General features: G+C 74.5%; 52 protein-coding genes (1 of these 52 cut by a window edge). 32 read left to right on the top strand and 20 right to left on the bottom strand.

Annotation, left to right across the window (positions count from 1 at the left end):
• From ACIO92_RS04470 to ACIO92_RS04485, 4 genes are all read left to right on the top strand, one after another.
• Window positions 1-375, top strand: partial view of a class I SAM-dependent methyltransferase gene (locus tag ACIO92_RS04470; RefSeq protein WP_366445028.1) — the final stretch only. 462 nt of this gene lie to the left of the window's left edge; the window shows 375 of its 837 coding nt (coding positions 463-837); its start codon lies beyond the left edge, outside the window; the stop codon is at window positions 373-375.
• Window positions 376-425: 50 nt separating this feature from the next.
• Window positions 426-983: a flavodoxin family protein gene (locus ACIO92_RS04475; protein WP_402280834.1), complete on the top strand. Its 558-nt coding sequence runs from the start codon at window positions 426-428 to the stop codon at window positions 981-983.
• Between the two features lie 163 nt (window positions 984-1,146).
• On the top strand, window positions 1,147-2,319 hold the full coding sequence (locus ACIO92_RS04480; protein WP_402058415.1) for a nuclear transport factor 2 family protein: 1,173 nt from the start codon (window positions 1,147-1,149) through the stop codon (window positions 2,317-2,319).
• A 483-nt stretch (window positions 2,320-2,802) separates the two neighbouring features.
• Window positions 2,803-3,018 (top strand): DUF6243 family protein, encoded by a 216-nt coding sequence (locus ACIO92_RS04485; protein WP_366445025.1) that lies wholly within the window; start codon window positions 2,803-2,805, stop codon window positions 3,016-3,018.
• Window positions 3,019-3,279: 261 nt separating this feature from the next.
• Here the strand turns inward: ACIO92_RS04485 and tsaD are convergent, their stop codons facing one another.
• Window positions 3,280-4,377, bottom strand: a complete 1,098-nt coding sequence (gene tsaD / locus ACIO92_RS04490; protein ID WP_402280831.1) for a tRNA (adenosine(37)-N6)-threonylcarbamoyltransferase complex transferase subunit TsaD — start codon at window positions 4,375-4,377, stop codon at window positions 3,280-3,282.
• Window positions 4,378-4,546: 169 nt separating this feature from the next.
• On the opposite strand from tsaD, the gene ACIO92_RS04495 reads away from it, so the two are divergent.
• From ACIO92_RS04495 to ACIO92_RS04505, 3 genes are read left to right on the top strand one after another with little or no spacing between them, the layout of a single operon-like run.
• Entirely contained in the window at window positions 4,547-5,182 is a 636-nt protein-coding gene (locus tag ACIO92_RS04495; protein ID WP_366445023.1) for an ATP-binding cassette domain-containing protein, read from the top strand.
• A complete protein-coding gene (locus tag ACIO92_RS04500) occupies window positions 5,179-6,057 on the top strand; it encodes a metal ABC transporter permease (protein WP_401242158.1) in 879 nt (292 codons plus the stop codon). The genes ACIO92_RS04495 and ACIO92_RS04500 overlap by 4 nt, the downstream gene beginning before the upstream one ends.
• Window positions 6,006-6,815, top strand: coding sequence for a metal ABC transporter solute-binding protein, Zn/Mn family (locus ACIO92_RS04505; protein WP_402280829.1), 810 nt, complete (start codon window positions 6,006-6,008; stop codon window positions 6,813-6,815). Before ACIO92_RS04500 ends, ACIO92_RS04505 begins: the two co-directional genes overlap by 52 nt.
• A gap of 106 nt (window positions 6,816-6,921) precedes the next feature.
• Here the strand turns inward: ACIO92_RS04505 and ACIO92_RS04510 are convergent, their stop codons facing one another.
• Window positions 6,922-8,580, bottom strand: coding sequence for a class I adenylate-forming enzyme family protein (locus tag ACIO92_RS04510; RefSeq protein ID WP_402280827.1), 1,659 nt, complete (start codon window positions 8,578-8,580; stop codon window positions 6,922-6,924).
• Window positions 8,577-10,382: a CoA transferase gene (locus ACIO92_RS04515; RefSeq protein ID WP_402280825.1), complete on the bottom strand. Its 1,806-nt coding sequence runs from the start codon at window positions 10,380-10,382 to the stop codon at window positions 8,577-8,579. The genes ACIO92_RS04510 and ACIO92_RS04515 overlap by 4 nt, the downstream gene beginning before the upstream one ends.
• Before the next feature lie 143 nt (window positions 10,383-10,525).
• On the opposite strand from ACIO92_RS04515, the gene ACIO92_RS04520 reads away from it, so the two are divergent.
• Window positions 10,526-11,707 carry an acyl-CoA dehydrogenase family protein gene (locus ACIO92_RS04520; protein WP_402280823.1) on the top strand — a complete coding sequence of 394 codons (1,182 nt, stop codon included), beginning with the start codon at window positions 10,526-10,528 and terminating at the stop codon, window positions 11,705-11,707.
• Here ACIO92_RS04520 and ACIO92_RS04525 read toward each other — a convergent pair.
• Window positions 11,694-13,079, bottom strand: a complete 1,386-nt coding sequence (locus tag ACIO92_RS04525) for a sugar ABC transporter permease (protein WP_402280821.1) — start codon at window positions 13,077-13,079, stop codon at window positions 11,694-11,696. The two genes, ACIO92_RS04520 and ACIO92_RS04525, sit on opposite strands and share 14 nt — an antisense overlap.
• Entirely contained in the window at window positions 13,076-14,290 is a 1,215-nt protein-coding gene (locus ACIO92_RS04530) for an MFS transporter (RefSeq protein WP_402280819.1), read from the bottom strand. The genes ACIO92_RS04525 and ACIO92_RS04530 overlap by 4 nt, the downstream gene beginning before the upstream one ends.
• A 191-nt stretch (window positions 14,291-14,481) precedes the next feature.
• On the opposite strand from ACIO92_RS04530, the gene ACIO92_RS04535 reads away from it, so the two are divergent.
• The 3 genes from ACIO92_RS04535 (at window position 14,482) to ACIO92_RS04545 (ending at window position 16,384) form a co-directional block, all read left to right on the top strand.
• Window positions 14,482-15,192: a hypothetical protein gene (locus ACIO92_RS04535; RefSeq protein WP_401242176.1), complete on the top strand. Its 711-nt coding sequence runs from the start codon at window positions 14,482-14,484 to the stop codon at window positions 15,190-15,192.
• A gap of 137 nt (window positions 15,193-15,329) precedes the next feature.
• A complete protein-coding gene (locus ACIO92_RS04540; RefSeq protein WP_366445012.1) occupies window positions 15,330-16,013 on the top strand; it encodes a sigma-70 family RNA polymerase sigma factor in 684 nt (227 codons plus the stop codon).
• A 131-nt stretch (window positions 16,014-16,144) separates the two neighbouring features.
• Entirely contained in the window at window positions 16,145-16,384 is a 240-nt protein-coding gene (locus tag ACIO92_RS04545) for a hypothetical protein (protein ID WP_402280816.1), read from the top strand.
• Between the two features lie 6 nt (window positions 16,385-16,390).
• On the opposite strand, the gene tatA (ACIO92_RS04550) is transcribed toward ACIO92_RS04545, so the two are convergent.
• The 3 genes from tatA (ACIO92_RS04550) to tatA (ACIO92_RS04560) all read right to left on the bottom strand — a co-directional run bounded on the left by tatA (ACIO92_RS04550) (window position 16,391) and on the right by tatA (ACIO92_RS04560) (window position 17,926).
• Window positions 16,391-16,624 (bottom strand): Sec-independent protein translocase subunit TatA, encoded by a 234-nt coding sequence (tatA, locus tag ACIO92_RS04550; RefSeq protein WP_366445010.1) that lies wholly within the window; start codon window positions 16,622-16,624, stop codon window positions 16,391-16,393.
• 377 nt (window positions 16,625-17,001) lie between these two features.
• Complete coding sequence (locus ACIO92_RS04555; protein WP_384851399.1) at window positions 17,002-17,577, bottom strand: TerD family protein; 576 nt, start codon at window positions 17,575-17,577, stop codon at window positions 17,002-17,004.
• Between the two features lie 124 nt (window positions 17,578-17,701).
• Window positions 17,702-17,926 carry a Sec-independent protein translocase subunit TatA gene (gene tatA, locus ACIO92_RS04560; protein WP_401242186.1) on the bottom strand — a complete coding sequence of 75 codons (225 nt, stop codon included), beginning with the start codon at window positions 17,924-17,926 and terminating at the stop codon, window positions 17,702-17,704.
• 179 nt (window positions 17,927-18,105) lie between these two features.
• On the opposite strand from tatA (ACIO92_RS04560), the gene ACIO92_RS04565 reads away from it, so the two are divergent.
• Entirely contained in the window at window positions 18,106-18,336 is a 231-nt protein-coding gene (locus ACIO92_RS04565; protein ID WP_366445007.1) for a hypothetical protein, read from the top strand.
• A 166-nt stretch (window positions 18,337-18,502) separates the two neighbouring features.
• On the top strand, window positions 18,503-19,996 hold the full coding sequence (locus ACIO92_RS04570; protein ID WP_402058403.1) for an LCP family protein: 1,494 nt from the start codon (window positions 18,503-18,505) through the stop codon (window positions 19,994-19,996).
• A gap of 70 nt (window positions 19,997-20,066) precedes the next feature.
• Here ACIO92_RS04570 and mgtA read toward each other — a convergent pair whose 3' ends face one another.
• From mgtA to ACIO92_RS04595, 5 genes are all read right to left on the bottom strand, one after another.
• Window positions 20,067-22,694, bottom strand: coding sequence for a magnesium-translocating P-type ATPase (gene mgtA, locus ACIO92_RS04575; RefSeq protein ID WP_401242192.1), 2,628 nt, complete (start codon window positions 22,692-22,694; stop codon window positions 20,067-20,069).
• A complete protein-coding gene (locus tag ACIO92_RS04580; RefSeq protein ID WP_366445005.1) occupies window positions 22,687-23,037 on the bottom strand; it encodes a metalloregulator ArsR/SmtB family transcription factor in 351 nt (116 codons plus the stop codon). Before ACIO92_RS04580 ends, mgtA begins: the two co-directional genes overlap by 8 nt.
• A 130-nt stretch (window positions 23,038-23,167) precedes the next feature.
• Window positions 23,168-25,063: a potassium transporter TrkA gene (locus tag ACIO92_RS04585; protein WP_401242196.1), complete on the bottom strand. Its 1,896-nt coding sequence runs from the start codon at window positions 25,061-25,063 to the stop codon at window positions 23,168-23,170.
• Window positions 25,064-25,109: 46 nt separating this feature from the next.
• Window positions 25,110-25,373, bottom strand: coding sequence for a GlsB/YeaQ/YmgE family stress response membrane protein (locus tag ACIO92_RS04590; protein WP_366445003.1), 264 nt, complete (start codon window positions 25,371-25,373; stop codon window positions 25,110-25,112).
• Between the two features lie 34 nt (window positions 25,374-25,407).
• Window positions 25,408-25,863, bottom strand: coding sequence for a TerB family tellurite resistance protein (locus ACIO92_RS04595; RefSeq protein WP_366445002.1), 456 nt, complete (start codon window positions 25,861-25,863; stop codon window positions 25,408-25,410).
• 870 nt (window positions 25,864-26,733) lie between these two features.
• Here ACIO92_RS04595 and ACIO92_RS04600 point away from each other — a divergent pair.
• The gene (locus ACIO92_RS04600; RefSeq protein ID WP_366445001.1) at window positions 26,734-28,050 is read left to right on the top strand and encodes a hemolysin family protein; all 1,317 of its coding nucleotides are present in this window, start codon (window positions 26,734-26,736) and stop codon (window positions 28,048-28,050) included.
• On the top strand, window positions 28,047-29,066 hold the full coding sequence (locus ACIO92_RS04605) for a hemolysin family protein (RefSeq protein ID WP_366445000.1): 1,020 nt from the start codon (window positions 28,047-28,049) through the stop codon (window positions 29,064-29,066). The genes ACIO92_RS04600 and ACIO92_RS04605 overlap by 4 nt, the downstream gene beginning before the upstream one ends.
• 61 nt (window positions 29,067-29,127) lie before the next feature.
• On the opposite strand, the gene ACIO92_RS04610 is transcribed toward ACIO92_RS04605, so the two are convergent.
• Together ACIO92_RS04610 and ACIO92_RS04615 are read right to left on the bottom strand one after the other, a co-directional pair.
• A complete protein-coding gene (locus ACIO92_RS04610; protein WP_366444999.1) occupies window positions 29,128-29,559 on the bottom strand; it encodes a DUF4240 domain-containing protein in 432 nt (143 codons plus the stop codon).
• 187 nt (window positions 29,560-29,746) lie between these two features.
• Window positions 29,747-30,718, bottom strand: coding sequence for a LysR substrate-binding domain-containing protein (locus tag ACIO92_RS04615; RefSeq protein ID WP_366444998.1), 972 nt, complete (start codon window positions 30,716-30,718; stop codon window positions 29,747-29,749).
• Between the two features lie 230 nt (window positions 30,719-30,948).
• Here ACIO92_RS04615 and ACIO92_RS04620 point away from each other — a divergent pair, with 230 nt between their 5' ends.
• Genes ACIO92_RS04620 through ACIO92_RS04670 form a run of 11 tightly spaced genes read left to right on the top strand, consistent with a single transcriptional unit; the run spans window position 30,949 to window position 42,663 of the window.
• A complete protein-coding gene (locus ACIO92_RS04620) occupies window positions 30,949-32,376 on the top strand; it encodes a 2-hydroxymuconic semialdehyde dehydrogenase (RefSeq protein WP_402058395.1) in 1,428 nt (475 codons plus the stop codon).
• On the top strand, window positions 32,361-33,194 hold the full coding sequence (locus ACIO92_RS04625) for a fumarylacetoacetate hydrolase family protein (protein WP_366444997.1): 834 nt from the start codon (window positions 32,361-32,363) through the stop codon (window positions 33,192-33,194). The genes ACIO92_RS04620 and ACIO92_RS04625 overlap by 16 nt, the downstream gene beginning before the upstream one ends.
• Window positions 33,191-33,952: a 2-keto-4-pentenoate hydratase gene (locus tag ACIO92_RS04630; RefSeq protein ID WP_402280807.1), complete on the top strand. Its 762-nt coding sequence runs from the start codon at window positions 33,191-33,193 to the stop codon at window positions 33,950-33,952. The genes ACIO92_RS04625 and ACIO92_RS04630 overlap by 4 nt, the downstream gene beginning before the upstream one ends.
• Window positions 33,949-34,368 (top strand): RidA family protein, encoded by a 420-nt coding sequence (locus ACIO92_RS04635; RefSeq protein WP_366444995.1) that lies wholly within the window; start codon window positions 33,949-33,951, stop codon window positions 34,366-34,368. Before ACIO92_RS04630 ends, ACIO92_RS04635 begins: the two co-directional genes overlap by 4 nt.
• Window positions 34,365-34,937, top strand: a complete 573-nt coding sequence (locus ACIO92_RS04640) for a 3-hydroxyanthranilate 3,4-dioxygenase (protein WP_366444994.1) — start codon at window positions 34,365-34,367, stop codon at window positions 34,935-34,937. Before ACIO92_RS04635 ends, ACIO92_RS04640 begins: the two co-directional genes overlap by 4 nt.
• A complete protein-coding gene (locus ACIO92_RS04645) occupies window positions 34,934-35,956 on the top strand; it encodes an amidohydrolase family protein (protein ID WP_366444993.1) in 1,023 nt (340 codons plus the stop codon). The genes ACIO92_RS04640 and ACIO92_RS04645 overlap by 4 nt, the downstream gene beginning before the upstream one ends.
• Window positions 35,953-36,867, top strand: a complete 915-nt coding sequence (locus tag ACIO92_RS04650; RefSeq protein ID WP_401242207.1) for an acetaldehyde dehydrogenase (acetylating) — start codon at window positions 35,953-35,955, stop codon at window positions 36,865-36,867. Before ACIO92_RS04645 ends, ACIO92_RS04650 begins: the two co-directional genes overlap by 4 nt.
• Window positions 36,864-38,066, top strand: a complete 1,203-nt coding sequence (dmpG, locus tag ACIO92_RS04655) for a 4-hydroxy-2-oxovalerate aldolase (protein WP_402280804.1) — start codon at window positions 36,864-36,866, stop codon at window positions 38,064-38,066. The genes ACIO92_RS04650 and dmpG overlap by 4 nt, the downstream gene beginning before the upstream one ends.
• Window positions 38,063-39,355 (top strand): kynureninase, encoded by a 1,293-nt coding sequence (gene kynU / locus ACIO92_RS04660; RefSeq protein ID WP_366444991.1) that lies wholly within the window; start codon window positions 38,063-38,065, stop codon window positions 39,353-39,355. The genes dmpG and kynU overlap by 4 nt, the downstream gene beginning before the upstream one ends.
• Window positions 39,356-39,396: 41 nt before the next feature.
• Window positions 39,397-41,169, top strand: a complete 1,773-nt coding sequence (locus ACIO92_RS04665; RefSeq protein WP_401242213.1) for an LVIVD repeat-containing protein — start codon at window positions 39,397-39,399, stop codon at window positions 41,167-41,169.
• A 51-nt stretch (window positions 41,170-41,220) separates the two neighbouring features.
• Window positions 41,221-42,663 (top strand): amino acid permease, encoded by a 1,443-nt coding sequence (locus ACIO92_RS04670; protein ID WP_366444989.1) that lies wholly within the window; start codon window positions 41,221-41,223, stop codon window positions 42,661-42,663.
• Window positions 42,664-42,739: 76 nt separating this feature from the next.
• Here the strand turns inward: ACIO92_RS04670 and ACIO92_RS04675 are convergent, their stop codons facing one another.
• Window positions 42,740-43,432, bottom strand: coding sequence for a M24 family metallopeptidase (locus ACIO92_RS04675; RefSeq protein WP_366444988.1), 693 nt, complete (start codon window positions 43,430-43,432; stop codon window positions 42,740-42,742).
• A gap of 112 nt (window positions 43,433-43,544) precedes the next feature.
• Here ACIO92_RS04675 and ACIO92_RS04680 point away from each other — a divergent pair, with 112 nt between their 5' ends.
• Window positions 43,545-43,943 carry a molybdopterin-binding protein gene (locus ACIO92_RS04680; protein WP_402058391.1) on the top strand — a complete coding sequence of 133 codons (399 nt, stop codon included), beginning with the start codon at window positions 43,545-43,547 and terminating at the stop codon, window positions 43,941-43,943.
• Between the two features lie 12 nt (window positions 43,944-43,955).
• On the opposite strand, the gene ACIO92_RS04685 is transcribed toward ACIO92_RS04680, so the two are convergent.
• Window positions 43,956-45,533: a PucR family transcriptional regulator gene (locus tag ACIO92_RS04685; RefSeq protein WP_402280800.1), complete on the bottom strand. Its 1,578-nt coding sequence runs from the start codon at window positions 45,531-45,533 to the stop codon at window positions 43,956-43,958.
• 277 nt (window positions 45,534-45,810) lie between these two features.
• Between ACIO92_RS04685 and ACIO92_RS04690 the strand changes: the two genes are divergently transcribed.
• From ACIO92_RS04690 to ACIO92_RS04710, 5 genes are all read left to right on the top strand, one after another.
• The gene (locus tag ACIO92_RS04690) at window positions 45,811-46,197 is read left to right on the top strand and encodes a MerR family transcriptional regulator (RefSeq protein WP_402280798.1); all 387 of its coding nucleotides are present in this window, start codon (window positions 45,811-45,813) and stop codon (window positions 46,195-46,197) included.
• Window positions 46,198-46,287: 90 nt separating this feature from the next.
• Window positions 46,288-47,103, top strand: coding sequence for a molybdate ABC transporter substrate-binding protein (gene modA / locus ACIO92_RS04695; protein WP_366444984.1), 816 nt, complete (start codon window positions 46,288-46,290; stop codon window positions 47,101-47,103).
• Window positions 47,104-47,396: 293 nt separating this feature from the next.
• Window positions 47,397-49,364 (top strand): ABC transporter permease, encoded by a 1,968-nt coding sequence (locus ACIO92_RS04700; protein ID WP_402280796.1) that lies wholly within the window; start codon window positions 47,397-47,399, stop codon window positions 49,362-49,364.
• 158 nt (window positions 49,365-49,522) lie between these two features.
• A complete protein-coding gene (locus ACIO92_RS04705; protein WP_366444982.1) occupies window positions 49,523-50,194 on the top strand; it encodes a pyridoxal 5'-phosphate synthase in 672 nt (223 codons plus the stop codon).
• A gap of 403 nt (window positions 50,195-50,597) precedes the next feature.
• Window positions 50,598-51,374, top strand: coding sequence for a methyltransferase domain-containing protein (locus tag ACIO92_RS04710; protein WP_366444981.1), 777 nt, complete (start codon window positions 50,598-50,600; stop codon window positions 51,372-51,374).
• Between the two features lie 166 nt (window positions 51,375-51,540).
• On the opposite strand, the gene ACIO92_RS04715 is transcribed toward ACIO92_RS04710, so the two are convergent.
• The 3 genes from ACIO92_RS04715 to ACIO92_RS04725 all read right to left on the bottom strand — a co-directional run.
• Complete coding sequence (locus tag ACIO92_RS04715; protein ID WP_402058381.1) at window positions 51,541-54,084, bottom strand: ATP-binding protein; 2,544 nt, start codon at window positions 54,082-54,084, stop codon at window positions 51,541-51,543.
• Window positions 54,085-54,192: 108 nt separating this feature from the next.
• Window positions 54,193-54,882: a response regulator gene (locus ACIO92_RS04720; protein ID WP_366444979.1), complete on the bottom strand. Its 690-nt coding sequence runs from the start codon at window positions 54,880-54,882 to the stop codon at window positions 54,193-54,195.
• 80 nt (window positions 54,883-54,962) lie between these two features.
• A partial coding sequence (locus ACIO92_RS04725) for a potassium-transporting ATPase subunit C (RefSeq protein WP_402280793.1) occupies window positions 54,963-55,149 on the bottom strand: 187 nt, incomplete at its 5' end.

The following is a 55,149-nucleotide window of genomic DNA, read 5'->3' on the forward strand; positions in this document are numbered from 1 at the left end:
CTCCCCGAGGAGCTGACCCCGATCGACTTCGCCTGGGTCGACGCCTGGGAGTGCCTGTGGTTCTTCGACCACTTCTGGCCGCTCATCAACCCGGACGGCGGCCTCGTCGTCATGCACTACCTGATGACGTACCCGGAGGGCGACGCGGTCCGCCGCTACATCGCGAAGTTCCAGGAGCGTCACCCGGGCGAGCTGGAGGTCGTCAGCCTGCTGGAGTCGCAGAAGCTCATGCAGAACAGCGTCACAATCCTGCGCCGCACCTCCGGGGCGCGCAAGCTCCGGTACGCGGGCCCCGGCGGAGCCATCGACTACTCGGACCAGTTGCACAGCGACGCCCGGGACCACCTCCGGCTGGTCGCCGACCGCCAGGCCTGACCGCCGTGCCCGACCAGCCCGCCCGACCACCACGAGCAGTGAGGACTGCTGTGACTGCCACGCTCGAATCGGTACGCAGCCGGAGCTTCACCTTCATCCTGGGCAGCCCGCGCGGCGGCGGGAACACCGAGACCCTGGCCCGGTACGCGGCCGAGGGCCTCCCGCCGGACGCCGCCGCGGGCTGGCTCAGCCTGAGCGAGCTGCCGCTCCCCGCCCGTCCGTCCGGACCGCTCCTGGACGGCCCGGAGAAGGTGCTGCTCGACGCGACCCTGGACAGCACGGACATCGTCCTCGCGTCCCCGCTGCACTGGTACAGCGTCTCCGCCGCCACGAAGCTCTACCTCGACTACTGGGCCCGCTGGAGCGGGCTGCCGGACGTCGGCTTCCGGGAGCGGATGCGGGGCAAGAACCTGTGGGCCGTCACCGCGTACGCGCGTGGTGACGACACCGACACCGAACCGCTCACCGGGATGCTCCGCCGCACGGCCGACTACCTCGACATGCACTGGCGCGGCGCCCTGCTGGCCCGCGCCCACGGCGAGGGCGATCTGGAGGCGGACCCGGCGGCACTGGCCCGCGCGGCGGAGTTCTTCGATCCGACCGACTGAACCCACCGGACCCACCGGACCCACCGGACCCACCGGACCCACCGGACCCACCGGACCCACCGACGAGAACGAACCCACCAGGCGGGAACGGACCCACCGGCGGGAACGAGCCCCGCGTGATCTCCCCTTGTCGCTCTCCGCCCCGTACACCAAGGTGGCTCCCATGACTGCAGCACACACGATCGCCGTCCTCGGCCTGGGGCGCTTGGGCGACGCGATCGCGGCCCGCCTCACCGACCAGAACCGGAACGTCGTCGGCTGGACCCGCTCCGGGCGCGGCTCCGACACCGTGAAGACGACCTCCGACGCGAACGACGCGGTGGCGCGGGCCGACCTCGTCGTCCTGGCGCTGTTCGACGGCCCGGCCTGCCGCCAGGTCCTCGACGACGTCCGGGGCTCGTTGCGCCCGGACACGACGGTCGTGAACGTCAGCACCGTCGCGCCCGCCGAGGCGGCGGAGCTGGCCGGGCTCCTCGGCCCGTCCTATGTCCACGCGCCGGTGCTCGGTTCCGTTTCGGCGGTCGCGGCCGGTGCCCTGCGGATCCTCGCCGCCGCGGCCGACCGCGACACGCTGGACCGGGTCCGGCCGGTGCTGGAGGTCCTGGGCACCGTACGGCCCGTGGAGGACGCGGCCACCGCCGCGGCGCTGAAGCTGATCGCCAACAACAGCCTCTCCGGAGCCGTTCTCGCCCTGCGTGACACGCTGCGGCAGGCCGACGCGCTCGGCCTGCCGCGCGCCGAGGTGCTCGACGTCCTCGAACTCGGCCAGCTCGGCGGGCTCGTCGCCCGCAAGCGGGCCTTCCTGGCGGCCGAACCGGCCGCGCCCGCGGCCGAGTTCACGATCGGCGCGCTGGCCAAGGACATGGCGCTGCTGGCCGACGCCTCCGGCCTGCCCCTGCGCAGCGCTGCCGGGCTGGCCGACCTCCCTGCCGACGCCGCGGTCGGTGCCGAGTCGGACATCGCCCTCGCCGCCACGGTCCCCGCCGTGCCGGACGCCGTGCTCGAACCCCTCCGCGCCTACGTCCGCGGCCACGCCACCGGCGATCCCGCGCACTTCCGTGCGGCGTTCCTGCCCAGCGCCCACATCGAGGGGGTCCGGGAGGGTGCGTTCGTCTCGTGGCCCCTGGACACGTACTGCACCCTCTTCCACGGTTCGCCGGCCGCCGACGAGGCCACCCGGTCACGCCGGATCGACGCCGTCGACGTCCACGGCTCCGTCGCGACCGCGACCATGACGCTGGCGCACGGCGCGGACACCTTCACCGACATCTTCCTGCTGGTACGCGCCGAGGACGGCTGGCGCATCGCCAACAAGGCCTACCACCGCCACTCCTGAGCGGAGCCGCCCGCGCCTCGTGCGCGCGAACGTGGATCACCTCGGCGGCCGGTCCGCACCGGCCGCCGGGAGACCCGGGAGAGACAAGCCCGGGAGAGACGAGGCCGTCCCGGACAGACGGGTCCCAGTGTGTCGTGCTCGCGACGACTGACGACTAGCGACGTCTGCGGGGGCCCGGTGGCGCCCGGCTGGACCCGCCTCAGGTGGGCGGCGGTCCTCGGCGGGTGCGGGCGGTGCCGCGACGCGTGGGAGGAAGCCGACGCACGGGAGGAAGCCGCCCCCGGGCGCTCGCCGGAGGTCCGGGGCGCCGGGGCGCTTGGCGTTCGGGGTCGGCGGGACCGGGTAACGTCGTTGTCATGTTCTTCCAGACACCGATTGCCGAGTGAGAGCGTGACGGGCCCCCGCTGACGTCCTTCGGCGTCGCCGCGCCCGTCCCCCACCGACGCATCCACAGCTCACTTCACATCAGCACCGGGAGAACCCGTGACCGACAGCAAGAACATCAACAACCCCGTGGGCCAGGGCGGCGGCCAGCGCAAGAGGCAGTCCCGCGCCGAACGCCAGAACAACGGTCCGCACCGCAACTCCGACCGTCAGAACGCCGCCGACCAGAAGGCGGAGCTGGTCCGCAAGATGCGCGAGAAGACCCGCGGGGCCGAGGGCGCCGAGCAGGCGGGCGACGCCGCCGCGCAGAGCTGAGACACCGCCGCCACGGGGCGGCACCGCACGGGGCAGGGCCCGGACCGCGACAGACGGTCCGGGCCCTGCCCCGTATCGGGCCCGGCCGCGGCTCGGCGACAGCCACCGCATCGGCGCGGCCGGTCCCGCTCGGCGCTCGGCCGGGGTCGGCCGCCCGCGCGGGCCTCACCTCAGCCGCCGTCGGAGAGGCAGGGGCCGAAGCCGCCGCCGCACGCGCGGGGCGGCTCGTGGTGTCGCGGTGGGCGGAGGCGATCCCGGTCCCTACGACGCGGGGCCGACAATGGCCGGGGTCAGGGAGAGCGGGGTCGGGGGGAGCGGGGTCAGGGAGGCGCGTTCCAGGGGGGCGGACGGGTCGGTCGAGACGTCCAGCGGGGCGGGCTCGGCGCCCGCGCGGACGAGGAGCTCGCCGACGGCCGCGATCATGGCGCCGTTGTCGGTGCACAGGGTCATCGGCGGTACGCGGAGTTCCACCCCGGCGGCGGCGCAGCGCTGTTCGGCCAGTGCCCGGACCCGGGAGTTCGCGGCCACTCCGCCGACGACGATCAGGGTCCGGACGTCGTACGCGGCGCAGGCGGCGAGGGCCTTGCGGGTCAGGACGTCGGCGACGGCCTCCTGGAGGGCGGCGGCCCCGTCCGCGACCGGAAGGTCCAGGCCCTGGAGGCGGTGCTGCTCGACCCAGCGGGCGGCGGCCGTCTTGAGCCCGGAGAAGGAGAAGGCGTACGGGTCGTCCCCGGGGCGGGTCAGGGGACGGGGGAAGCGCACCGCGCGGGGGTCGCCGTCGCGGGCGGCCCGGTCGACGGCGGGCCCGCCCGGGTAGGGCAGGCCCATGATCCGGGCGACCTTGTCGAAGCACTCCCCGGCCGCGTCGTCGAGGGTGTCGCCGAGGTGCGGGATCGGGTCGCGCGCCAGGTCCCGTACGAGGAGGAGGGAGGTGTGGCCGCCGGAGACGATCAGGACGACGCACGGGCCGGGCAGCGGCCCGTGCTCCAGGGTGTCGGCGGCGACGTGACCGGCGAGGTGGTGCACCCCGTACAGCGGCACCCCCGCCGCGTAGGCGAGGGACTTCGCCCCGGCGAGGCCCACCTGGAGGGCCCCGGAGAGGCCGGGTCCGGTGGTGACGGCGACCGCGTCGATCCGGCTCAGCCGCAGTCCCGCCCGGTCGAGGGCCTCCCGCACGACGGGGGTGAACGCCTGGAGGTGCGCGCGGGCGGCGATCTCGGGCACGACACCGCCGAAGAGGGCGTGCTCGTCCATGCTCGACGCCACCACGTGCGCGAGCAGCTTCCCGTCCCGCACGATCCCCGCGCCGGTCTCGTCGCACGACGACTCGATCCCCAGCACCACCGGTCCGCTCACCATGTCACTCCTTTTGCAGAGTTCCCGCACTTGCAATATATGTGCAAGAAGGGGATGCGCGGTCCACGCCCGGGTCGGCGGGGGCCACGGGAGGTCCCCTCGCCCGGGAACCCGGCGCCACCTCCGTACGACTCCCTCACCGCACCGACACGGCGGCGGCGAGAGGCACGGAATGGGCGGACTGGACATGCACCTGCGCGAGGTCGCCTGTCGGCACGGCGCCGAGGAAGCCGTCTCGGGGGTGGACCTGGAGATCGCCGCCGGGGAACGGGTCGCGCTGACCGGGACGAACGGCTCGGGGAAGACGACGCTGCTGCGTGCCGTCCTCGGGCTGCACCGGCGGACCACCGGCACCATCGAGGTCGGCGGGCGCGGTGCGCGCTCGGCCGCCGAGTGGGCGTGGCGGCGCCGGTCGTGCGCCTGGATCCCGCAGAAGCCCGCCGCCGGACGGTTCCCGCTGCGCGGCGACGAACTGCTCGCGAGCAGCGGGGCACCGGCCGAGGCGGTACGGGCCGCAGGGCGGCTCGGGGTCGGCGCGCTGGCCGCGCGCCCGGTCGGCACCCTGTCCGGCGGGCAGTTGCAGCGGATGTACCTGGCGCGGGCCCTCGGCTGTGTCGCGGCGGGCGCGCGGGTGCTGCTCGCCGACGAACCGACCGCCGCCCTCGACTTCGCGGGGCAGGAGGAGGCGGCCGACGTGCTCACCGCGCTGCCGGTCACGCTGGTGGTCGTGACGCACGACCGGGCCCTCGCGGACCGCTGCGACCGGGTCCTGGAGATGGCCGCCGGACGGCTGCGGGAGGTGCGGTGAGCGCGCTCGCGACCGCCGACCTGGGCGCCGTGCTCCAGCTCGTGCCCGTCCAGCGGGCGGGGCTCGCGCTGCTCATCGCGGCCGTCGGGCTTCCCGTGATCGGCGTGGTCATCGTGGGCCTGGACATCATGCCGGTGCGCTTCGCCATGATGCACGTGGCGCTCCTCGGCATCGCGGTCGGGCTGCTGACCGGCATCGATCCGATGCTGTGCGCGCTGGTGGCCTGTGCGCTGTCGGGGGCATCGGTCGCCCCGCTGGCGCGCACGCCGACGGGGCTCTCGGGGGCGATGGGCCTGCTGATGAGCCTGGCCGTCGCCGCCGCGCTGCTCCTCCTGGCCGTCTCCGGTGTCAACGCCTCCGGGGCCTTCGCCCTGCTGTGGGGCTCGATCCTGTCGGTCGGCACGGCCGACCTCGTCGTGCTCGGCGCGCTCGCCGTGGTCGTACCGGGGCTGTTCTGGTGGCGGCGCCGGGACGTGGCGCTGCTGCTGTACGACCGTGAGCTGGCCGAGGTCTCCGGTGTGCCCGTCCGGTTCCTCACGACGGCGCTCCTCGTCCTGGTCGCCGTCGCGGTCGCCGGGGCGATCCGGCTGACCGGGGCGCTGCTGGTCGACGCCCTGACCCTGCTGCCCGCGCTGGCGGCCCGCCGTCTCGGCCGCTCGCTGGGGTCGATCACCCTGTGGGCGGTCGGCATCGGTGTCGTGGTCAACGCCACGGGCTTTCTGCTGGCCCTGTGGCTGGACTGGCCCCCGGGCCCTGTCCTCGTCCTGACGGCGGGGCTCGTCGTCCTCGCCGCTCATCTCGTCCCCGAACGGAGAAACCGCTCATGGCGCGCATCCGCGTCCGTCACACCCGTATCGTTTCCCTCCTCGCACTGAGCGCGGTGCTGGCGCCGCTGACCGGGTGCGGAGCCGGGGGGACGGCTCCCGTCGCAGGTCCCGGGGCGGCCGGGCGCGAGCCGGTGGTCGTCGCCACGACCACCTGGGAGGGTGCCTTCGCGCGGGCCGCCGGGGCCGAGGACGTCACGGTGCTCGTACCGCCGTCCGTGCGGCACACTCCGGACTACGAGCCGAAGCCGTCCGACCTGGCCGCCGTGGCGAAGGCCGACTTCGTGCTGTACGCGCCGTTCGAGCCGTACGCCGCGAAGATCAAGGAGGCCGCCGGTTCGAGGGCGGAGCTGGTCGAGGTCGGCCTCGACAACGATCCGGCCGAGGCAGGGGCCGAAGTACTGCGCCTCGGCGGCCTGTTCGGTACGAAGGACGCCGCCGCCCGGTGGAAGGACCGGCTGGACCGCGAGGTCACACGGCTGAACGGGGAGCTCAGGGCCGCCTGGCCGGGCGGCCGGAGCCCGGCCGTCGTCTCCCAGGTGTTCACCGCCTGGGCGGCCGGTCTCGCGGGCGCGAGGACGGTGGGCACGTACGGCCCCGAACCGGTCACCCCCGCCCGGCTGGCCGAGCTCACGGCGAAGCGGCCCGCGTACGTGCTCGACAACGCGCACATGTCCACCGGGACCGTGCTGCCGGGCTCCGGCGCCCGGCAGGTCGGGATCGTGAACTACCCGGGGGAGGACCTGGATCTCCTGGCGGTGTACCGGGGCGCGGCGACCGAGCTGAAGAAGGCCATGGGCGGGTCCTGACCGCGCGCCCCTCGGGGGAGGCCGGGGGAAGCGGACTCGCCTCCCCGGCCTCCCCCTCCTCTCCCCGGCGTCCCCCTCACCTCCCCCGCTCTCCGGGCGTCCCCCGTCACGCCTCGACGAGCGCCGCCGCCGGGTCGGCGGCGAGCCGGGCCCGCAGTGCGGACCAGTCGGGTTTCCCGGCCGCGGTGAGCGGCAGTGCGGGGAGGACGAGCAGGTGCTCGGGGTGTTTGTGCCGGTCGAGTCCCCGTGCCGTCAGGTGCGCCGCCAGTTCGGCGAGGGACGGGTCCGGTGAGCCCTTGGCGACCAGGCAGACGGCGAGCCGTTCGCCCATGAGCGGGTCGGGGACTCCCAGACAGACCGCGTCCAGGACGCGCGGGTGGGCGACGAGCGCGCGCTCCACCTCGGCGGGGCTGATGTTGGCGCCGCCGCGTATCACCACGTCCTTGAGGCGGCCCACGACGTGCAGGACACCGTCGTCGAGGAGGCCGAGGTCGCCGGTGCGGACCCAGCCCCCGGCCGTGCGGTAGCGGGCGTCGAGCTCCGGAGCGCCCACGTAGCACAGCGGGGTCATGGGGCCGCGCGAGACGATCTCGCCGATCCGTCCGTCGGGCAGCGGCTCGTGGGTGTCGGGGTCGGTGATGCGGATCTCGGCGACCCGGGGGTCGGGGCGGCCCGCGACGACGCCCGAGGGGGTGGTCGGCGGGAGGGTGTGCCGGAGTCCGGTGTGGCAGTTCACGCCGTCGGCCGAGCCGTACAGGTTGACGACGGGGCAGCCGAAGGCGGTGGCCGCCGCCCGCGCGGTGGTCTCGTCGAGGGGGGCACCGCCCAGGACGAGCGCGGTCGGCGCCGGAAGGGGCGGCGGGGTGTCCTCGTTCTCCAGGACCTCCAGCATCATCCGGATCATGGTGGGCACGCCGAAGACATGGGTGGGGGCGTGTTCCCGTACGGCGGTGAGCGCGGCCTCGGGGGTGAAGTGGTCGAGCAGGACGAGGGTGCCGCCGTGCCGGGCGAGGGCCACGGCGGTGCCGTTGGAGCCGAAGGCCGAGGCCAGGGGGACCAGGAAGAGGCAGCGGGGCGGGGTGCCGTCGGGCATGAGGGAGGCCAGGAAGTTGCCGCGACCGCCGGCCAGCGCGTTGTGGGAGTACGCCACCATCTTCGGCTCGGCCTCGGAGCCGGAGGAGACGAGGATGCGGGCGGCGCTGTCGGGGTCGGGGCGGGCCGGGACGAAGGCCGTGGGCGGGGTGCGCAGCAGCCGGGCGAGCGGAATCGTTCCCTCGGGGGCGGTGCCGCGACCGGCGGCGACGACGTGCCGGAGGGCGGGCAGCGTCGGGGCGAGGAGCAGGAGGTCGGCGGCGGGGGTACGGCCCCGGTGTTCCACGGCGGCGACGACCGCGACGGCCTCCGCGCGGCGCAGCAGCCGGGCGGCCTCCACGGCTCCGCGCCCGACCGGGAAGGGCAGGGCGACCGCGCCCAGGGCGGCGAGGGCCAGGTCGGTGATGACGGCGTGGCGGTCGTCGGGGAGTTGTACGGCGACGATGTCACCGGCCCGGACGCCGAGTCCGCGCAGTCCCTCGGCCAGACATCGGGCCTTGCGGTCGAGGGCCGTGCGGCAGAGCGCTCCCTTGCCGTCGATCACGGCCGTGCGGTGCGGGTCGGCGATCTGTCCGGCCCGGTGGAGGCTGTAGAGGTCGAGGTCGGGGCAGGTGCCGTCGGCCGCCCAGGAGCGGCGGAGCGCGGTGGGCAGGAGGTCGGTCAGGGGCGTCACGTCAGGCTCCAGGGGTCGGGGACGGCGGGGGCGCCGTGCGCGTCCCGGCCGATCGGTCCGGACAGGCGCGGGTCGTGGTGGAGGGCGGAGAGCTCGGTGGTGACGGCGGTGGCCGTCAGCCCGTGGCCGCGCAGCAGGTCCAGGGCGTCCTCGGTGCACATGCCCGTGACGTCGTGCGCCGAGGCGGCGGTGGCGGAGGCGTCGGCGGGGGCGACCCAGCCGTCGGAGGTGCGGAGCGGGTGGCGGAAACCGGCGGGGCGGCGGGGGTCCGCGCCGGTCGCGGCCCGCCGCAGGGCGGGGGCGAGGAGGGTGTCGGCGGCGCCGAGCAGGGAGGAGTCGACCCGTACGCCGTGTCCGGTGCGGGCGCGCAGCAGGAGCCCGGCGAGGACGGCCTCGGTGCCGTGCAGGCCGCCCAGGACGTCGAGGAGCGTCATCAGGGACGGTACGGGCGGTTCGCCGGAGGGGTGGACGGCCTCCCCCGCGCCGGTGCGGGCCTGCACCATGAAGTCGGTGCCCATGGGGGCGTCGTCGAGGCGGTCGGCCCAGCTGCCGGTGTGGGCGTACACGAGGGACGGGTTGAGCGCGGCCAGGTGCTCGGCGTCGAGGCCGAGCGCGGCGGCCTTGCCCGGGGCCCAGTTGTGCAGGAACACATCGGTCTCGGCGACGAGTCCGCGCAGCCGTCGGCGTCCGGCGGGCGAGGTGATGTCGGCCTCGACGGCCGTCTTGCCCCGGTTGAGGGCGAGCCAGCGGGCGGAGATCCCGCCGCACGCGGGCGGCATCCCCCGGAGCGGGTCGCCGCCCGGTGGCTCGATCCTGATCACCCGGGCGCCGAGCAGGCCCAGCAGATGGGCGGCGAGGGGTGCCTGGATGCGGCGGCCCGCCTCCAGGACGGTCAGCCCGGACAGTGGCCGGGCGGGCTGCGAGGGGGCGCCGTCCGGCCGGTGCCCCGGGCCGAGCAGGCGCAGGGTCCACGGGTCGGCGCCGTCGTCCTCGCGGGCCCGCTCGGCAAGGGTGCGCAGTCGGCAGACCTCCGCGCCGGAGAGCGCGGCGGCCTCGCGGACCAGCGTCCACGGGTGCCCCCGGGTCACCTCGTGCAGGACGGTCGGGAAGGCCGCACCGGCGGTGGCGTACCGGAACTGGAAGGGCCGCCAGCCCGCCCGGATCGCCTCGTCGGGGGCCGCCAGGGCCCGCCAGAACGCGGCCCACGCCTCGGGGTCCAGCGTCTCCAGTTCGAACACGACGCCGTCGCCGGAGGTGAACGGCGGCCCGCCGGGGGCCGGTTCGACGGCTTCCGGTTCGTCGGCCCCGGCGGCGGCGAGGTACTGGGAGACCGTGAGCAGACCGGCCCGGTCGGCCGTCGTCGTCACGCGGACCGCCGGGCCGCCCCGGGCCTGGCCGACGAGTGCGGCGAGCAGGCCCTGGACGGTGAGCACGCCGGTGGCGGTGGCGAGGAGGTCGACCCCGGTGCCGCGCGGGGAGCCGTGGCGGCGGCCGTGCACGGCCATCACGCCGGTGGCCGCCTGGGCGGTGGCCTCGTCCTCGATGCCGGAGCCGCTCGCGCCCCAGGCGGTACGGGCCGTGAGGGGTGCGAAGCCGCCGCCGACGCCCTCGATCTCGCCACCGACGCCCTCGGTCCCGACGCTGTCCCCGTCGTGCACGTGTGCCCCGAGCCGTCGCAGATGGTCGGAGACGACCCGGGTCAGGGCCGTGGGGCCGCCGACCCGGAAGTCCAGTGCGTCGAGGGGACGGGCGGTGTCGAGCGGGGGACGCGCCTCGGGGCGCGTGGCCGGTGGTGACGCCATGGCTCTCCTCTCCTGGCGCGGCGGTTCGGGCCGCCGCGCGGGACTGTCACGGGTGCGGGAACTGGGGCGGGGCCGCGCCCGACCACTTCCACGGGCAGGCAGTCGGACGGGCGTTCCGCCGAGTTCCCGGAACGGAGGAAACGGTGAGGGACCATGACGTAACGGATGCCGGGTCGCTGCGGGGGCGGGTCGCCGAGTTCGTCCGCGACCGGGTGTTCCCCCGCGAACCGGAGCTGGACGCGGGTGGGCCCGGCGCCGGGGAGGCCCGGGAGCTGCTGCGGTCACAGGCGCGGCGGGAGGGCCTGTGGGCACTGCCCCTGCCGTCCGAACTCGGCGGCGGGGGGCTCACGTTGGAGTCCTACGGGTCCCTCGCCGAGGCGGAGGGCGCCAGCGATCACGGTCCGGCCGCCCTCGGTTCGGCGCCCCTCCTCGATGTGCGGATGCTGTCCCGGCACGGCTCACCGCGGGTCCGGGCGGAGTACCTGCCGGGCCTGGTCTCCGGCGCCCTGCGGAGCTGTTACGCGATGACCGAGCCGGACACGCCCGGAACCGAGCCCGCGCTGACCGCCACCCGGGCGGAGCGCGGCCCCGGGGGCGGCTGGCGGGTCACGGGCCGGAAGTGGTTCGTGTCCCACGCGGCCGACGCGGACCTGGTGACCGTGCTCGCCCGCACCGGCGGATCGCCCGGCGACCGCGACGGCCTGTCGCTGCTCCTCGTACCGACCGCCTCCCCCGGCTTCCGGATCGTGCGCGAGCTGCCCGTCCTGGGGTCGACCGGGCAGTACGAGATCGCTCTCGACGGTGTCACCGTCGGCGGGGACCATCTCGTGGGCGAGGCCGGACGGGCCCTCGCCGTCGCCTCCGAACGCCTCCAACTGGGCAGGACACTGCGGGCGTTGCGCTGGATCGGGCAGGCCCAGCGCGCCTTCGGCCTGCTGTGCGGGCGGGCGGTGTCCCGCCGGGGCGCCCGGGGTCCGCTCGCGGACCATCAGCTCGTGCAACAGCATGTGTTCGAGGCGCTGCTGGCGCTGCGGACCGCCCGTCCGCTGGCGTACGAGGCGATGGCCCTGGTGGCCGAGGGCCGTGACGCCCGGGTGGAGGTGGGTCTGGCGAAGACGGCGGCGGCCCGTGCGCTCCAGGAGGTCGCGGACCGTGCCGTCCAGGTCTTCGGGGCGGCCGGGCTGGGACCGGACACCCCTCTTCCGGCGCTGCTGCGCACGGGGCGGACGGCCCGCATTCTCGACGGCCCCGACGAGCAGCACGTGTCCTCGGTGGCCCGGCGCGTGCTGCGGAGCCACCGCGACCCGGGGGTCACACCCGTCTGAGGTCCGTCCGGCCGAGGAGCGCGGACAGGCCGAGGGCCAGGAAGAAGTCCCCCCAGACGAGTTCGTGCCGGACGGCGGTTCCGGCGTGGGCGTCGTAGCAGCCGTCGAGGAGCATCCCGGGCGGGCGGGGGCCGCCCGGCCGGGTGAGGTGGGCGGCCGTGAGCCCGCGCAGGACCGCTTCCGCGCGGGCCGCGCACGCGGCGGCCCGTCCGAAGCCGGGAACGAGGGCGAGTTTGAGCAGGGCGGTCGCCGCGACGGCGGCGGCGGAGGTGTCCAGGGGGCCGTCGGGACGGTGCGCCTCGGCGGGCGGGACGAGCGGTCCGGTGAGGAACTCGCCCGCCGCGAGGAGCCGTTCGGCGTCCCTGGGCCAGCGGGGCGGGGCCTCCGGAAGCAGGAGGGCGTCCGCGACGGCCAGGAGGAGCCAGGCCTCGCCCCGGGTCCAGCCGGGCGCGGGGTCCGCCTCCGCCGTCCAGCGGCCGGGTACGGGGTCCGCCTCCGCCCTCCGGCCACCGAGCACAGGGCCCGCCTCCGCCGCCCGACTTCCGGGCGCGGGGTCCGCCTCCGCCGCCCAACCGCCGAGCACAGGGCCCGCCTCCGCCGTCCGACCGCCGGGCACGGGGCCCGCCTCCGCCGTCCGACCGCCGGGCACGGGGCCCGCCTCCGCCGCCCGACTTCCGGGCGCGGGGTCCGCCTCCGCCGTCCGACCGCCGGGCACGGGGCCCGCCTCCGCCGCCCGACTTCCGGGCGCGGGGTCCGCCTCCGCCGTCCGGCGTCCCTCTTCCCGTCGCCATGCCGGGTGGGGCCGGGCCGGACGGGACCGGGGGCCGGTCGTCGGGGGCAGGCACAGTTCCAGGTGCCGGTCCAGGTGCGCGGCGGCGGCCGTCCGTCCCCCGGGGCCCGCCGAGGCAAGCAGCGGGACGAGGCCGGGAACGCCGTCGGCGCGGGCCCGCAGCCGGGGGCCGCCGAGCGCCGCGCCCCACGGGACCAGGCCGAGCCGTGGGTCCCACGCGGCGAGGACGGCCCGCGCCGCCCGCTCGCGCAGGGCGTCCACCGTCCCGTCCCCGTCCGCGAGGGCCGTGCCGTACCAGAGGATCAGGCCCCGGGCCGCGGTGTCCGCCTCGGCCCAGGGGGCGAGCCGGGCGGTGGCGGCCCTGGCGGCCGTACGGTCGGCGGGGGCGCCGGTGTGCCCGGCCCGCAGGTGGAGGAGCCCCGCCCAGAAGCCGCCGGTCCACGAGCCGCGCCCGGTGGTCGTCCACCGGCCGTCGTCCGGGTCCGCGTACAGGGGGAACCGGTCGCCCACCCGCGCGGCGGTCTCCCCGACCCGGGAGATCAGCAGTCCGAGGGCCTCCTCGGCCCAGGGCCCGGCGGTCACCCCGGCCCCTCGCGCCGCCGGTCCCGCACCGCCCAGGCCAGGGCGACGGCCGCCGCGGCGCAGAACTCCGCCGCGACCAGGACCCAGCCCTCCGCGTACCGGCCGCGCTCGGCGAGCAGGCCGAACAGGGGCGGGCCCAGGGCGAATCCGGCGAAGAACCCGGCGGACACCAGCGCCGAGTCCTGACCGGCCCGGCCGGGCGCGGAACGCTGGAGGACCAGGACCATCGAGACCGCGTTGCCGGACACGGCGAAGACGCCCACGGCGACGGCGGCCGGCCACACCAGCGGCCCGGCGCTCACGGCCGCCGCCAGGAGCAGGGCGGCACCGACGGCGCCGCCCGCGAGCAGGCCGGGCAGCCACCGGGCCCGGCCGGGCGTGGCCGCCCGGGACCAGCCGATCCGGCCGCCGACACCGGCGACGCCGAGGACGGCGACCAGCGCGCCCGCCACCGTCGGCCCCAGGCCCAGGCGTTGGACCCCGAACAGGGCGAGATAGGTGTTGACGGAGGCGATCCCGGCGCCCAGGAAGAGCGAGAACGCCGCCAGCCAGGGGACGGGAGCCCCGCGCCGGTGCGGCCCCCGCTCGGTGGGTGCCTTCGGCGCCGGAGCGTCGGGGCGCAGCGCGCGCCGGGCCCACAGGGCCGCGCCGAGCGCCGCACCGGCAGCCGCCCACACCGCGACGCGCCAGCCGAGGAGACCGGCCGCCGCCGCGAGGGGCAGCCCGGCCACGAACGCGCCCAGTTGCACGCCGGACTGCTTGGTCCCGGTGACGGCTCCCCGCCTCGGCGCGGGAACGGCGGCCAGGATCGCCTTGTTGGTGGCCGGGTTGGCGAGCGCCTGCGGAAGACCGCCGAGCGCCACGGCGGCGAGGAGCAGACCCGGCCCGGGGGCCGCGCCGATCAGGGCGAGCGCGACCGCGGAGACGACGAGCAGCCACGTCAGGGCGCGCCGGGGGCCGAACCGGTCCACGACACGGCCCCCGAGGGGCGAGAGGAGGGCCGCCGTGCCGAACCCGACCGTGGTGGTCAGGCCGAGGAGCGTCTCCGACACGCCGAGCTCGTCGACGAGCCGGGGGCCGAGGGCGCCGAGCAGGAAGAGCTGCATCATCGAGAAGGCCATGGCGGTCGTCAGCAGCGCGGTCAGCCCCCGGTCCGCGCCCCGGCCGGTTCCGGCCGCCGCCGTGTCCACCGCGCTCACCCCGTACCTCATCTCCCCCACGATGCGCGGGTGTTCACCCCCGTCACGGAGGAGTCGTCACGGGTGCGCCGGAAGTTCCCGAGGCGCTCTTGTGGGGTGCGCCACAGTCGCGTACTCATGTGTCGACGGGTCCCAGGGGCGCCCCCGGCACGATCGTCACCGTCCTCATGCCTCCGGGGAAGGGGTGCAAGGATGGGCGCGCCATGACACCAGGCCGATGTGCGCGAGGGGTGCGGGCCGCGACCTTCGCGGCCGTCTGTGTGCTGCTCGCGGCCACCGGCCACGTCCTGATGTCGGCGCGGGCCCTGCCGGGTCCGGTCCTGGCCCTCGCCTTCGCGGGCACCTGGGCCGTCGCCTGGGCCCTCTCGGGCCGTGAGCGCGGCCTCGTGGCCGTCACGGCGACGAGCATGGCCGTCCAGAGCGCGCTGCACACGGTGTTCGGCTGGTCCCAGTCGGCCGGGTCACCGGCCACCGGCGCCCCCGCCACGACGATGACCTCCCTGGTGGACGGGGCCGTCGCCCACGGGACGGCGGAACCCGGTGGCCCCGCGCACGCCGCCATGGACCACGGAGCCGTCTCCCGGGTCGGCGCGGCGCTCGGCGAGATGCCCGCCGCGCACGACATGACAGACATGGGCACGTCCTTCGGGATGTTCTCGGCGCACCTGCTGGCCGCGTTCCTGAGCGGGGTGTGGATGGCGTACGGCGAACGGGCCGTGTTCCGTCTGCTGCGGGCCGTGCCGCTGGGCCTGTTCCGGCCGCTGCGGCTGCTGATCACGGCCTTCGCCCCCGTGACGCCGGACCGGCCCCGGCCCCGCACCGCGCGCGCCGGTGACGAACGCGCGCCCCGGCGGCTCCTCCTCGCCCACTGTGTCGTCTCGCGGGGACCCCCACGGGTGACCGCTGTCCTCTGACAGCCGGATTCCCGAGTCCGACGGCTTCCCGAGCCGTCGCTCGGGCATCGGTCCTGCCGTCCGGCAGGCCGTACCCGTGACCGGTGCCGCCCTTCGCGCGCCACCGGATTCCCCTTGCCCCGTAAGGACTTGTGGCGATGACTCCTGTCCACGACACCTCCCGCCCGGGACCGGCGCGACCGGCCCGGCTCCCGCACACCGCCGACGCCGACGCTGCGACGACCCGGCTCGCGCTCGCCGCCCGGGACGGCGACCCGGCCAAGACCGATCTCTTCGTACGGGCCCTGCACCGTGACGTCTGGCGGTACGTGGCCCATCTCAGCGCCGACCGGCAGGCCGCCGACGACCTCACCCAGGAGGTCTTCCTGCGCGCGCTCGCCGCGCTCCCCCGCTTCCAGGGGCGTTCGTCCGCGCGTACCTGGCTGTTGTCGATAGCCCGCAGGACGGTGGTGGACAGCCTGCGGCACGCGGCCGCCCGGCCCCGGCTCTGCGACCGCGAGGACTGGCAGAAGGAGGCCGAACAGACCCAGCCCCGGGGGCTTCCCGGCTTCGAGGACGGTGTCGCCCTCGCCGAACTCCTCGCCGCTCTCGCGCCGGAGCGCAAGGACGCCTTCGTCCTGACCCAGATGCTGGGCCTGCCCTATGCCGAGGCGGCCGAGACCATCGGCTGTCCCGTCGGCACGGTCCGCTCGCGCGTCGCGCGGGCCCGCGCCTCGCTGATCGCCCTGCTGAACGGGGAGGAGGACCCCGGGCCCCCGTCCGCCCCGGGCGGCGGAGCACCGGCGCGCGGGAGGTCCACGAGGACCCCCGCCCTCGTCTGATCCGGGAGGCGGGCCCCGCTTCCCGGGCCCGCCTCCTTCTCGCGGGAACCGGACGGGCCCGCCGTCCGACCACCTCGGGAGCGCGCCCGATCGGCCGGCGCGGATCGTCGTCGCACCCGGAGGGACGAGCGATGGACGCACCACGAGAACCCTCGCGGGGCCGCAGGCCCCAGTGCACCGTGTGGGGATTCCTCCTGCTGCTGGCCCTGGTCTTCGGGGGCTCGTACGCGCTCGGCTCCGCCGTGGGACCGCTCGGACCCGTCGTGGGGCCACTGGGCCCCGGTCCACCGCCGTCCTCCCACGGCGGCGGGGACGGCCGGGAGCAGCGTGAGGGCCATGACGCGCGGGAGCACCGGGGGGACCACCGGTGACGGCGCTCAGGTGCGGGGGGTCTGCCCGTCCCGGGGCGGGGCCGGGCTCCAGGTGGCATCGCCGGGGGCGGCCCGTACGACGCGCGGGGGTGCCTGCTCCTCGGACTTCATGGCCCTGGCCTCGCTCTTCAGGATGCGGGCCGACTTGCCCATGGAGCGGGCGAGTTCGGGAAGTTTCCTGGCGCCGAATATCAGCACGACGACGATGAGCAGGATGGCGAGTTCGCTGATGCCGAACATGCGTGGACGTCTTCTCCCCGGTAGCGGGTGGCGGGTGGGTCCGAGGTGGCCGGTGGGGTCCGCCGGGAATCCCCGGAAGGTACGGCCGTCGGCCGGTTCCCCGGGGACGGACCCGCGTCGGGCTGGCCCGGGGCGGGAGACCTCGGCCGACTCCCATCGGTTTCCTCGCGAGGTCGCCGCGCGGAGGCGGGCGGGCCGCACCCGCAGCGACGACCACCCGGAATCTACAGGACTGTAGAAGCGTGGGACAGGGGTCCCCGCACCTCGGCCCGAACGCCCGGCGCCGCCCCGCGCCGCCCTCGGGGGCCCGGGGCGGCGCGGAAGAGGTGCCGGACGCGGCATCAGGCGTGGCGTCAGACGCGGTGCCGGACGCGGTGTCAGACGTTGACGCCGAAGTCCATGGCGATGCCGCGCAGCCCGGAGGCGTAACCCTGGCCCACGGCCCGGAACTTCCACTCCGCCCCGTGGCGGTAGAGCTCGCCGAAGACCATCGCGGTCTCGGTGGAGGCGTCCTCGGACAGGTCGTAGCGGGCGATCTCCTGACCGTTCGCCTGGTTGACGACACGGATGAACGCGTTGCGGACCTGACCGAAGCTCTGGCCCCGGTTCTCGGCGTCGTGGATGGAGACCGGGAAGACCACCTTGGCGATGTCGGCGGGCACGCCCGCGAGGTTCACCTTGATGGACTCGTCGTCGCCGTCCCCCTCACCGGTGAGGTTGTCCCCGGTGTGCTCGACCGAACCGTCCGGGCTGGTGAGGTTGTTGTAGAAGACGAAGTGCCCGTCCGAGACGACCTTGCCGGAGGCGTCGCACAGCAGGGCGGACGCGTCCAGGTCATAGGCGGCGCCGGTGGTGGTGCGTACGTCCCAGCCCAGTCCCACCAGAACGGCGGTCAGTCCGGGGGCCTCCTTGCTGAGGGACACGTTGCCGCCCTTGGCCAGGGAAACTCCCACTTTTCTTCCTCACTGTCGCTTCGGTGCCGTACATCCGGCCTCTCACCTTGAGGAACGCCGGGGTCATCACCCCAGTTCCCTCATTTGCGCAATACCTGAAACGTCGGGTGCGCCGGTCCGGGCGCTACCGCGAGGCGGCGCGGCCGTCCTCGCCGAACCCGGGAGGGGGCGTCGGCGCGGCGGCGGACTCCGCGCCGTCCTCGCGCAGGGCGCGCGTCTCGCTCTTGAGAATGCGCAGCGACCTGCCCAGGGACCTCGCCGCGTCCGGCAGCCGCTTCGATCCGAAGAGCACGATGAACGCGATCGCCACCAGCAGCAGGTGCCACGGTTCCAGCGCGTTGCGGAGCATTCGGCCACGCCCCCTCTTGTCGGTTCCAGGCGCGCCCCGACCGGTCCGACCGGAGGGAACGCTTGCCATATTGCGCAACTGTACAACCGGAAGGAGTGAAGCGTGTCGCTCACCCGGGTGGCCCACGCGTGACGGACCTCACGACACTTCTGGAGTTGCGCAAGCTTTAAAGTCTCCTCATGGGGACGAGTGACATGAAGGACGGTCGGAACGCGGTGCTCCTCGGCGGCCCCGCGGACGGGGTGGAAGTGACGGTGACCGGCCGCCCGCCGGTGCTGCAGGTGACCTATCCGTGCGCGGCCGAGGGGGCGGGGGCCGGGGTCCGGATCGAGGCGCTCCACGTCTACCGGCTGGACGGGGACACCGACGACGGACGACTGCGGTACGGGTACGACCCGGCGAGCCCGTGACCGCGTGACCGTCCGGCCGGTGTTCCCGCACCGGCCGGTCCTCGCGGCACCCCCGGCCGGAGCGCGGACGGTCCGGCGCACCGTCTTGCCGGCTTGCGCAGTCGTGCAACCCCGGGGGCCCGTCCACCGTCCCCTCATACGAGCCGCGACGAATGAGGGCACACAGATGACAGGCGGAAACCGCAGCACGCACGGGCGCCGTTCCCCGGCACCGCACGGGCGCCGGGGGCGCGGCCGGGGCGGACGCCTCCTCATGACCGCGCTGGCCGTGCTCGTCCTGGCGACGGCGGGCATGGGCTGGGCCTATCTCAGGCTCAACGGCGACATCGACACCTTCGGCGCGGACGGTCTCTCCGACGACCGTCCCGCCGCTTCGAGTACGGGACAGAACGTCCTGGTCATCGGCTCGGACGCGCGCACCGACGGGAACAGCGACCTCGGCGGCGGCGACCGCCACGACATCGGCCGCTCCGACACCGCCTTCCTCCTGCACGTGTACGCGGACCGCAGGCACGCCGTCGCCGTCTCCTTCCCCCGCGACAGCCTGGTGGACATCCCGTCCTGCCGGCTGCCCGACGGCCGCTGGACCCGGCCGGTCGGCGGCGCCATGTTCAACTCGGCGTTCAGCGTGGGCCAGACCGCCGAGGGGAACCCGGCGTGCACCCAGAACACCGTGGAGAAGCTGACCGGGCTGCGCGTGGACCACACCGTCGTGGTGGACTTCAAGGGCTTCGCCGCGCTGACGGACGTCGTCGACGGCGTACGGGTGTGCCTGCCCGACGACGTGTACCAGAAGGACCTCGACCCCAAGCGGGCGACCCGGGGCGAGCTCCTCTTCCCCAAGGGCGAGCAGACCGTGGCCGGTGAGCGGGCCCTGGACTACGTACGGCTGCGCCACGGCATCGGCGACGGCTCCGACATCGGGCGCATCAAGCGCCAGCAGGCGTTCGTGGCCAGCCTCCTCAGGAAGGTGAAGAGCGAGGGGCTCACCCCGACCCGGCTGCTGCCGCTCGCGGACGCGGCGACCAGGTCCCTGACGGTGGACCCCGGCCTCGGGTCGGCCGACAAGCTGATCTCGTTCGCGATGTCCCTGAAGGACGTCGACCTGCACAACACGAAGTTCGTCACGATCCCCTGGCGCTACCAGGGGGCGCGCGTGGCGATCGTGGAGCCCGAGGCGGACGCCCTGTGGGCCGCCCTGAAGGCGGACCGCACCCTCGACGGCGAGCGGACCGGCGGCGGGAGCGGTGCGGGCGCGTCGGCGCCCACCGCCGCCGCGCCCCCCTCGCCCGTCTCCGGGGAGGGCATCGCCGTCGCCGTCCACAACGGCACCCGGACCCGGGGGCTGGCCGCGCGGGCGGCCGAGACCCTCAGGTCCGAGGGGTTCACCGTCACCGGGACGGCCACCGCCGCCGCCCAGGACCACCTCGGCACCGTCATCGAGTACGGCCCCGGCGAGAAGGAGAAGGCCGAGACGGTCGCCCGGTTCTTCGCCGCCGCCGAACTGCGCCCGGTCGCCGCGGCGGGCATCGACGTCGTCCTCGGGCAGTCCTACGCGGACAACCCCTCGGCCTCCCCCGCCGGGACGCCCGCGGCCGTGCCCACCCGGGACACCCGCTCCGCCGACGACGACCCCTGCTCGAACCTCTCGTACGGCTGAGCCGGGCGGCCGGGAGACGGCCGTGGCCGTCCGGGCGGGCCGGGCGGCGGTCCGGCGACCACCGGGACGGCTACGGCGTCCGCGTGTCCCCGGGGGCGTCGAGCCGCCGGTCGTAGCGGGCCCTCGCCACCCGCAGCGCCACCGCGTACAGCGCGAGGACGGCGGCGAGGAGCCCGTAGTACAGCGGGGGCAGCGGTGCCATGTCGAGCGTCGGTCCGAGCGGTGACAGCGGCAGCAGGACGCCGATCGCGGCGAGGGCCCCGGCCGCGTACCGGATCGGGCCCGGTGTGCCGCCGCCCCGGGTGCTGCGCAGCAGGACCATGACCAGGGCCTGGGTGAGCAGGTTCTCGGTGAACCAGCCCGCGTGGAAGGAGCCCTCGACGTCGGCGGAGGTCCGGGTCGTGGCGAGGAGCACCCCGAAGGTGGCCAGGTCGGCGACCGCGTTGAGCAGTCCGAAACCGCTGATGAACCGCAGGAAGCCGCGCGGCCTGAGCCGGGTCGGGGCCTTGAGGGCGGCCGGGGCGGGCCGGTCGTGGGCGAAGGCGAGCTGGGCGGCGTCGAAGCACAGGTTCTGCGCCAGGACCTGGGCGGGGAGCATCGGCAGGAACGGCAGCAGGAGCGCGGCGGCGAGCATGGCGATGACGTTGCCGAGGTTCGAGGACAGCGTGATGTGCAGATAGGTGGCGATGTTCCCGCCGCTGTGCCGTCCGACGGCGATGGCGTGGTTCACCGCCGTGAGGTCCTTCTCGGCCAGGACCACGTCCGCGGTGTCCCGGACGACGGCGACCGCGCCCTTGGGGCAGAGGCCCACGTCGGCCGCGCGCAGGGCCGGCACGTCGTTGACGCCGTCGCCGAGGAACCCGGTGACGTGCCCTTCGGCGCGCAGGGCCGCGACGATCCGGGCCTTGTGCTCGGGGGCGCAGCGGGCGAAGACGACGGTGTCCCGGGCGGCCTCGGCGAGCGCGGTGTCGTCCAGCCGGTCGACGTCCTCGGCGGTGAGGACCCGGCCGGGGGCGAGTCCCAGTTCGCGGCAGGTGTGGACGGCGGTGCCCGGGTGGTCGCCGGTCAGGACGCGGACGCTGACGCCCCGGTCGGCGAGGCTGTCGAGGGCGCCCGCGGCGGTGGGGGTGAGGGCGTCGTACAGGACGACGAAGCCGAGGAAGTCGAGTCCGCGTTCGTCGGCGGGCGTGTACGCGCGGTCGCGGGCCGGGCGCTCGGCGACGGCCACGGCGAGGAGGCGGGCGCCGGTGTCCGCCTCGCGCGCGGCCAGGGCGAGCAGACGCCGCCGCTCGGCGTCGTCGAGGGCGCTGCGCTCCAGGACGTTCTCCACGGCGCCCTTGACGACCAGGGTGTGGGTGCCGAGGCGGCCCGGCCGTCGTACGACGGCGGTCGACAGACGGCGCACGGGGTCGAAGGGCAGGGCCGTCACCCCGTCGCAGTCGGGCAGCTCGTCCTCGCCGGTCCGGTCGAGGAGCGCCTCGTCGAGGGCGTCGGGGGTGGGCAGTTCGGCGAGCTGGAGCGTCCACCAGGCGTTGGCGGCGGCCCAGCGCAGCACCTCGGGGTCGTCCCGGCCGTGGGCGTCCACGGAGCGGGCGACGACGGGCCGGTCCTGGGTGAGGGTGCCGGTCTTGTCCAGGCAGAGGACGTCGACGGCGCCGAGGTCGTGGAGCGCGGGCAGCCGGGTGACGATCACCTTGTGGGCGCGGGCGAGCCGGGCGGCCCCCCGGGCGAGGACGGTCGTGACGACGACCGGCAGCATCTCGGGGGTGAGGCCGACCGCCACGGCGACGGCGAAGGGGAGCGTCTCCAGGCCCTTTCCGTGCAGCGCGGCGCCCGCCATGAGGACCAGCGGCGGGGTCAGCAGCATGAACCGGATCAGGGTCCAGGAGATGCCGTGGACCGCCTGGTCGAAGGCGCTCTCCCCGCGCGGCCCGGCGGGCCGGTGGGCGGAGGCGAAGCGGGTACGTACCCCGGTGGCGACGACCACGGCGGTGGCGCTGCCGTAGGCCACGCTGCTGCCGAGGAAGCACAGGTGGGGCTCGGCCGCGGGGCCGGGTCCCCCGGGGGTGGCCGGGCCGTCGTGGGGATGCTTCTCGACGGGCGCGGACTCGCCGGTGAGGGCCGCCTCGTGCACGCGCAGCCCGGCGGCCCGCAGCAGCCGTACGTCGGCGGGGACGAGGTCTCCGGGGCCCAGCCGGATCACATCGCCGGGGACGAGTTCGGTGGCGGGCATCTCCCGGGGCCGGGCCGCCGGGGCGCCGGGTGCCGGGCGGCGCAGTACGGTCGCGGTGGAGGCCACGGACTCCCGCAGCGCCGCCATGGAGCGGTCGGCCCGGTGCTCGCCCGAGGAGCGCAGCAGACAGCTGACGACGACGAGGAAGAGGATGACGCCGCCGGTGCCCCAGGCGGCGACGACCACGGAGACGAGTCCGAGGCAGAGCAGGACCGCGGTGAACGGGTCGCGGAGGCTGCGCAGGAAGCGCCGGGACCAGGGGACCGGCCGCCGGGCGGGCAGGAGGTTCTCGCCGTGCCGGGCGAGTCGCCGCTCGGCCTCGGTGTCCGTCAGGCCGCGCGGTCCGCTGTCGAGCGCCCGCAGCACCTGGAGCGCGGTGGGCGGACCGGGGGTCTCCGGGGCGGCCGGGGCACGGCTGTCGCCGGTGTCCGGGGCGCGCGGGCCCGGGGCGGTCGTCTCAGGCACCGGTGCCGATGCGTCGGAGGGGCGCCGGGTTCCGGGCGGTGAGCTGGCCGACCATCACCCGGACCACGGTCACCACCTCGGGGTCGTCGACGAGGTAGACCTGCCGTCGTCCCTCGCGCCGCGAGCGGACCAGACCGGCCAGTTTCAGCTTGGTGAGGTGCTGGCTGACCGCGGGGAGCGCGCCGCCGACGCGCTCGGCGAGTCCGGTCACGTCGCTCTCGCCCTGGGCGAGGGCCCAGACGATGTGCAGCCGGGAGGGCGAGGAGAGCAGTCCGAATGCCGCGGCGGCCTCGGCGAGGACCTCCGCGGGAGGATCCGTGAAATCGCCCGCGTCTGCCGCCACCGTCGCTCTCCCTTTCCGCGTGCCCCCGAAGGGGTCCCAGTCTAGGTCGTCTCCCGCGGAGTCCCGCCGGTCAGGGCCGCGTCCGGCCCGGAAGGGACGGCCGGGGGCCCGGGGGCGAGGTTCCCGCCGGTCAGCTCCGTGGGCCGCGCCCCTCGCCCTCGGCGAGGACGACGACCGCGTCCCGGGGGCCGAGGGTCAGGGGGGTGTCCTTCGGCGGGTTGAGGAAGATGCCGTAGCCGGGCGGTCTCTCGCCGTGCCGGGCGAGCCGGTAGCCGATCGCCGTCTCGCCCACGCGCCGGGCGGCTTCGACGACGGTGGCGAAGGTGGCCCCTGCGCCGGGGACGACGTAGTGGGCGGCGGGCTTGAGGTAGATCTCGGAGCCCTCCGGGTTGAAGAGGTCGGTGAACACCTCGTACAGGTCGCGGTTCTCGGTGAGCTGGGTGAGCAGCAGGCTGATGACCTTGGTGCTGACGATGAAGTCGTCGGCCTTGGTGACCTGGGCGACCTCGCGGTTGGCGTCGTCGTTCATCTCGGTGACGATCGAGTAGGGGTCGCCGAGGCGTTCCTCGATGTCCCGCAGGTGGAGCAGGGTCACCAGGGTCCGGTCGTCGGCGGGCCCGGGGGCGAAGGTGTCGTCGGAGAGCACCACGATGTGCTGGTAGCCGCCGAGGTCGAGGGCTTCGAGGGACGCCCTGCGGGTCGGCTCGCAGTGCTTGAACCCGACGGTGAGGTGGGCGACGGGCTGGGCCAGGGCGGCGTCCGGCCTCCGGGGCGCCGCGATGTCGAGGGTCGAGCCGGGCTGTACGAAGCTGTCGAGCAGGGTGACGAGCTTGGTGGTGCGGGAGTTCTCGCCGATGAGCAGGGTGCGGTCGAGCCGGGGCGCTCGGGCGGGCGCGGAGGTGATGGCCGCTTCGACGATCCGGGGCGGGGTCCTGGCCGCCTTGATGAGCAGGTCGTCCTCGGCGATCACGAGGAGCTGGTCGCCGGGTTCGATGACCGTGTCCATGGCGGGGTTGACCAGGACCCGGCCGTCGTTCCCGCGCAGCCCGGCCGGTGCCCCGGTCTCGAAGGCGTGGAGGGCCGCCCCGTAGGTGGTGCCCACGAGGGCGGGTTCCTCGCGCAGGTAGAACTCGTTGCCGACGAAGCTGAGCAGTTCGTCGAAGACGCCGGAGAGGCCGGTCTGCCGGTGGGCCTGTGCCATCAGGCGTACGGCGATGTCCTCGGCGTCGATCACCAGGGCGCCGTCCCCGGCGGCGAGGCGGGCGGCGGCGAGGTTGTCCGAATCGTGCACGGCGGCCACGACGTGGGGCCGGGGGCCCTGCCAGGCGCGGCTGTTGAGGAGCAGCAGGACCTTGATGACGTCCACGTCCCGGTCGTCGCCGACCGGGGGCAGCACCATGACCGATTTCGCCGTGTCGGGGCTGACCAGTTCCAGGTCCGCCCGTATCAGGGGGTTGCCGGAACGGCAGATGACCCGGGTGCGGCCCATGTCGGGGATGCGGGTGCGGATCGCGTCCTCCATGGTGACCTTGTCGCGGTCGGCGAGGACGACGACGCAGGAGCGGCGTTCGCTCTGGTTGGCCTCGACGAGTTCGGCGATCACCGTGAAGACCTGGTCCGACCAGCCGAGGACGATGGTGTGGCCGCGTTCCATCAGCCGCGAGCGGCCCTTGCGCAGTTCCTGGATCTTCTGGTTCAGGCCGGTGGTGAGGACACCGATGAGGGCGCTGACGATGAAGATGCCGCCGATCGTCACCGCCAGCATCAGGCCGAGGAACACCGGGCCTCCGGTGTCCCCGCCCATGGTGCCGGGGTCGAGGGTGCGCAGCAGGCTCATCCAGGCCACCCCGGACCAGCCGCCGTTGTCCTCGGCGTCGGTGTCGGTGAAGACGACGACCAGGGTGGAGGCGGCCACGATGAGCAGCACCGAGGCCAGTGCCAGCCAGCTGATCAGGGCCGGTGTGCCCCGGTCCATCGTTCCGTCGAACCAGTACCGGAACCGGGTCCGTAACCTGCCGTGCTTCACCGAAGACTCCCCCGTCGTCCGTGTCGTCCCGTAGTGCGCCCGTCGGTCAGGCGCGGGCCCTGAGGCGTTCGAGCGCGGCGACGCCCGCCGCGGCCAGGGCGATCTGGATCAGCCATTCGATCCAGTCGACGCCCTTGGTGTCGGCCACGCCGAGGGCGGCGGCGACGGCGGTGCCGACGAGGGCGGCGGCGATGCCGACCGCGATCGTCCACAGCACGCCGATCCGCTGCCGTCCCGGGAGGACCAGCCGCCCCAGGGTTCCTATGACGACGCCGATCACGATCGCACCGATGATGCCGGAGATCTCCATGCCGTTGCTTCCCTTTCCGTGAGCGGGGTGGGCCTCAGAGGTCGAATTCGTGCGGGGGGAGGTCGAGGGTGTAGCAGGCTTCGCGGACGGCGGCTTGTTCGGTCTTGTCGAAGTCGCCGTCGGCGCCGCCGATGACGATGCCGATCTGGATGACGGCGCGGGCCTCGGCGGGCTTCTTCTTCGCCTTGGCGATCTCCTGGAGGACGCCGACCCGGCCGAAGTCGAAGTCGGCGGCGAGCGTGTCGAGGTGGGCGTCGAAGCGGCGCTGGAGGTCGGCCGCGTCGAAGTTCCGCAGGACCTCGTTGGCCGCGATGAGCTGGGCGACCCGGCGGCGCTCGGCCGGGTCGACGGTGCCGTCGGCGGCGGCGACCAGCGCGCACATGGCCATCGAGGCGTCCCGGAAGGCACCGGACTTCAGATCGTTCTTCTTCGCCGTCAGCTGGGTCTGCATCGTCGATGCGGATTCCCTGACGCGGTCCCACAGGGCCATGAACACTCCAGACGTCGGGGTGGTCCGCTGCCGGGGCGGCACCGGACCACCAGATCTTCTACAGGATTGTAGAACGTCGTGGGGCGGGTGATCGTTCCCGTACGGCTCCACGACGGCGGTTCCGGCGCCGGGACCGGGCGCGGGAGCGGGCGCGGGAGCGGGAGCGGGCGCGGTCCGGGACCGGACGGGTCGGGGCCGGACCGGGTCGGGGCCGGGCCGGTCCTTGGCCGATCCGGGTCCCGGCCCAGGTTCCGACCCAGGTCCCGCCCGGTCCCGGCCGGGACCTGGCCGCACGGAGGAAGGCCGGGCGCCTCTCGATGTCCGATCACCTTTCCTTTACAGTGATGTAGAAATCCGCGTGCCCGTCCGGCCGCCGATTCCGCCCGAGGACGACCGAGGAGTGAGCGACCCGCACATGGGTGAGCCTCCGAGTACCAGCCGTGCCGCCCCCTGCCCCGGCCCCTCCGCACCGGAGGGCGAGCGCGGCACGACGGCCGACGCACGACCCGGCACGGGCGCCGAGCGGCACAGCGGACACGGCCGAGGACGACGCCGATCCGGCCCGGAAGCACGATCCGGCCGAGGACCGGGTTCCGGCCGTCGGCCGAGTGCCGGCCGAGGACCGAGTTCCGGCCGAGGACCAGGATCCGGCCCGGGAACACGATCCGGCCCGAGGCCGGGATCCGGCCCTGGAGCACGGTCCGGCCGGGGCCGCCCGCGTCCGCTCCCCCGCACGGGCCGCGCTCACCCCGGCGTCCGGCGCGCCCCCGCGTGCGCCCACCGGCACCCCGTACCCCGTACCACCCCCCGAAGGAGCCCCTTCTTGTCCGCCAGTCCGACCCGCCCCCGCGTGATGAGGTGCGGCAGCCGATGAACGCCGCTCTCGGCCTCCTGGCCGTTCTCGTACTGACCGCGGGAACCGGCTACTTCGTCGCCCAGGAATTCGCCTACGTGGCCGCCGACCGCCTCGCGCTCGCCCGGGAGGCGGAGGCGGGCGACAAGCGGGCGGCCCGCGCGCTCACGGTCCTCGGGCGGCTCTCGTTCATGCTCTCCGGCGCCCAGCTCGGCATCACCGTCACGGGACTGGTCGTCGGCTTCCTGGCCGAGCCGTCCGTCTCGGCGATCCTGAAGCCCGTGCTGGAGGGGGCGGGCCTCCCGGACGGCGCCGTCTCCGCGATCTCCGTCGTCCTCGCCTTCGTCTTCGCGACCGTCCTCCAGATGGTCCTCGGCGAGCTGGCGCCGAAGAACCTGGCGCTCGCGGTGCCCGAGCGGCTGGCCAAGTCGCTGGCCTCCTCCACCCTCCTCTACCTGAAGGTCGTCGGGCCGGTCGTCCACGTCTTCGACGGCGCCGCGAACAGGCTGCTGCGCAGGATCGGCATCGAGCCGGTCGAGGAACTGCACCACGGCGCCACCCTGGAGGAGCTCAGCCATCTGATCGGCGAGTCCCACGAGCGGGGCGAACTGCCGCCCGACACCGCCGAGCTGCTCGACCACGCCCTGGAGTTCTCGGAGCGGACCATGGCCGAGGTCATGGTGCCGCGCGCCGACGCCGTCTTCGTGCGCGAGGACGCCACTCTCACCGACGCCGTCGGCCTGATCGCGGAGCACGGCCACTCGAACTACCCGGTCCTCGGCGACCACCCCGACGACGTCGTGGGGGTCCTCGGCGTCCGCGACCTGGTCCGGGTGCCCGTCGGCCGGTTCGGCGGGCTGACCGCCGGTGCGTCCTGCCGCCCGCCGCTGCTGCTGCCGGACACGCTGCCGCTGCCCCGCGCGGTGGCGCAGATGCGGGAGCGCGACGACGAGTTCGCCGTCGTCCTGGACGAGCACGGCGGCATCGCCGGGGTCGTCACCTACGAGGACATCGCCGAGGAACTGGTCGGGGACATCGCCGACGAGAGCGACACCGTCGTCGCCCTCGCCGTGCCGGACGGGGACGGCTGGCGCGTGGACGCCGGGCGCCGTCTGGACGAGGTCGAGGAGGCCACCGGCATCGTCCTGCCCGAGGAGGACGACTACGACACCGTGGCCGGACTGGTCATCGACCGTCTCGGCCGCTTCCCGACGATCGGGGACCGGCTGACCGTCGACGGCGTCCGCATCGAAGTGCTCAGCCTCGACCGCCACGTCCCCGAGCGCGTCCGCGTCGAACGCCTCGCCCCCACCGCCGAGGAGACCCCGGCATGAGCTTCCCCATGGCTCTCTTCGTCACCGTCCTGCTGCTCATCGGCAGCGGCTTCTTCGTCGCCGCCGAGTTCGCGCTGGTCGCCGCCAAGCGGCACCGCGTCGAGAAGGCCGTGGCGGAGGGCAGGCGCGGCGCCAAGGCGGCCCTCGCCGGGATGCGCGAGCTGTCCCTGATGCTCGCGGGCGCCCAGCTCGGCATCACCATCTGCACCCTCGGGCTCGGCTCCCTGTCCAAGCCCGCGATCTCCCACGAGCTGGACCCGCTCCTGGTGAAGCTCGGCCTGCCGACGGCCCTCAGCTACGGGGTCTCCTTCGCCGTCGCCATGACCGTCGTGGTCTTCCTCCACATGGTCGTCGGCGAGATGGCCCCCAAGTCCTGGGCCATCGCCCACCCCGAGCGCTCCGCGATGCTCCTCACCCCGGCCTTCCGGGCCGTGGTGAACGCCGTGCGCCCGCTGCTCTGGCTGCTCAACTCGGTGAGCAACGCGCTCGTACGGCTCTGCCGCGTGCAGCCCCGCGACGAGCTGACCGCCGTCCACAACCGGGAGCAGCTCACCCATCTGGTGGAGGAGTCCGAGCGTCTGGGGCTGATCAACAAGACGGACTCCCAGCTCATCACCCGTTCCCTCACCGAGCCGCAGACCCCGGTCTCCGCGCTCCGCATCCCGGCCGACGAGATCGTCGCCGTGCCCGCCGACGCGGATCTGGACACGGTCCTGGCGTGCGCCGCGGACACCGGCTTCTCCCGGCTGCTCGTACGGGACGGGGAGAGCCTCCTCGGCTCGGTCCACGCCCGTGACGTCCTGGTGGCCGCCGCCCGGGGGCGCCGGGCCGAGGCCCGCGACCTGGTCCGGCCGGTGCCCGAACTCGCCTCGGACACGACCGTGTCGGAGGCGGTCGAGCAGCTCCGGCAGCGCCGCGCCTCCCTCGCCCTGGTGCGGGACGCGGACGGCGGGCTCGCGGGCCTGGTCAGTCTGGACGACCTGCTGGTCCGGCTGATGGGGCCGCAGCCGGTCTGACGTCCGGCGGCCCGGGGGCACGGCGTCCACGTGACGCCCGTGCCCCGCTGTCGGGCGCGGCCTACGGCGCGGCCCAGCCGTCCCGGTTGGAGTACGACTCGTAGCTGTAGCGGGTGGCGCGGTCCCATTCCTGGCCGGTGAGCCGCTCGTACGCCTCGTCCGGCACGGAGAGCAGGGCCTCGGCCCAGACGAGGGCCTCGGCGTACGGAACGAACCGCTCCGGGTCCCGCAGGACGCTCTCGTACTCCTCGCGCCCCGCCGCGACGACCGCCGCACGGGTGTAGAGGAACTGGTCGCCCGACAGGTCCTCGCCGTACTCCCTGCGGTCCAGCCGGTACAGGGCCAGGGAGAGCCGTTCGGCGAAACCGGCCACCTCGGACACCGGCCCCCGGGCCAGCCGGGCCGTCAGGGCGGCGGCGAGTCCGTCGCCCTCGGGGTCGGGGGCGGCGGGTCGGCACGCTTCGATGAGCTGCCAGAAGGCGTTCTCGTCCATGGCACAGAGCATGGCGCGGGGGTCTGACAGCGGGGCCGGGTCCGGCCGTCGGCCGCGCACCGCCCCGGCCCCGACCCCTCTCGGTCCGACCCCTCTCGGTCCGGCCGCTCTCCGTCCGGTGCGCTCTCCGTCCGGTGTGCTCCCCCGTCCGGTGCTCCCCGGCCTCCGGGCGGTGCGCCCGCCCTCCCTACCGGTGGGGCGCTCCCCCGCCCTCCGGCGGGTGCGTCCCGCCGCCCAGGGTCTCGCGGAGCAGGGACGCCTCCTCCTCCAGATGGCGCAGGAGCGCTTCGAGGGCGGGGGTGCGGGTGCGGTGGGCCGCCTCGGTGATGCCGACGGTGCGGCCCACGGAGGGCAGTTCGACGGGGAGGGGGGCGAGGTGTTCGTCGTCGCGGAGGACCAGTTCGGGCAGCAGCGCCACCATGTCGGTCTGGAGGAGCAGGGCCCGCATGGTCAGGATGGAGGTGCACTCGACCCGGTCGGCGGGGAGCGAGAGCCCCCGGTCGACGAAGAGGGCGCCGATCTCCTGGCGGAGCGCGGTCTGCTCGACCGGCAGGATCCACGGGTAGCCGAGCGCGTCGGTGAGCGCGGTCCCGGGTCCGGCCAGGAGGGGGTGGCCCGCGCGGACCGCGAGCCGGATGGGTTCGCGGTAGAGCATCCGGTGCCGCACCCGCTCGCCCTCGCCGGGTGCGGCGCCCACCCGGCCGACGATGACGTCGAGTTCGCCGCCGAGCAGCGCGGGGTGGAGGACGTCCGGGGTGCCCTCGCGGACGACGACGGTGAGCCGGGGGCGTTCCCTCTTGAGCCGGGCGACCGCCCGTGGCAGCAGCACGTTGGCCCCGGCGAGCAGGGTGCCGACGGTGACCGTGCCGTCCTGCCCCTGGCGCAGTCCGGTGAGGTGTTCCTCGGCCCGCCGGACCTCGGCGACGACCGCGCGGGCGTGGCCGACGAGCGCCTCGCCGTAGACGGTGGGCCGCATCCCGCGCGGGACGCGGACGAAGAGCGGGAGGTCGGCGACGGTCTCCAGTTCGCGCAGGGTGCGGGTGGCGGCGGGCTGGGTCAGGTGGAGGGTTTCGGCCGCGCGGACGACGCTGCCGTGTTCGTAGACCGCGATGAGCAGGGTCAGGTGCCGGAACTTCAGCCGGCCGTCCAGGAGGTCCATCGCCACGGGTTCCTTCCGGGGAGGAGGGGTGCTCACGAGGGGTGTCGTGCCGGGGCGGCGGGCCCGTCGGCGGGACGCCTCCGGGGAGCGCGCCACCACGGCATACCGGGATCGCTATACCTCCCGCGTCGAAAGGCATTGGATCGGCATAGGTGGGTGGGCGCACTATACCGGCACGCCCCGGGGTCGAGTTTCGGACAGTCCCCGGCCCAGCAACGGAGGTCCCCAAGGTGAGTTCACCCGTCCGGCATTACGTAGGAGGCGGGTTCGACACGTCCGGCGTGCCGTTCCCGCTCGTCGACCCGGTCACCGGGAACGCCGTCGGCGAGGTGCCGGAGGCGTCCCGGGAGCTGGTCGACCGGGCGGTGGACGCGGCCCGCGCGGCGCTGCGCGGGCCGTGGGCCGCGTGGAGCCCGGCGGACCGGTCGCGGCTCCTGCACCGGATCGCGGACGGCATCGAGCGGCGCTCCGGGGAGTTCACGGCCGCCGAGTGCGCCGACACCGGCAAGCCGTACGAGCTGGCCTCGACGGTGGACGTGCCGCGCGCGGTCGCCAACTTCCGCGCGTACGCGGACCTCCTCGCGGGGCGCGGCGAGCGGTCCTGGCACACGCCGACCCCGGACGGGCGGGGCGCGCTGAACTACACGGTGCGCAAGCCGCTCGGGGTGGTCGCGGTGATCTCGCCGTGGAACCTGCCGCTGCTGCTCCTCACCTGGAAGGTCGCGCCCGCCCTCGCCACGGGCAACACGATCGTCGCCAAGCCGTCCGAGCTGACCCCCGGCACGGCCTGTCTGCTCGCGGAGGTGATGGCCGAGGCGGAGGTCCCTGCGGGCGTCTTCAACCTGGTGCACGGCCGGGGCGCGGACGCGACCGGCCAGTGGCTGACCGAGCACCCGGGGGTGGACGCGGTCGCCTTCACCGGCGAGTCCCGCACCGGTACGGCGATCATGCGGGCGGCGGCGGCCCGGCTGGCGCCGGTCTCCTTCGAACTGGGCGGCAAGAACGCCGGTCTCGTCTTCGCGGACGCGGACCTGGACGAGGCGGTGGCGGGCACGCTCCGGTCGTCCTTCACCCACAGCGGCCAGGTCTGCCTGTGCACCGAGCGGGTGTACGTGGAGCGCCCGGTCTTCGAGGAGTTCGCGGCGAAGCTCGCGGCCGGGGCGAAGGAGCTGACCGGCTACGGCCCGATGATCTCGGCCGCCCACCGCGACAAGGTCCTGGGCCATGTGGCGCGGGCCGCCGCCGACGGCGAGGTCCTGGCCGGTGGCGGGGTGCCGCGCTTCGGGGACGGCCGGGACGGCGGCTTCTGGGTGGAACCGACCGTGCTCGCCGGGCTGCCGGAGGACCACCCGGCGGTACGGGACGAGATCTTCGGCCCGGTCGTGCACCTGGCGCCGTTCGACACCGAGGAGGAGGCGCTCGCCCTGGCGAACGCGGGCCCGTACGGGCTCGCCGCCACGGTGTGGACCGGCGACCTGCGGCGCGCCCACCGGGTCGCCCCGGCCCTGGAGGTCGGCATCGCCTGGGTCAACACCTGGAACCTGCGCGACCTGCGCACCCCGTTCGGCGGGGTGAAGGCGTCCGGCATCGGGCGCGAGGGCGGCGACCACTCCCTGGACTTCTTCTCCGAGCCCATGAACGTGTGCGTGAAGCTGTGACGACGACCCGCGAGAACCCGGCGGTCACGGCCGCCGCCGAGCGCCTCGACCTGGCGCGCCGGACCGGTGTGCCGTGCGATCCGGTACGGGACCTGCTGCCGCCCGGCGACCTGGACACGGCCTATGCCGTGCAGTCCCTCCTGACCGAACGCCGTCTGGCCGAGGGCCGCCGGATCACCGGCTGGAAGGTCGGGCTGACCTCGGCCGCCGTGCAGCGGCAACTGGGCGTGGACACACCGGACTTCGGCGCCCTGTTCGACGACACGGCCGTGCCCGACGGTGCGGAGCTGCCCTGGGGCGCGGTGCTCCAGCCGAAGGCCGAGGCCGAGGTGGCGCTCGTCCTGGAGCACGACCTGCGGCACGAACGGCACACGGTGGCCGAGGTGATCCGGGCGACCGCCTTCGCGCTGCCCGCCGTCGAGGTGGTCGGCAGCCGGATCCGCGACTGGGACATCACGGCCGTGGACACGGTCGCCGACAACGCCTCCAGCGGCGCGTACGTGCTCGGCACCCGCCCGGTGCTCCTGCGGGAACTCGACCTGCGGACCGCCGGGATGGTCATCGAACGGCGGGGCGAGCCCGTCTCGACCGGCGCGGGCGTCGCCTGTCTGGGCAACCCGCTGCACGCCGCCGTCTGGCTGGCCGACACCCTCGTCCGGCTCGGCAGGCCGCTGCGGGCCGGGGACACCGTGCTGACCGGTGCGCTGGGGCCGATGACGGCCGTGGCGCCGGGTGACGTGCTGGAGGCCCGGATCGACGGACTCGGTTCGGTGCGCGCGGCCTTCGGGCGCGCCGGGACGGAAGGAGAAGCCCGATGAACCCGACGGCACTGGCCGAGGCCCTCGACACGGCGGCGCGGGAGGCGCGTCCGCTGCCCGGGGGCGGCAGCGGTCTCACGGACACCGCCGGGGCGTACGCGGCGCAGGAGGCGCTGGTGGCGCGGCGGCTCGCCAGGGGCGAGCGGCTCACCGGGGTGAAGCTGGGCTTCACCAGCGTCGCCAAGATGCGGCAGATGGGCGTCTCCGACCTGATCCACGGGCGGCTGACGGACCGGATGGAGATCCCGGACGGGGGACGGTACGACGTCGCGGGGCTGATCCACCCCCGGGTGGAGCCCGAGGTGGCCTTCCTCCTCGGCTCGGTCCTGGTCCCGGGCGGCGACCCGGCGGCGGCGGTCGCGGGCGTGGCCCCGGCCCTGGAGGTCATCGACTCCCGCTACGACGGCTTCCGCTTCTCGCTGCCCGAGGTGATCGCGGACAACACCTCCGCCGCCGGGTACGCGGTGGGCCCCTGGACCGCGCCGGCCGAGCTGGGCGGGCTGCGGGCCCTGGCGAACCTGGGCGTGGTCCTCGAACTGGACGGCCGCCCGGCCGAGACCGGCTCCACCGCCGCGATCCTCGGCGACCCGCTGCGCGCCCTCGCGGCGGCGGCCCGCCTCGCCGGACCGCTCGCCCCGGGGACGGTCGTCCTCGCCGGGGCGGCGACCGCCGCCGTACCGCTGCCGCCCGGCACGCACGTACGGGCCGTGGTCGGGCGCCTCGGCGCGGTCCGGTTCACCACCGGGGAGGTCTCGTGATCGTCCCCGGCGCGGCCCCGCCGCGCGGCCGGTTCCCGCACCTGCGGCGCGCGGGCGACCTGGTCTTCGTCTCGGGCACCAGCTCGCGCCGCCCCGACGGGACCTTCGCGGGCGCGAGCGCCGACCCGATGGGCGTGACCGACCTCGACATCCGGGTCCAGACCCGGGCCGTGCTCGACAACATCGCGGGCCTGCTCGGCGCGGTCGGCGGCGGCCTCGACGACCTGGTGTCGGTGACGGCCTACCTGGTCGGCATGAACGACTTCGGCGGCTACAACGAGGTCTACGCCGAGTACTTCGACGAGACCGGGCCGTCCAGGACCACCGTCGCCGTGCACCAACTGCCCCACCCCCACCTGCTGATCGAGATCAGCGCGGTGGCCCATCTCCCGCAGAACGAGGAACAGCACCGATGACCATGAGCCCCTTCAACCTCCAGGCGTGGATCGAGGAGCACCGCCATCTGCTGAAGCCGCCGGTCGGCAATGTGCAGATCTGGCAGGACGCCGACCTGATGGTGACGGTCGTCGGCGGCCCCAACCGCCGCACCGACTTCCACGACGACCCCATCGAGGAGTTCTTCTACCAGCTCAAGGGCGACATGGTGCTCCGCGTCATGGAGGAGGAGGGCCGTCCGCCGCGCGACATCCACATCCGGGAGGGCGATGTCTTCCTCGCCCCGGCGCACCTGCGGCACTCCCCGCAGCGGCCGGAGGAGGACAGCATCGGTCTGGTCGTCGAGTTCGCCCGGCCGCAGGGCCACCGCGACGCCTTCGAGTGGTACTGCGTGGAGTGCCACCACCTGGTGCACCGCAGCGAGGTCCAGCTCACCTCGATCGTCGACGACCTGCCGCCGGTCTTCAGCGCCTTCTACGCCGACGAGTCCGCCCGCACCTGCGGGAACTGCGGCGCCCTCCACCCGGGCAAGGACTGGCCCGAGGAACTGCGCCCGCGCACCCGGCGCGACGAGGCGGCCGGGGCATGACCGTCGTCGACATCCACGCGCACGTCTTCCCGGCGATCGGCCGGGCCGAGTCGCGCCGGATCACCGGCTCCGACGACGGCCCCTGGCTGCGCACCACGGACGGCCCGGACGCCGGGATGATGATGGCCGGCGCGGCCGAGTACAGGCCGGTGCGGCGGACCCTGTGGGACCCGGAGACCCGGGTCGCCGACCTGGACCGGCTCGGTGTGGACGTACAGGTCCTGTCCAGCACCCCGCTGCTCTTCGGCTACGGCCTGGAGGCGGCGCGGGCCGCCGACTGGTGCCGGACCGTCAACGCGCACCTGCTGCGGTACGCGGAGCACGCGCCGGACCGGCTGGCCCCCCTGTGCCAGGTGCCGCTCCAGGACACCGAGGCCGCCTGCGAGGCCGTCAGCGAGGCGATGCGGCAGGGCTTCCACGGCGTCCACATCGGCAACCACCTGGGCGACCGGGACCTCGACGACGGCGCCCTCCTCGAATTCCTCGCGCACTGCGCGCAGGAGGACGCGGCCGTCCTGGTCCACCCCTGGGACCTGCCGTCCGGGCCGCGCCACTCCCGGTACATGCTGGCCTGGCTCGCGGGGATGGCGGGCGAGACCCATCTGACGATCCTGTCGCTGATCCTCTCCGGCGCCTTCGAGCGGCTCCCCGCCTCGCTGCGGCTGCTGTTCGCGCACGGCGGCGGCAGCTTCCCGTACCTGCTCGGCCGGGCCGAGAACGCCTGGCACCGGCGGGACATCGTGCGCGCCGACAGCCCGCACCCGCCGTCGTACTACACCGACCGCTTCGCGGTGGACTCGGCCGTGTTCGACCCGGGGGCGCTGCGGCTCCTGGTGGACGTGATGGGCGCGGAGCGGGTGCTGCTCGGCTCGGACCACCCGTTCCCGCTCGGCGAGGAGTCCATCGGCGCCCTGGTGCGCGAGAGCGACCTCACGCCGGAGGAGCGGGCGGCCGTCCTCGGCGAGAACGCCGTCCGCTTCTTCGGACTGACCCCGCTGACAGAGGAGGCCGTACGGTGAAGGCCGCAGTCATCGGATCGGGCAACATAGGCACCGATCTCCTCATCAAGATCATCCGTGGTTCGGGGAACGTCACCGCCGCCGCGATGATCGGTATCGACCCCGGCTCCGACGGGCTCGCGCGGGCCCGCAGGCTCGGCGTGCCGACCAGCTCAGACGGCGTCGCCGGGCTGATCGGGATGGACGGCTTCGACGAGATCGACGTCGTCTTCGACGCCACCTCCGCCGCCGCCCACCACCGCAACGCCGCCGCGCTCGCGCCCTACGGGAAGACCCTGGTCGACCTCACCCCGGCGGCCATCGGCCCGTACGTCGTGCCGCCCGTCAACCTCGACCAGCACCTCGGCGCGACCAACGTCAACATGGTGACCTGCGGCGGGCAGGCCACCGTGCCGGTCGTCGCCGCCGTCGCCGCCGTCACCCCGGTGCACTACGCGGAGATCGTCGCCTCGATCGCCTCCCGCTCGGCCGGACCCGGCACCCGGGCCAACATCGACGAGTTCACCGAGACCACCTCCCGCGCCCTGGAGCAGGTCGGCGGCGCGGCCCGGGGCAAGGCGATCATCGTCCTCAACCCGGCGGAGCCCCCGCTGCTCATGCGGGACACCGTCCACTGCCTCGTGGACGACTGCGACACCGACCGGATCACGGCCTCCGTGCACGCGATGGCCGCCTCGGTCGCCGCGTACGTACCGGGCTACCGGCTCAAGCAGGAGCCGCAGTTCCGCGCGCTCGCCGCCGACGACCCGCTGGTCCGGCTCGGCGGCGGGGGACGGCTGCTCGTCTCGGTCTACCTGGAGGTGGAGGGCGCCGCCCACTACCTCCCCGCCTACGCCGGGAACCTCGACATCATGACCGCCGCCGCGCTGCGCACCGCCGAGCGCCTGGCCGAACGGAGCCCCGGCCGATGACCCAGGTCTACGTCCAGGACGTCACCCTGCGGGACGGGATGCACGCCGTCTCCCACCGCTACACCCTCGACCAGGTGCGGGCGATCGCCGCCGCCCTCGACGCGGCGGGCGTCGACGCCGTCGAGGTCGCCCACGGCGACGGTCTCTCCGGCTCCTCCGTCACCTACGGCCCCGGCGCCCACACCGACTGGGAGTGGCTGGAGGCGGCGGCGGACGTCCTCCACCGGGCCCGGCTCACCACCCTGCTGCTCCCCGGCATCGGCACCGCCCACGACCTGCGCCGCGCCCACGCGCTCGGCGTCACCTCCGTCCGGGTGGCCACCCACTGCACGGAGGCGGACGTCTCCGCCCAGCACATCGCGCTCGCCCGTGAACTCGGCATGGACGTGTCCGGCTTCCTGATGATGTCCCACCTCGCTCCGCCCGCCGAACTGGCCGCGCAGGCGAAGCTGATGGAGTCGTACGGCGCGCACTGCGTGTACGTCACCGACTCCGGCGGACGGCTGACGATGGACGGCGTACGGGACCGGGTCCGCGCCTACCGGGACGTCCTCGACCCGGCCACCGAGATCGGCATCCACGCCCACCACAACCTGGGCCTGGGCGTCGCCAACAGCGTCGTGGCGGTGGAGGCGGGCGCCCGGCGCGTCGACGCCTCCCTCGCCGGGCAGGGCGCGGGCGCGGGGAACGCGCCCCTGGAACCGGTGGTGGCGGTCTTCGACCTGCTCGGCTGGGAGCACGGCTGTGACCTGTTCCCGCTGACGGACGCGGCCGAGGAGCTCGTCCGGCCCACCCAGGACCGGCCCGTCCGGGTCGACCGGGAGACCCTCACGCTCGGCTACGCCGGGGTGTACTCCAGCTTCCTGCGGCACGCGGAGGCGACGGCCGCGCGCCACGGCGTCCCCACCCGGGACCTGCTCGTCGAGGCGGGCCGACGGCGGCTGATCGGCGGACAGGAGGACCTGCTCACGGACATCGCCCTGGACCTGACCCGGGCCCAGGACCCCGCCGGGGCGGGCGCGGCCCCGGCGGCCGGAGAGGCCCCGGCCGCAGGAGCACCCGCCGCACCCGCCGCACCCCCGGCGCCCGACGCTTCCGCCCCGCCCGCCACCGCCACCGCCACCGCCGATGCGGACGCGCACACCATCCCCGCCGCGTCCGGCACGCCCCTCGCACGTGATCACGGAGACACCGCATGACGACCGACCCCACCGCCACCGACCCCACCGCGACCGGCTCCCCCGGCGCGGACGGGCTCGCCGCGCGCGCCGCCGCGCTGGACGCCGCCGACCCGCTCGCCGCCGTCCGGGACCGCTTCCTCCTCCCCGAGGGAGTCGTCTACCTCGACGGCAACTCCCTGGGCGCGCTGCCCGCCGCCGTCCCCCCGGTCGTCGAGGACGCCGTGCACCGCCAGTGGGGCACCGACCTGATCCGCTCCTGGAACGCCAACGGCTGGTGGGACGCCCCGGTCCGCACCGGCGACGCGATCGGACGGCTGATCGGCGCGGCCCCCGGGCAGGTCGTCGCCGGGGACTCCACCAGCGTCCAGCTGTTCAACACCCTGCTCGCCGCCGCCCGGACGCGCCCCGGCCGCCGTCTGCTGCTGACCGACCCGGACCACTTCCCCACCGACCAGTACATCGCCGACTCGGTGGGCCGGCTCCTCGGGCTCGACGTCCGCCGGGTGCCCGCCCGGGACGCCGCCGGGGTCCTCGCCGAGGAGGCCGGGAACGTGGCCGTCGCCGCGTACGCACCGGTCGACTACCGCACCGGCGAGCTGTACGACATGGCCGCGCTCACCGCCGCCGCGCACGACGCCGGGGCCCTCATGCACTGGGACCTGTGCCACGCGGCGGGCGCCCTCCCCGTCGAACTCGACGCGATCGGCGCCGACTTCGCGGTCGGCTGCGGCTACAAGTACCTCTCCGGCGGGCCGGGCGCCCCCGCGTTCGCGTACATCGCCCGGCGCCACCAGGAGACCTTCGACCACCCCCTGACCGGCTGGCACGGGCACGCCGAGCCCTTCGCGATGTCCGGCGCCTACGCACCGGCGGCGGACGTCACCCGGGCCCGGATCGGCACGCCCGCGCTGCTCTCCCTGCTCGCCCTGGAAGCCGCGCTCACCGCCTTCGACGGGGTCGCGATGACGGAGGTGCGGGAGAAGAGCCTCTCCCTCACCGGCTTCTTCCAGGAGTGCGCCGACACCCTCCTCGACGGCCTCGGCTTCACCCCGGCGACACCCCGCGACCCGGCGCACCGGGGCAGCCAGGTCGCCCTGCGCCACCCGGAGGCGTACCCGCTGGTCGCCGCCCTCACCGCCCGGGGCGTCATCGGCGACATGCGCGCCCCCGACCTGCTCCGCTTCGGCTTCAACGCCCTGTACGTCAGCCACGCCGACGTCCTGCGCGCCGTCGGGGAACTGCGGGACATCACCGTCTCGGGGGCCCATCGCACCCCCGAGTTCCAGCAGCGCCCGACCGTCACCTGATCCCCGCACCCTCCCGCGTACGCCTTCGAAAGGACCGTCCGATGCGCTCCACCCGCAGAAACGCGGTACTCGCCACCGTCGTCGCGGCCGCCGCCACGGCCACCCTGCTCGTCCCCGGGACGTCCGGCGCCGCCGACCGGACCGCCGCCGCGCCCGCCGCCGACCCGGACGTCCGCGCCGTGTGCGCCGACCGCCGCCCGGAGCCCGCCGACCCCGGGGCGTACGGGATGCAGCTCGACGGCACCTTCCGGCACCCCTCCGTCACCCCGGTCGACGAGGAGTCCGACCATCCGTTCCCCGGCCGGAACGCCGACTACGACACCCGCTCGTACATCAAGAACATGAAGGTCGAAGCGGCCTACGAGGGCGCCGACTTCACCCCCGACTACTTCCACACCTGGCAGAACGTCGTGGACTTCGGCGGTCGGCGCTACCTCTTCCAGTACGACCGCTCCGAGGGGCGGGTCTACGACGTCACCGACGTGAAGAAGGTGAAGGTCGTCGAGAAGCTGAGCCGCGAGGACGTCGACGGCGACGAGAACCGGGCCAACGGCGACTGGGCGGCCGGCGACTACTGGGGCGCGTCCACCATCCAGTGGAGCCGGAAGCTCGGCGCGTACGTCATGGTGCAGAGCTTCGAGAGCAAGCGGCAGATCTCCGAACTCTCCGACCACCCGCCGCTCGACAAGTACAACAACCCCGACGGCGTAAGGAAGTTGCGGGCCAAGCCCGGCCTGAAGGGCTTCAAGGTGTACCGCCTGGACGGCCCGCGCAAGAAGGACTGGAAGCTCCTCGCGACCGTCTCCACGGACTCCACCCAGACCGATCCGCTGCGCAGCGACCCGGCGTCGGCGCAGCAGGGCTCCGGCTCGATCGACGTGCCGTACTGGACCGGCGAGAAGTACATGTTCCTCGCCACCGCTCCGGACGACACGTACTCCGGGACCGAGTACCCGACCAACCTGCATTCGGCCGGCTACCAGTCCTGGGACATGTCCGACCCGGCGCACCCCAAGCTCCTCGACACCTGGCACCTGCCGGGCCAGCGCACCGGCGAGGACGCGGCCTACCGGAAGAACCCGCGCTGCGGCAACCGCACCAGCTGGATGGGGGCCCGGATGCCCCTCTTCCTGCCCAAGCCGGTGGAGAAGGGCGGGCGTTACGCCTTCGCCGCGATGGGCGGCTACGGCCTGACGGTCCTCGACGTCTCCGACCCGGCGAACATGCGGACGGTCAGCCACCTCGACCTCCCGGCGTCGGTCGCGGGCACCGAGGGCGACAACATCGACGTCTCCCAGTACGAGAAGACCGGGATGATCTACTACTCGGGCTATCCCCTCACCGAGGACTGCTACGAGCCGTACAAGGACGTCTACCAGATCGACGCCCGTAACCCCGCCGAGCCGCGCGTCGTCGGTGTCCTGCCCCGCCCGGTGCCGCCGAAGGCCGCCGGATTCACCGACTACTGCCAGCGGCGCGGCAGCTTCGGCCCCAAGCGGACCGGCTACTACACCAACCCCGGCAAGCACGACGCCGGACTCCTCGGCTACGGCTTCTACAACGCGGGCGTGCAGTTCTTCGACGTCTCGGACCCGGCCGCCCCGAAGATCTCCGCGTACTTCGTGCCGAAGGCGTACGGCCGGGACACCGCCGAGTACGCGTACGGCAACCAGACCCACGGGGTCTACGTGGAATGGGACCGGAACATCGCCTGGGCCCTGACCAACCACGGCATCTACGCCCTGTCGTCGAAGGTCCTGGGCAAGCCCCGCCTCGGCGCGCCCGAAAAGCCTTTCCGCACCAGCGAGTTCTGAGCCTTCCCCCTCCGCACTCCCCCGACCCCCGCGCAGAAGGGCCCCACCGCCATGGCCGCACCCGGCGACTCCGCACCCCCCGCCCCGGCCGCACCCCCGGCCACCGACGGCGCCAGACCGGCGCCCGCCGCCGGTGAGGGACTCGTCCGTTCCCTCACCCACCGGCAGACCACCATGATCGGTCTGGGCTCCGCGCTCGGCACCGGCCTCTTCCTCGGCTCCGGCTCGGCGATGTCCGTCGCGGGACCCGCCGTGATCGTCTCGTACGCGATCGGCGCGGTCCTGGTGGCCATCATCGCCGTGCTGCTCGGCGAGATGTCCGCCGCGCACCCCGTCCAGGGCTCGTTCGGCGCGGTCGCCCACCGCTATCTCGGCTCCTGGGCCGGTTTCCTCAGCCGGTGGCTGTACTGGTTCAGCGCCGTCGTCGTCATCGGCACCGAGGTCGTCGCCTCCGCGCTGTACATCCGCTGGTGGTGGCCGGACGTCCCGATGTCGCTGGCCATCCTGGCGGTCGCCGCGATCGTCCTCGCGGTCAACGTGATCAGTGTGAAGTCCTTCGGCACCACCGAGTTCTGGCTCTCCACCGTCAAGGTGGTGGCCCTGTGCGCCTTCATCCTCTGCGCCGCCCTGCTCGTCTTCTTCGGCCTGCCGGACACCGAGGCGACCGGCTTCGCGCACCTCACCGACGACGGCGGTTTCCTCCCGCACGGGGCGGGCTCGATCTGGCTGGCCATGTCCGTGGTGATGTTCGCGTACGCCGGGTTCGAGGTCGTCGCCATCGCGTCCGCCGAGGCCGCCGACCCGCAGCGCACCATCCGCACCGCCATGCGCCAACTTGCCTGGCGCCTCAGCTTCTTCTACCTGCTCTCCATCACCCTGGTCCTGGCCCTGATCCCGTGGCGGCGGATGGCGGACGGCGACGGCAGCATCGAGGCCAGCCCGTTCGTCCGGGTCTTCACCGAGGTCGGCGTGCCCGCGGCGGCGACCCTCACCAACATGGTCGTGCTGATCGCCGCCATGTCCGCAGCCAACGCGCACCTGTACGGGGCCTCCCGGCTGCTCCACTCGCTCGGGGACGACGGCCTCGCCCCGGCGCCGATGGCCCGGCTCAACAAGCGGGGCGTCCCGGCGGTCGCGATCGGCGCGTCCACCCTCGGCATCGCGGCGGCGGCCCTGCTCGCCTTCTACGACGTCAGCGGGCTCTTCGGCATCATGATGTCGATCGCGATCTTCGCGGTGCTGCTCGTGTGGCTGCTGATCCTCGCCTCGTACGTGGCCTTCCGCCGCCACCGCGACGCGCACCCGGAGGAGTTCACCGGCTTCAGCATCCGGGGCGGCGACAAGCTCGCGGTCGTCGCGGCGGTCGGGGTCCTCGCGGTCGCCGCCACCGCGGTGAAGGTGCCCGACATGCGCCAGGCGGCCCTCATCGGCCTCGCCTTCACCCTCGCGCTCCTCGTCTGCTACGCCCTGACGACCCGTCGGCGCCGCCCGTAGCGGGCCGCCGGGAGAGGGGAAGGGGCCGGTCGCGCGCGACCGGCCCCTTCCGCACGCGTCCGCGTGGTGTCCCCGCTCAGGCCAGGTCGAGGAGCTGCTCGTGGAAGCCGCCGAAGCGCTTCTCCCGGTCGACGAAGTGCAGTTCGAGGATCCAGTGGCACGGGCGGCCGGTGCGGTCGGTGCGGCGCAGCGGGTGGTGGTTCTCGGGAGTGATGTACGACTCCGCCTTGGCGCCGTCGTTCGTCTCGTGCGGGAACTCCCCGACGAGGTGCCCGGCGTGCCAGATGCCGATGTCCCAGCCCGCGTCGGCGGCCAGCCGGGCGACCTCGGCGTACATCCCGGCGCCGGTCACGTCCTCGTGCGCCCGGAAGAAGGCCCGTCCGGCGTCGAAGACGCGCGGCAGGTCGGCGGCCAGCCGGTGCTTGTCGGGGTCGCCGCCGAAGACGTAGGTGCGGCCGAAGTCGGCCTCGTACTCCTCGAAGACCGGGCCGAAGTCGGCGAACGCGATGTCCTCCTCGCCGATGGTCCGGTCCGGCGGGTTGTCCCGGTAGGGCAGCAGGGTGTTGGGACCCGAGCGGACGATCCGCTTGTGCCAGTGCTTGGTGGTGCCGAACATGTCGTTCGCCAGGTCGCGGATCGCGTCGCTCACCTCCCGCTCGCCCCGTCCCGGCACGACCAGACCGCGCGCCTCCACCTCGGCGAACAGCGCGACCGCCTTCTCCTGCGCGGCGATCAGACCGGTGGCGCGCCCGTCCTCCACGACTGCCATGTCCGTCCCCCTCCGTCCTCACTTATGCCGGTGATTCGATCATCAGGGTGGCACACGCGGGGAACCACCCGGGGGCGCGGGGCGACGGGGTCGCCCTGGATAGGGTGCGGGGATGCCGTCGTACAGCATGGGGCAGGCCGCGCGGCTGCTCGGAGTGAGTTCGGAGACCGTTCGCCGGTGGGCGGACGGCGGCAGGCTGGGCGTGGAGCGCGACGGGTCCGGCCGCCGCACGGTCGAGGGGGTGGCCCTGGCGCGCTTCGCGGCCGAACGGGGAGCCGGTGCGCACGCCGTCCCCGAGGACGATGTGCCGACCTCCGTACGCAACTCGTTCGTGGGGATCGTGACCGGGGTACGGCTCGACGAGGTCGCCGCGCGGGTCGAGATCCAGTCCGGGCCGCACCGCCTGGTGTCGCTCGTGACGCGCGAGGCGGTGGAGGAACTGGCCCTGGACGTCGGTGTCACGGTCACCGCCCGGGTGAAGTCGACGAACGTCCACGTCGACCTGGGCTGAGCCGCGCGCCGGTCAGCGGCAGAGCAGCGCCGCCCGCAGGTCGAGCCGGTGGTCCAGGCTCGACAGGTCCCTGCCGGTCAGGGCCTCGACGCGGTCGATGCGGTAGTGGACGGTGTTCACGTGGAGGTGCAGGGCCTCGGCGGTCCTCGTCCAGGAGCAGTCGTGCGCCAGGAAGACCTCCAGGGTCTCCAGGAGGACCGCACGGGAGCCGCGCCCGGCGCGCAGCAGGGGGCCGAGGACGGTGTCCAGGTACGCGGCCCGCACATCGGCGGGGACGCCCGCGAGAAGCGTCCTGAGGTCGGTGAGGTCCCGGAGGCGCGCGACCCCGGCCGTGGCCGCGGGACCGGTCGCCGGAGGGGTCGCCGGAGCGGTCGCCGGAGCCGTCGCCGTCTTCGCGTGGGCTCCGGCCAGCGCGTAGCGGGCCTGGGCGAGGGCGCGCGGGAGGTCGCCGGGACGGTGGACGGGGTCGCTGACGCCCGCGTGCGGGGCCGCCCCGGGGCGGCAGGCGTGGAGCAGCGGCCACACCTCGCGGAGCCGGGCCGGGACCTCGCCGTCCGGGTCGGGGCCGTGCGCCAGGACCGCGACGGCCCGCCCGTCCGGGCGCCCGGCGACCGCGAACCCGACCGCCCGCTGGTGCCGCAGCGCCTCCGCAAGGGCCGCGGGGGCGTCTCCCCGGGCCGCCGGTCCCGCCGGGTCGGCGACCACGACGGTGTAGGCCTCGGCACCGGCGAGACCGCAGGAACGCAGCGCCCGCTCCAGGCCGTCGGCCTCGCCGTACACCGCGTCCGTCCGGGCCACCAGTTCCTCCTGGGCCCGTACGCGCGGGGCCGCCCGCCGGTCCTGTCGCCGACGGTGGCGGCCGATCAGCTCCCCGATCTCGTGCAGGATGCGGGGCGGCACCCGGTCCGGCTCCGGCAGGTGCAGGTACCAGGTGTCGTAGACGCTGTCGTCGGCCTCGACCCGTACGGTCGTCCCGTGTCGGCCCCGCAGCGCCTCCACCGCGCGCTCCGGCGGGAGTTCGGGGGCGGTCGCGGTCCGGGCGACCGTCCGTCCGCTGCCGCTGACCAGATGGCAGACGGGTGTGCCGAGGTGCGCGAAGGACAGGCCGAGGAGTTCGGCGGCGGAGGCGCCCCGGTCGAGCGCGCGGGCCAGCTCGACGCGGACGTTCTCCGGCAGCGCGTAGTGGTCCGTGGGGCGGCGGCTCAGCTCGCCCCACTGCCGGAGGTAGACCGCCTCGGTGATCGCCCGGAAGCTGGTGTGCGTGGGGACGGCGAGCAGCGGGACGCGGTGTCTGCGGCAGGCGGCGGCCAGTTCGCCGGGGACCTCGCCGTGCGTCTCCTCCCCGGCGAGCAGCGCCACGGCGCCGGTGCCGCTCAGAGCGGACACGAACCGGTCGGTCCTGGCGGGATCGCCGTCGCGGCCCCACCACACCAGGCCGCTGAGCACGATCTCGCCGGGCTGGAGGAAGCGGGCCGGGTCCTCCAGGTCGGTCGCCGTCACCCCGCCGATCTCCTGGCCGAGCAGCGACTCCTCGCCCCAGACCAGCGCGAGGTCGAGGCCGTCGAGGCGGAGGAGGTGGTCGACCCGCATAGGAGGCTCCTTGTGTGCTCGCGGACGAGGGTCCGCACCTCATGTTCACCAGGCGAGTACGCGTCCCACCATCGTAGATACAAGCCAAGAGGGCGAAATACCTCTCAGATGATCCGCCAGGGGAAGGCCCGTCGCGCTGGAAGATCCCCATGGGCCGCAGGTCGACGAGACACGGACCGAAACCGTTCGTAGTTTTCTCCATCCCCGCTCGCATCCGCGATGGAGGGTCGTACGGGTTTGTTGCAGATGAGAGCCTGAGCGACCTACGGTGTCGCACATGCAGTCCAACACCATCGGGCGGGCCGCTCGGCTGCTCGGCGTCAGCGCCGGCAGCGCGCGACGCCGGGCGGACGCGGGGAGGGTCGCGACGCACCGCGACGAGAGCGGACGGCGTGTCATCGACGGGAAGCCGCTCGCCGCGTTCTCCCCGGAGATCACGCGGAGCGGCGACGGCGTCTCCCGCACGCCGGTGCGCGACGCGTCCCCGGGCAACGTCACCGCGGTCGGGCCCGGTGACCTCGCCGCCCAGGCGACCGCCCAGGCCGGTCCGCACCGGCTGGTCCCCCTCCTCACCCGCGAGGCCGTGGTGGAGCCCGGCCCTGAAGTCGCCATCCGGGCCACCGCCCGCGTGAAGTCGACCGGCGCGCACATCGACCGCACCTGAACACCCCTCACGCAGTACCGCACCGCAGCGGCCGTCGACACGGCCGGCCTCCCACCGCACCTTCCGTCCGATCCAAGGAGTCCAGCCCTCATGTCCCTCACCCTCACCAGACGCCGTGTCACCACCGCCGCCCTCACCGCCGCCCTCCTCGTCCCGCTCGCCGCCTGCGGCGACGGAGGCACGAAGGGCGACGGCGCGAAGGCCACCGGCACCCCCACCGGTTCCGCGAGCGCGGCGCCCGCCGCGAACCTGACGGTGCTGGCCGCCGCCTCCCTGACCGACGTGTTCAAGACGGCCGGTGCCGCCTACGAGCAGTCCCACCCGGGCACCAGGCTGACGTTCTCCTTCGCCGGTTCCCAGGAGCTCGTCGCCCAGGTCGCGCAGGGCGCCCCCGCCGACGTCCTGGTCACCGCCGACACCAAGAGCATGGACAAGGTGAAGGCCGACACGGACACCCCGGTCGTCATCGCCAAGAACCGTCTGGTCATCGCCACCGGCAAGGGCAACCCCTTCAAGGTCGACGACCTCAAGGACCTGGCCGACACCAAGCTGAAGGTCGTCCTCGCCGCGCCCGAGGTCCCGGCGGGCAAGTACAGCGAGCAGATCCTCGACGCCCAGAAGATCACGGTGAAGCCGGTCTCCCAGGAGCCCAACGTGCGCGCCGTCCTCAGCAAGGTCGAGCTGGGCGAGGCCGACGCCGGTCTCGTCTACAAGACCGACGCCGAGAGCGCCCGGGACAAGGTCGTCGCCGTCGAGATCCCCGACGCCCAGAACGCCATCGCGAAGTACCCGGCGGCCACGCTGAAGGACTCGAAGAACGCGGGGGCCGCCGCCGCGTTCGTCGCCTGGCTCTCCTCGCCCGAGGGCCAGAAGATCCTCCAGGACGCCGGCTTCCAGAAGCCGTGACGCCCAGGGTCTGACGGGACCGGGCCCCGACGGGCGTGGCGCCCGGCGGGACCCGGCCGTTCCCCGGCAGGACAGGCCCGGGACCCCGCCGTTCCCGGGTCCGACCGCCCGGGGACCCGGCCGTTCCCGGGACCGGCCGCCCGCCATCCGGCCGGGTCGGGGCCCGCACGCCCGGGACCCGACCGCCCGGAGCCGCCGCGGCACCGGAGCCGTACCGCTCATGAGAGGGTCGCCCGGTACCGGGGAGACGGGCGGCCCCCTCCTCATCTCTCCTCACCTCTGCGGGGTCATCCATGAAACGAGCGGACGCCCGGCGGCCCGGCGGCGGGCCGCCGCTGCTCCTCGTCCTGCCCGCGCTCCTCGCCGTGGCGTTCCTGACCCTCCCCCTGCTCGGCATCCTCGTACGGACCGAATGGGGCGAGCTGGCCGGACATCTGACGTCCCCCGGGACCGTCGAGGCGCTGAAGCTGTCCCTCCTCGTGTCCTTCTGGGCGCTGGGCCTCTCACTGGTGCTCGGGGTGCCCCTGGCCTGGCTGCTCGCCCGGGTCCCCTTCCGGGGAAAGGCGCTGGTCCGCTCGCTGGTCCTGCTGCCGATGGTGCTGCCGCCCACGGTCGGCGGCGTGGCGCTGCTGCTCGCCTTCGGGCGGCGCGGACTGCTCGGGCCGTGGCTGGAGCGCACCTTCGGCATCACGTTCCCGTTCCACACGTCGGGCGCGGTCCTCGCGGCCACGTTCGTCGCCATGCCGTTCCTGGTGATCAGCCTGGAGGGCGCGCTCGGCGGGCTCCGGCCGCGTTACGAGGAGACGGCGGCGTCCCTCGGCGCCTCGCCGGTCCGGGTGTTCTTCACCGTCACCCTGCCGATGGTGGCGCCCGGCGTCCTCGCGGGCGCGGCGCTCACCTGGGCGCGGGCGCTGGGCGAGTTCGGCGCGACGATCACCTTCGCGGGGAACCTGCCCGGGACGACCCAGACGCTGCCGCTCCAGGTGTACCTGCTCCTCCAGGACGAGCCCGAGGCCGCCACCTCGGTCTCCCTGCTGCTGCTCGCCATCGCCATGGGCGTGCTGGTCTCCCTGCGCGGACGGTGGACGGGCACCCCGGCCGACCGGCCTCGCCGGTCCGCCCCCGCCGCGCCCGACCCGGCGGCGCCCGACCCGGCCACGGCGCAGCCGCTCGCGGCGGGCGGCCCCTCCGCCCCGGTCGCCGTCCCGGTCGCCGTCCCCGGGGAACGCTGGGCGCTGCACGCCGAGGTCACCGGCTTCACCCGGCTCACCCTGGACGCCGGGCCCGGTACCACCATCGCGGTCGTCGGACCCAACGGCGCCGGGAAGACCACCCTGCTGCGGGCCCTGCTCGGCCTCACCCCGCGCGCCCACGCGGACCTCCGGCTCGGCGACGAGGACGTCACCGCGCTGCCGCCGCACCGCCGCCGGGTCGCCTGGGTCCCCCAGGACGGCGCCCTGTTCCCGCATCTGACGGCCCTCGCCAACACCGCGTACGGGCTCCGCGCCCAGGGTGTCGCCCGCGCCGCGGCGCGCCGCGAGGCGGGTGCCTGGCTGGACCGGCTCGGAGTGGGGCACCTCGCCCACCGCCGTCCCGGCCAGCTCTCCGGCGGGCAGGCGCAACGGGTCGCCCTGGCGCGCGCCCTGGCCGCCCGACCCCGGCTCCTCGTCCTCGACGAGCCGCTCGCCGCCCTCGACCAGACGACCCGGGCGCACGTCCGGCACACCCTGCGCACCCATCTCGCCGGGTTCGGCGGTGTCTGTCTCATCGTCACCCACGACCCCGTCGAGGCGGTGTCGCTCGCGGACCGGGTCCTCGTCCTCGACGAGGGCCGCGCGCTCCAGGACGACACCCCCGCCGAGGTCACCCGACACCCCCGCTCCCCCTGGGTGGCCCGGATGCTGGGGCGCAACGCCTGGCCCGGCACCGCCACCGCGCACGGTCTCGACCTCGACGGCGGCGGCACCCTGGTCGCGGCCGAACCGCCGCCGCCCGGCACCCGGGCGCTGGCGATCGTCGCTCCCGAGGCGGTCTCGCTGCACCGGGAGAGGCCCGGGGGCAGTCCGCGCAACGTCTGGCCCGGAACCGTACGCGAGATCACGAGCAGCGGCAGCCGGCTGCGGGTGCTCGTGGCCTCCGACGAGGCACCCGACCTCGTCGCCGAGATCACCCCGCAGGCCGCCGCCGAACTCGGTCTCGCCGACGGGGTGTCCGTCTGGACCGGTGTGAAGGCGACCGAGACGACGGTCGTGCCCCTCTGACCGGCCGAGACGACGGCCGTCCCGCTCTCGCCGGCCGAGACGACGGCCCCTTCCCTCACCGGCCCGACCACGGCCGTCCCTCCCTCCGGCCGTTACGGTGGCCGTGCCCCTCACCGGCCGACCGAGCCCGCCCCGGCGGCGGAGATCGCGAGCAGGACATGACGGAACGACAGGACGACTCCACCGTGCGGGACTGGCTGCGGGGCATCGAGGTGTTCGCCCGCCCGCTCCCTGAGTTCGATCCGGACCTGGCTCCGGCCGAGCCCTCCGCCCTGTTCCTCTCGTGGCTCGCCGAGGCCGTGGAGTCCGGGGTCCCGGACCCGCACGCCATGACGCTGTCGACCGTGGACGCGGACGGACGGCCGGACGCCCGTGTCCTCATCCTCAAGGACGTGGGCCCGGCGGGCTTCCGGTTCGCCGCGCACGCCGCCAGCCCCAAGGGCGTCCAGCTCGCCGGTACGCCCAGGGCCGCGCTCACCTTCTACTGGGCGGAGGCGGGCCGTCAGGTCCGGGTCCGGGGCGCGGTCGTGGCGGAGTCCGCCGAACGGTCGGCGGCCGATTTCCTCGCCCGTTCCCGCACGGCGCGGGCCGAGGCCCTGCTCGGGCGGCAGAGCGAGCCGCTCACCGATCCCGCCGGACGGGACCGGGACCTGAAGGAGAGCCTGGCCCGGATCGAGGCGGACCCCGGGCTGGTCGACCCCGCGTGGACGCTCCACACCGTCGTGCCCGACGGCGTGGAGTTCTGGCAGGCGGCGGCGACCCGCGTCCACGTCCGGCTGCGGTACGAGAGACGGGCGGACGGCTGGCTGCGGCGCCCGCTCCGGTCCTGACCCGAGTCCGCCCCGGCCCGGGGAGACGGCGGCGGGCCCGGAAGCATCCCGCACCACACTCCCCTCGATCCTCATCAGCGAGACCACTTCCCCCATACAGCTCGCAGATGCACACCCGAAAGCCGCTTTGGCCTCTTGGACGATCGACTGTAATCATCCGGTCCACGAGGGCGTGTTTCTGTGGCTGCGTCCAATCGCCGCGTACGGTGGGCGCCTGGTTGACTGACGGCACCGGCCCGGCGCGGTGGAGTGGCTCCCGCCACGGCGGAGAACCGGCAGGGCCCCGCGCACCGCACGCGGTGTCCGGTGCGCGGGGGCCCGTCGGCACCGGCTGCCGCGAGCGAGGTCCCCAGGGAACTCCGCCCACTTCCGCTGTTCCTGCTCATGAGGCGAGGCAAGGCAGATGACCACATGTACGCGGACGCACGACGGCGGCTCCGGGGTCCTCGGCCACGGCCCGCCCGGCCGTGACCGCTCCGTCCGGCGGCGGCCCGACGGGCGGATAGCCCTCTTCGTCGCCCGGTCGCTCGGCGGGGCGCGGACCGTCCTCAACGTGGGCGCGGGCACGGGGACGTACGAGAACGCCGTCCGCGCGCTGGCACCCGGCGGGCCTTCCGCGTCCCCGGGCACCGCTCCGGCCGTCGACGCGGTGGCCGTCGCCGCCGCCGGGGAACTGCCCTTCGCCGACGGCGCCTTCGACGCGGCGATGACCTTGTTCAGCGTGCACCAGTGGGGCGACGTCACCGCCGGGCTGCGGGAGACGCGCCGCGTGACGCGCGGCCCGGTCACCGTCCTGACCCGCGACCCCGCGCGCGTACGGGACTTCTGGCTGTACGCGTACGCTCCGGGGGTCCTGGACATGGAGGCCCTCAGGTACCCGCCCGTCGACGAGATCGCCGCCGCCCTGGGCGGCACGGTGACCGTCGAGGCGGTCCCCGTCCCGTTCGACTGCACCGACGGTTTCAACGAGGCCTACTACGGGCGCCCCGAAATGCTCCTCGACCCCGCCGCCCGGGAGGCGTGCTCCGCCTGGAGCTTCGTCGACGACACGGCCCGCGAACGCTTCGACCGCACCCTGCGCCACGACCTGGCCTCCGGCGCCTGGGACGCGCGCTTCGGCCATCTGCGCACCCGGCCCGCCTACCGGGGCTCCCTCGTCGTCGTCCGCGCGGAGCCCTGACGGGAGGGCGGGACCGGGAGCGGGGGCGGCGGCAGGGCGGGGCCGTGACCGGGTGTCCGGCCGGGTCCCTCCCGGGAGCCGGGTGCCCTGGTTCCTTGGTCCCCTGGTCCCTCGGTGGACGGCGAGTCCACGCCCCGCCTTCCGACGCCGGACGGACGCCCTTCCGTCAGGTCGTCGTCCCGGCGGCCTGTTCCGGGATCTGGAGCGGTGCCCCGTCCGGCATCCGCAGGACGACCGTCATCGTCAGGCCGCCGCCCGGGGTGTCCTCCGCCGCCAGGCTGCCGCCCATCGACTCCACGAAGCCCCGGGCGACGGCGAGACCGAGGCCGACGCCCTCGCCGCGCGGGGTGTCCCCGTACCGCTGGAACGCCCCGAAGATACGGTCCTTGGCCTCGTCGGGCACGCCCGGCCCCCGGTCGACGACCCGGAGTTCGACCCGGTCCGCGAGGGCGCTCGCGGCGACGAGGACGGGCTGGCCCGGCGGGCTGTACTTGACGGCGTTCTCCACGATGTTGGCGACGGCCCGCTCCAGGAGACCCCGGTCCACGGCGACCATCGGCAGCGTCTCGGGGATGTCCAGTTCGACGCTGTCCTCGGGGACGCCGAGCAGCGCCATGGGAACGACCTCGTCCAGATCGGTCTCCCTGATCACGGCGGTCACCGTGCCCGTCTCCAGCCGGGACATGTCGAGGAGGTTGCCGACGAGGTGGTCGAGACGGTCGGCGCCCGCCTCGATGCCCTCCAGGAGTTCGGCCCGGTCCTCCTCGGACCACTCGACGTCGTCCGAACGCAGCGACGTCACCGACGCCTTGATGCCCGCGAGCGGGGTCCGCAGATCGTGGCTGACGGCGGCCAGCAGGGACGTGCGGATCTTGTTGCCCTCGGCGAGCTTACGGGCCTCCCCGGCCTCGTCGACGAGCCGCTGCCGGTCGAGGACCACGGCCGCCTGCGCGGCGAACGCGCCCAGCACCCGGCGGTCCTCGGCGGGCAGGACCCGGCCCGTCAGGGCCAGCGCGAGATGGTCGCCGACGGGGATGTCCACGTCCGCGTCGTCCGGGCGGGCGCAGGGACCGTGGCCCGCGACGGCGACGCACGCCCACGGCCCCGTCTCGTCCGGGCGTTCCAGGAGGGAGACCCCCTCCATGGAGAAGGTCTCCCGGACCCGTTCGAGGAGCGCTTGGAGGGTGGTCTCGCCGCGCAGCACACTGCCCGCGAGATAGGAGAGGGTCTCCGACTCGGCCCGCAGCCGGGCCGCCTGATGGGTGCGCCGGGCCGCCAGGTCCACCACCGAGGCCACCGAGATCGCCACGCTGACGAAGACCCCCAGGGCCACCATGTTGCGGGGGTCGGCGATCGTCAGCTCGTGGATCGGCGGGGTGAAGAACCAGTTCAGGAGCAGGGAGCCGACCGCGGCGGACGCGAGCGCGGGCTTGAGGCCGCCGAGCAGCGCCGCCGCGACGGTGAGCGTCAGGTACAGCAGGACGTCGTTGGCGAGGCCCACCTCTGGTGTCGCGGTGCGCAGCAGCAGGGTGAGGAGGGCGGGGCCCGCGAGGCCGACGAGCCAGCCCCAGACCGTCCGGGACCTGCCGAGCCGGGCGCTCCGCGCGACGGGCAGCCGACGGCCCTTGGCGGCTTCGTCGTGGGTGACGATGTGCACGTCCAGGTCGGGCCCGGACTCGCGGGCGACGACGGCGCTGACGCCGGGGCCGAGGAGGTACTGCCAGGAGCGGCGGCGGCTCACGCCGAGGACGATCTGGGTGGCGTTCACCCCGCGCGCGAACTCCATGAGCCCGGCGGGGACGTCGTCGCCGACGACGTGGTGGAAGGTGCCGCCGAGGTCCTCGACCAGGGTGCGCTGCACCGCCAGTTCCTTCGGGGACGCCGAACTCAGCCCGTCGCTGCGGGAGATGTAGACGGCGAGCACCTCGCCGCCCGCGCCCTTCTCCGCGAGCCGGGTGGCCCGCCGTATCAGGGTGCGTCCCTCGGACCCGCCCGTCAGTCCGACGACGATCCGTTCCCGCGAACCCCAGATCGTGGAGACGCGGTGCTCCGTCCGGTACTCCTGGAGGTACTCGTCGACCCGGTCGGCGGTCCACAGCAGGGCCAGCTCGCGCAGGGCGGTGAGGTTGCCGGGGCGGAAGTAGTTGGAGAGGGCCGCGTCGACCTTGTCGGACTTGTAGATGTTGCCGTGGGCCATGCGGCGGCGCAGTGCCTGCGGCGACATGTCGACCAGCTCTATCTGGTCGGCCCGGCGCACCACCTCGTCGGGGACGGTCTCCTGCTGCCGGATGCCGGTGATCGACTCGACGACGTCTCCGAGCGATTCGAGGTGCTGGATGTTGACGGTCGAGACGACGTCGATGCCCGCCACGAGCAGTTCCTCGACGTCCTGCCAGCGCTTGGCGTTGCGGGAGCCGGGAACGTTGGTGTGGGGCAGTTCGTCGACGAGCGCGACGGCGGGCCGCCGGGCGAGGACGGCGTCCACGTCCATCTCCGTGAAGGACGTGCCCCGGTACTCGATGGTGCGGCGCGGGATCACTTCGAGGCCGTGCAGCATGACCTCGGTGCGCGGACGGCTGTGGTGCTCGACGAAGGCGACCACGCAGTCCGTGCCGCGCTCCACCCGCCGGTGTCCTTCGGAGAGCATGGAGTACGTCTTGCCGACACCGGGGGCGGCCCCCAGGTAGATGCGCAGCTTTCCGCGTCTCATGTTCTGCGTTTCTCCTACGGCTCGACTGCTGCTGTACGGGCCTGCGGCCCGGCTTCCCGCGTCCCGGCGGCGGGCCGGTGACTCCGGGGGTGCCACGGTCCGGTGCCTCTACGGCTCGAACCGGTAGCCCATGCCGGGTTCGGTGATCAGATAGCGGGGGTGCGACGGGTCGTTCTCCAGCTTGCGCCGCAACTGGGCCATGTAGACCCGCAGATAGTTCGTCTTCGTCGCGTAGCTCGGCCCCCACACCTCCTTCAGGAGGCGGCGCTGGCTGATGAGGCGCCCCGGGTTGCAGATCAGGATCTCCAGGAGGTGCCACTCGGTGGGCGTGAGGCGTACGTCCCGGTCCCCGCGCCGCACCCGCTTCGCCACCAGGTCCACGGTGAAGTCGTCCGTGGTGACCCGCCCGCCGGGGACCGGCTCGGACACCGGTGCCTCGGCGGCGCGCCGGGTGGCCGCCCGCAGCCGGGCGAGCAGTTCGTCCATGCTGAACGGCTTGGTCATGTAGTCGTCCGCGCCCGCGTCCAGCGCCCGGATCTTGTCCTCGGAGCCGCTGCGGGCGGAGAGGACGAGCACGGGCACCCGGCTCCAGCGCCGCAGCGCCCTGATGACCTCGACCCCGTCCATGTCCGGCAGTCCGAGATCGACGATCAGCACGTCGGGCGGCTCGGCGGCGGAGAGGGCGAGTGCCGTGGCGCCGTCCCGCGCGGAGTCCACCCCGTACCGACGGGCTTGCAGATTGATCACCAGCGCTCGTGCGAGCTGGGCGTCGTCCTCGACCACCAGCACCCGGGTCATCGGCGCGCTGCCTTCCTCTTGTACGGGCTGAACGGTCGGCACCTCTGTCGAGGGGGTCCTCTGCCGAGGAGGTAAGGCCATCAGCCCTTCGCCGCCAGGAGGTTCTTCAGGGCGGTGTTGAGCTGGAGGACGTTGACGCGGGGTTCGCCGATGAAGCCGAGGATCCGGCCGTCGGTGTGGTCGGCGAGGAGCTGTTCGACCTGGGCCACGGTCAGGTGGTTGCGTTGGGCGACGCGGTGGACCTGGAGTGCGGCGTAGGCGGGGGAG

Source organism: Streptomyces sp. NPDC087215 (genome assembly GCF_044744885.1).
Lineage (GTDB): Bacteria > Actinomycetota > Actinomycetes > Streptomycetales > Streptomycetaceae > Streptomyces.

What these genes read in the sequence shown, in the direction of transcription:
- ACIO92_RS04480 (WP_402058415.1), top strand. Translation starts at nt 1,147, where the DNA reads ATGACTGCAGCACACACGATCGCCGTCCTCGGCCTGGGGCGCTTGGGC.
- tsaD (WP_402280831.1), bottom strand. Translation starts at nt 4,377, where the DNA reads ATGGTGAGCGGACCGGTGGTGCTGGGGATCGAGTCGTCGTGCGACGAG.
- ACIO92_RS04495 (WP_366445023.1), top strand. Translation starts at nt 4,547, where the DNA reads ATGGGCGGACTGGACATGCACCTGCGCGAGGTCGCCTGTCGGCACGGC.
- ACIO92_RS04505 (WP_402280829.1), top strand. Translation starts at nt 6,006, where the DNA reads ATGGCGCGCATCCGCGTCCGTCACACCCGTATCGTTTCCCTCCTCGCA.
- ACIO92_RS04515 (WP_402280825.1), bottom strand. Translation starts at nt 10,382, where the DNA reads ATGGCGTCACCACCGGCCACGCGCCCCGAGGCGCGTCCCCCGCTCGAC.
- ACIO92_RS04530 (WP_402280819.1), bottom strand. Translation starts at nt 14,290, where the DNA reads ATGAGGTACGGGGTGAGCGCGGTGGACACGGCGGCGGCCGGAACCGGC.
- ACIO92_RS04535 (WP_401242176.1), top strand. Translation starts at nt 14,482, where the DNA reads ATGACACCAGGCCGATGTGCGCGAGGGGTGCGGGCCGCGACCTTCGCG.
- ACIO92_RS04540 (WP_366445012.1), top strand. Translation starts at nt 15,330, where the DNA reads ATGACTCCTGTCCACGACACCTCCCGCCCGGGACCGGCGCGACCGGCC.
- ACIO92_RS04545 (WP_402280816.1), top strand. Translation starts at nt 16,145, where the DNA reads ATGGACGCACCACGAGAACCCTCGCGGGGCCGCAGGCCCCAGTGCACC.
- tatA (WP_366445010.1), bottom strand. Translation starts at nt 16,624, where the DNA reads ATGTTCGGCATCAGCGAACTCGCCATCCTGCTCATCGTCGTCGTGCTG.
- tatA (WP_401242186.1), bottom strand. Translation starts at nt 17,926, where the DNA reads ATGCTCCGCAACGCGCTGGAACCGTGGCACCTGCTGCTGGTGGCGATC.
- ACIO92_RS04565 (WP_366445007.1), top strand. Translation starts at nt 18,106, where the DNA reads ATGGGGACGAGTGACATGAAGGACGGTCGGAACGCGGTGCTCCTCGGC.
- ACIO92_RS04570 (WP_402058403.1), top strand. Translation starts at nt 18,503, where the DNA reads ATGACAGGCGGAAACCGCAGCACGCACGGGCGCCGTTCCCCGGCACCG.
- ACIO92_RS04590 (WP_366445003.1), bottom strand. Translation starts at nt 25,373, where the DNA reads ATGGAGATCTCCGGCATCATCGGTGCGATCGTGATCGGCGTCGTCATA.
- ACIO92_RS04595 (WP_366445002.1), bottom strand. Translation starts at nt 25,863, where the DNA reads ATGGCCCTGTGGGACCGCGTCAGGGAATCCGCATCGACGATGCAGACC.
- ACIO92_RS04600 (WP_366445001.1), top strand. Translation starts at nt 26,734, where the DNA reads ATGAACGCCGCTCTCGGCCTCCTGGCCGTTCTCGTACTGACCGCGGGA.
- ACIO92_RS04605 (WP_366445000.1), top strand. Translation starts at nt 28,047, where the DNA reads ATGAGCTTCCCCATGGCTCTCTTCGTCACCGTCCTGCTGCTCATCGGC.
- ACIO92_RS04610 (WP_366444999.1), bottom strand. Translation starts at nt 29,559, where the DNA reads ATGGACGAGAACGCCTTCTGGCAGCTCATCGAAGCGTGCCGACCCGCC.
- ACIO92_RS04615 (WP_366444998.1), bottom strand. Translation starts at nt 30,718, where the DNA reads ATGGACCTCCTGGACGGCCGGCTGAAGTTCCGGCACCTGACCCTGCTC.
- ACIO92_RS04630 (WP_402280807.1), top strand. Translation starts at nt 33,191, where the DNA reads ATGAACCCGACGGCACTGGCCGAGGCCCTCGACACGGCGGCGCGGGAG.
- ACIO92_RS04640 (WP_366444994.1), top strand. Translation starts at nt 34,365, where the DNA reads ATGACCATGAGCCCCTTCAACCTCCAGGCGTGGATCGAGGAGCACCGC.
- ACIO92_RS04645 (WP_366444993.1), top strand. Translation starts at nt 34,934, where the DNA reads ATGACCGTCGTCGACATCCACGCGCACGTCTTCCCGGCGATCGGCCGG.
- dmpG (WP_402280804.1), top strand. Translation starts at nt 36,864, where the DNA reads ATGACCCAGGTCTACGTCCAGGACGTCACCCTGCGGGACGGGATGCAC.
- kynU (WP_366444991.1), top strand. Translation starts at nt 38,063, where the DNA reads ATGACGACCGACCCCACCGCCACCGACCCCACCGCGACCGGCTCCCCC.
- ACIO92_RS04665 (WP_401242213.1), top strand. Translation starts at nt 39,397, where the DNA reads ATGCGCTCCACCCGCAGAAACGCGGTACTCGCCACCGTCGTCGCGGCC.
- ACIO92_RS04670 (WP_366444989.1), top strand. Translation starts at nt 41,221, where the DNA reads ATGGCCGCACCCGGCGACTCCGCACCCCCCGCCCCGGCCGCACCCCCG.
- ACIO92_RS04675 (WP_366444988.1), bottom strand. Translation starts at nt 43,432, where the DNA reads ATGGCAGTCGTGGAGGACGGGCGCGCCACCGGTCTGATCGCCGCGCAG.
- ACIO92_RS04680 (WP_402058391.1), top strand. Translation starts at nt 43,545, where the DNA reads ATGCCGTCGTACAGCATGGGGCAGGCCGCGCGGCTGCTCGGAGTGAGT.
- ACIO92_RS04685 (WP_402280800.1), bottom strand. Translation starts at nt 45,533, where the DNA reads ATGCGGGTCGACCACCTCCTCCGCCTCGACGGCCTCGACCTCGCGCTG.
- ACIO92_RS04690 (WP_402280798.1), top strand. Translation starts at nt 45,811, where the DNA reads ATGCAGTCCAACACCATCGGGCGGGCCGCTCGGCTGCTCGGCGTCAGC.
- modA (WP_366444984.1), top strand. Translation starts at nt 46,288, where the DNA reads ATGTCCCTCACCCTCACCAGACGCCGTGTCACCACCGCCGCCCTCACC.
- ACIO92_RS04700 (WP_402280796.1), top strand. Translation starts at nt 47,397, where the DNA reads ATGAAACGAGCGGACGCCCGGCGGCCCGGCGGCGGGCCGCCGCTGCTC.
- ACIO92_RS04705 (WP_366444982.1), top strand. Translation starts at nt 49,523, where the DNA reads ATGACGGAACGACAGGACGACTCCACCGTGCGGGACTGGCTGCGGGGC.
- ACIO92_RS04710 (WP_366444981.1), top strand. Translation starts at nt 50,598, where the DNA reads ATGACCACATGTACGCGGACGCACGACGGCGGCTCCGGGGTCCTCGGC.
- ACIO92_RS04715 (WP_402058381.1), bottom strand. Translation starts at nt 54,084, where the DNA reads ATGAGACGCGGAAAGCTGCGCATCTACCTGGGGGCCGCCCCCGGTGTC.
- ACIO92_RS04720 (WP_366444979.1), bottom strand. Translation starts at nt 54,882, where the DNA reads ATGACCCGGGTGCTGGTGGTCGAGGACGACGCCCAGCTCGCACGAGCG.